This is a genomic window from Salmonella sp. SAL00670, from assembly GCF_046552235.1.
GTDB lineage: Bacteria > Pseudomonadota > Gammaproteobacteria > Enterobacterales > Enterobacteriaceae > Salmonella > Salmonella enterica.
Map to the genome: position 1 here is coordinate 1 of NZ_JBGDUO010000005.1, position 55,928 is coordinate 55,928.

A 55,928-nucleotide genomic window follows, 5' to 3' on the forward strand; every position below is an offset into this window, starting at 1 on the left:
TGCTGAAACTGCTGCCGGCAGACGATACCCGGCGGGCGGTGATAGAGCGCAGTATCCGGCTGGCGCAGGAGAAATAAGACCCTGACGGCCCGGTGGCGTGGCGCCATCGGGCCTGGCTATCCCAACGATACGCTAAAGCCTGAAAGTGAAGCCCGTGTGAAGTATGATGACGAGCATCGTCTCTTATCAGGACATCCTATGAAACAAATCACCTTTACGCCGCGCCATCACCAGCTTACCAACACCAATACCTGGACACCTGACAGCCAGTGGCTGGTCTTTGATGTGCGGCCTTCAGGCGCGTCATTTACGGGCAAGACTATTGAGCGTGTCAATGTGCATACCGGCGACGTGGAGGTGATTTATCGCGCCGTGCAGGGCGCGCATGTCGGTGTGGTGACGGTGCATCCTGCCGATAATCACTATGTGTTTATTCATGGCCCTGAAAACCCTGATGAGGCGTGGCATTACGATTTCCACCACCGTCGGGGCGTTATTGCAACGCCGGGGGGCGTGACTAACCTCGATGCGATGGATATTACTGCGCCGTATACTCCCGGCGCGCTGCGCGGCGGCAGTCACGTCCATGTGTTTAGCCCGAACGGCGAGCTGGTGAGTTTTACCTATAATGACCACGTTCTGCATGAGCGAGATCCGGCGCTGGATCTACGTAATGTCGGCGTGGCCGTGCCGTATGGGCCGGTAACGGTACCGGTTCAGCATCCGCGCGAATACAGCGGTAGCTACTGGTGCGTACTGGTTAGCCGCACGACGCCTGCGCCGAGACCTGGCAGCGATGACATTAACCGCGCCTATGAAGAGGGCTGGGTGGGCAACCGCCAGATCGCCTTTATTGGCGATACGCTGTCGCTGACGGGCAAAAAAGTCCCGGAGCTGTTTATTGTCGATTTACCGTGTCATGAAAACGGCTGGAAACAAGCAGGCGACACGCCGCTGACGGGAACCGAATCAACGATGCCATCGCCGCCGTTGGGCGTAGTTCAGCGGCGTCTTACCTTTACTCACCAGCGTGTTTACCCTGGGCTCACTAACGAACCACGCCACTGGGTCCGCAGTAATCCGCAGGTGACGGCGATCGCCTTTTTGATGCGGGACGATAACGGCGTAGCGCAACTGTGGCTGATATCGCCGCAGGGAGGCGAGCCCCGGCAGTTAACGCATCATGCGACCGGCGTACAGTCAGCGTTTAACTGGCATCCGTCGGGTAAATGGCTGGGACTGGTGCTGGAAAATCGGATTGCCTGCTGCGACGCACAAAGTGGGAGGATCGACTTCTTAACCGCCAGGCACGACAACCCGCCGTCTGCGGACGCCGTCGTTTTTTCACCGGATGGGCGACACGTCGCATGGATGGAAGAGGTGAAAGGGTTCCGTCAGCTATGGGTGACGGAAACCGGGCGATAAATCAGGGAGGAGGCATCTTCGCCGGGGGGATGACGGCATTGGTCATTTTCGTCTCCTCCTCGCTTTTCTCTACGCGCGATCTTACCGAACTGTCTTTGCGGAAGATGTCCCACGGCAGAAGGATCGTATCCATCACGGCGGTAAACGGCATATCCAGGATAGCCAACGATTTGGTGCCCCAGTTTGTCTCATCGTTACCGATCATCGTAGCGCTGGCGCGCGTGCCAGGATAAGTACCCTCTTTACCGCCTGTGTGCGACATGACGCTTGAACAACCGCTTAATAAAAGCATCCCATTCCATATTATCAGCGTTAACCACACGTTTTTTATCATCACTCATTCATCTATTGGTTGTCGTTATTTGCATGATGAGTTATAGCGATCCGTTGCTAAAAATAACATCACCAGTACGTGGCACTGTGGCGGTAATCGCACTTTAACAATCAGTGCTGTCCCAACCAGTCTATGCAATAGCCAATAAACTGCAAAAAAAAGTCGGATTAAAATACTTGAAAAGTACGTATTCAGACCCATTTATAAGACGTAGTGAATAGAAGGGCACGCCTGATGGGTGTTCTGGCAATCCTGGCCTGTCCATGATGGAAGGTCTGACATTCTCGCTGATTTCAGGAGTTTATGATTATGCGTAACTTTGATTTATCCCCGCTGTACCGTTCTGCCATTGGTTTTGACCGTCTGTTTAACCTGCTTGAAAATAACCAAAGCCAAAGTAATGGCGGCTACCCTCCGTACAACGTTGAGCTGGTAGACGAAAACCACTACCGCATCGCCATTGCCGTTGCCGGTTTCGCGGAAAGCGAACTGGAGATTACTGCCCAGGATAATTTACTGGTGGTAAAAGGCGCTCATGCGGACGAGCAGAAAGAACGTACTTACCTGTATCAGGGCATTGCCGAGCGTAACTTTGAACGTAAGTTCCAGTTAGCGGAGAACATTCACGTTCGCGGCGCAAACCTGGTCAACGGGCTGCTGTATATCGAACTGGAGCGCGTGATTCCGGAAGCGAACAAACCGCGCCGTATCGAAATTAACTGATTCCGTCGGGTCGCGTTGCGCGGCCTGTCATCCCATGCTCGCCGTCAGGGAGCATATTCGCACGTAAAGTGTGAAGGTAAAAACTCGCTTCTTAGAAGGAGAAATGATTATGCGTAACTACGATTTATCCCCACTGCTGCGTCAATGGATCGGTTTTGACAAGCTGGCCAATGCGCTGCAAAACAGCGGCGAAAGCCAGAGCTTCCCGCCCTATAACATCGAAAAAAGCGACGATAACCATTATCGCATTACCTTAGCGTTAGCCGGTTTCCGTCAGGAAGATCTGGATATTCAACTGGAAGGCACGCGCCTGACGGTGAAAGGTACGCCGGAACAGCCGGAAAACGAGCCCAAATGGTTACATCAGGGCCTGGTCATGCAGCCTTTTAGCCTGAGCTTTACGCTGGCTGAGAATATGGAAGTTTCCGGCGCGACGTTTACCAACGGCCTGCTGCATATTGATTTAACCCGTAACGAGCCGGAAACCATTGCGCCGCAGCGTATCGCCATTAACGAACGCTCCGCATTAAATAGCTAATAAGCTCCTTGCCTTGCCCCGCCAGAGATGGCGGGGCTTTTTTGTGCCACGAAAAAGGGTAAGACGCTGCCGAAGTCAGGACGTCTGGGCGGTTTTGTAACATGAGAATGTGCGCCATGCTGTATATATGCCTTAACGGTTCAGTCATAATCCCTATAAATTGAAATGTTACTCACAGGGAAGAAAAGATGAGTGATATCGCATTGACGGTCAGCGTTCTGGCGTTGGTGGCGGTTGTCGGTTTATGGATCGGCAACATTAAAGTGCGCGGTGTCGGCTTTGGTATTGGCGGTGTTCTGTTCGGCGGTATTATCGTCGGCCACTTCGTCGATCAGGCTGGGGTGACGCTGAGCGGCGATATGCTGCACTTTATCCAGGAATTCGGCCTGATCCTTTTTGTTTATACCATCGGCATACAGGTGGGGCCGGGGTTTTTCGCCTCGCTGCGCGTTTCCGGGCTGCGTCTCAATCTGTTTGCTGTTCTGATTGTGATTATGGGCGGGTTGGTCACCGCGATTCTGCATAAAATTTTCGCTATTCCGCTGCCGGTGGTGCTGGGGATTTTCTCCGGCGCAGTCACCAATACGCCTGCGTTAGGGGCGGGTCAGCAAATCCTGCGCGATCTGGGAACGCCAGTGGATCTGGTGGATCAGATGGGGATGAGCTATGCGATGGCGTATCCGTTTGGCATCTGCGGTATTTTGCTCACCATGTGGCTGATGCGGCTGATTTTTCGCGTTAACGTCGAGGCGGAGGCGCAGAAGCATGAATCCTCTCTCGCTAACGGTCATTCATTAATTCAAACAATGAATATCCGTGTCGAGAATCCGAACCTCAATAATATGGCTATCCAGGATGTGCCGATCCTGAACAGCGATAAAATCATTTGCTCACGCCTGAAACGCGACGACACGCTGATGGTGCCGTCGCCGGGGACGATTATCCAGGCAGGCGACCTGCTGCACCTCGTCGGCCAATCTACCGACCTGCATAACGCGCAACTGGTGATCGGTAAGGAAGTGGACACCTCGTTGTCGACGCGCGGCACGGATTTACGTGTCGAGCGTGTGGTCGTCACCAACGAAAAAGTGCTCGGCAAACGTATCCGCGATTTGCACTTTAAAGAGCGTTATGACGTGGTTATCTCCCGCCTTAACCGCGCGGGCGTTGAGCTGGTCGCCAGTAGCGACGCCAGCCTGCAGTTTGGCGACATTCTCAATCTGGTGGGGCGTCCTGCCTCGATTGATGCGGTAGCCAATGTGGTCGGCAACGCGCAGCAAAAACTCCAGCAGGTGCAGATGCTGCCGGTGTTTATCGGCATCGGATTAGGGGTTCTGCTTGGGTCAATCCCGTTGTTTGTGCCGGGATTCCCGGTCGCGTTAAAACTGGGGCTGGCTGGCGGGCCGCTGATCATGGCGCTAATTTTGGGGCGTATCGGCAGCATCGGTAAGCTGTACTGGTTTATGCCGCCGAGCGCCAACCTCGCGCTGCGTGAGTTAGGCATCGTTTTGTTTCTGGCGGTCGTTGGGCTGAAATCCGGCGGCGATTTTGTCGATACGCTGACGCAGGGCGAAGGATTAAGCTGGATTGGCTATGGTATTTTCATCACCGCTATTCCGCTGATTACCGTCGGTTTGCTGGCGCGGATTTTTGCCAAAATGAACTATCTGACGCTGTGCGGGATGCTGGCCGGTTCGATGACCGATCCGCCAGCGCTGGCATTTGCCAACAATCTTCATGCCACCAGCGGCGCGGCGGCGCTCTCTTACGCGACCGTCTATCCGTTAGTGATGTTCCTGCGTATTATCACGCCACAACTGCTGGCGGTGATTTTTTGGGGAATGGGTTAGCGCCTGATGGCGCGTTGCTTATCCGGCCTACGCACTGTGTTAAATCCAGGCTGGATAACGCGCGCCGCACCGGCCACACTTCTGCTCTTCTTCTTATCTCTTTCCTCAATGAACGCGCTAATCAGCGTAATGCCAACGAGCATAATTCCAATTTTTTTCAGTTAGTTATCAATCTTCTTCGCCTTTTTTTTCGTCGCGACGGGTGGTTTTTCAGCTTTTAATTCGGCAATAATGCCTTTCCTGGCGGTGGCGTTGAAAAAGGTCGCAACTGAAATGGAAAATAGCGGCAATGAGCGTGGTTGCGCCAAAACGCATCACCAGTGAACTACAGTTATTTTGCAATAAGATTCCCTTGCTGCGGGATAATGTGAAGCATATCAGCAACAACGTGAGTGGTATTCTGAAAACGAACGGGAATACATAAGAACGTAAAAGGAGTCGTCATGAAGATTTCCCGCCTCGGAGAAGCGCCGGATTATCGCTTCTCACTGGCAAATGAGCGTACCTTTCTGGCGTGGATCCGCACCTCGCTGGGATTTCTGGCGGCAGGCGTCGGTCTTGACCAGCTCGCTCCGGATTTTGCCACGCCGGTGATCCGTGAACTGCTGGCGCTACTGTTGTGTCTGTTTGCGGGCGGCCTGGCGATTTATGGCTATCTACGCTGGTTACGTAATGAAAAAGCGATGCGTCTGAAAGAGGATTTGCCCTATACCCATAGCCTGTTGATCATCAGCATTATTTTGATGATTGTCGCGGTGATAGTGATGGGGCTGGTACTGTATGCCGGATAGTCGTAAAGCCCGTCGGCAGAACGATCCGGGGCTGCAACCGGAACGTACGTCGCTGGCCTGGTTTCGCACGCTGCTGGGATACGGGGCGTTAATGGCGTTAGCCGTCAGGCACCACTGGCATCAGGCGGGATTCCTGTTCTGGGTGTCAATCAGCGTTCTGGCGATAGTGGCGGTGATTCTTTGGCGTTATACCCTGAGTCGTAATTTAATGGATGTCGCGCATAGCGATTTTTCCGAAACTCATGTCATGCGTGACAAATTTTTGATCTCCCTCGCGGTGTTGTCGCTCGCAATCCTGTTTGCTGTTACCCATATTCGCCAACTTATTGCATTTATCGGGAATTTTATATGACAGGACGTCAGGACATTGTCGTGAGTGATGACCAGATTCAGGTCGTCGTAAATCGCCAGAATAGCCAGCGCCCTCAGCAACTGTACCGTAACTTACAACGGCTCGGCATTCGCAATGTCCATTTTATCCCATTGTTGGAACATGACCGGAACGGAATGTTGACCGAGGAGTCATTGTGTTCAGCAGACTGGGGGCGGTTTTTAAATAGCGTATTTGATATTTGGGTACGTGAAGATATTCAGCGTATCTCGGTTCGCCTTTTTGATGAGACGCTACAGCAGTGGTGCGGCGGCAGGAATGGCGCTGAAGCGCCGGACAAGGCGCCGCTAAGCGCTGAATGTCAGAAGTGTTCTTTATTACGATTTTGCGGCGGCGGATGCCCTGAGCATCGGGATAGCCAGGGGAAAAATCAGCTTTGCGAGGGCTACCAGACCTTTTTTAACTACTCCTCGCCGCATATGCGGGTGATGCGGGATTTACTGAAGCAGCATCGCTCGCCGGAGGAGTTGATGGCGATGCTGCGTTAACGTCACAGGCCTGATAAGCGTAGCGCCATCAGGCGATGGCGTGCCGGATGGCGCTGCCGTCTTTCCGGCACTGAGCGAGTATTAGCGTCCTTTCGCCAGGTATTGTTCCATTTCATCCTCCGGCACCATGCCGCCCCCGGTTGCCCATACCAGATGCGTCGCGTTGCCGAGCTGCGTCTGACTGAATCCATGCCTTTGCTGATACGCGACGGCGGCGCAAATGCGCTGTGGCCCGGCCATCCCCGCCAGAGCTGATGGCTCCAGTCGAATTCCTTCCTCCTGCGCCAGCCAGCCCAGCATGTCGTACATTGTTTGATCGTCTAAGGTATAGAGGCCGTCAAGCAGGCGCTCCATTGCCCGACCAACAAAGCCCGAAGCGCGACCTACCGCCAGGCCGTCAGCCGCCGTCAGGTTATCAATACCGATATCTTGTACTGAGATGGCATCGTGCAGACCGGTATAAACGCCGAGTAACATGCAGGGTGAATGGGTCGGTTCGGCAAAGAAACAGTGGACGTTGTCGCCAAACGCCAGTTTCAGGCCAAAGGCGACGCCGCCAGGGCCGCCGCCAACGCCGCACGGTAGATAAACAAACAGTGGGTGACTGGCGTCAACGACGCGTCCCTGCTGCGCGAATTGCGCTTTCAGACGCTGCCCCGCTACCGCATAGCCCAGAAATAGCGTGCGGGAGTTTTCATCGTCGATAAAGAAACAGTTTGGATCGGATTGCGCTGCTTTACGGCCCTGCTCAACCGCCACGCCGTAATCATCTTCGTATTCCACGACCGTCACGCCGTGGCTACGCAGCTTCGCTTTTTTCCAGGCGCGGGCGTCGGCAGACATATGTACCGTCACTTTAAAACCGATGCAGGCGCTCATGATACCGATCGATAGCCCCAGATTGCCGGTTGAACCGACGGCGATACTGTACTGGCTGAAGAATTGTTTAAATTCCGGCGAAAGCAACACGCTATAGTCATCGTCGGTGGTTAACAGACCCGCCTCCAGCGCCAGTTTTTCCGCGTGCGTTAGCACCTCGTAGATGCCACCGCGCGCTTTAATGGAACCAGAGATTGCCAGGTGACTGTCTTTTTTTAACAGCATTTCACCGTCGATCGTTTGCCCATACTCTTTTTCCAGCCGTTTTTGCATGGCCGGAATAGCGACCACGTCAGATTCGATCATGCCGCCAGCGGCAGCGGTTTGCGGAAACGCTTTCGCCAGATACGGCGCAAAGCGCGCCAGACGGTCATGGGCGGCGTTTACGTCCTGCTCCGTCAGGCCGACATACGGTAGACCTTGTGCAAGAGAGGTGGCGCCCGGGTTAAACCAGGTGGTTTCTTTGAGGGCGACCAGATCCTCGACCAAAGGATACCGGGCGATGAGCTTTTGTATGTTTTCCATAGTACGTCTCTTTACGATCAGATGATAAAGGAAAGCAGGAATGTGCCAGCCAGTGCAACGACAGATGCGATAAACGTGGCCGTCGTATAGTATTTAAACGTTTCATTCAGCGTAGCGCCGCAATACTGCTTGACCAGCCAGAACAGGGAATCGGTCACGATCGTGCAGCCAATGGCGCCGGAACCAATGGCAATCGCAATGATCTCCGGGCTGACGTCAGGATAGAGCGGCAGCATGGGCGCAACAATCGCCGTGGCGCCCATCATCGCCACCGTCGCAGAGCCGACCGCCGCGTGCAGAATCAGCGCTACCAGCCATGCCAGCAGAATCGGGTGCATATGCATATTTGAGAGGATCACCGCCAGCGTGTCCGCCAGTCCGCTACTTTTGAGAATGGCGTTGAACGCGCCGCCCGCGCCGATAATCAGCAGGATGTTCGCAATGGCGCCAAAGCCGTTTTCGGTGTGGGTAAGTAGCGCGCTCATACCCATATGCTGGCGCAGACCGAGTATGTAATACGCCACAAAGACAGCGATAAACATCGCGGTGATCGGATTACCGATAAACTCCAGCAGCGTATACAACGTGCCGTCTTTCGCCATATTCAGTTCAGCGACGGTTTTCACCAGCATCAGGCCAATCGGCAGCAGAACGGTAAACAGCGTTGCGCCCAGCGACGGCAGGGTGTTTTCGGCGCGCACTTCAAGATCCGCAAACTCTGTCGGTACGGGCTTGAACGGCAGACGATTACCCAGAAACTTTAAGAACAGCGGGCCGCCGACCAATGAGGCCATCAGCCCGACCAGTAGACCGTAGACAATCACCGAGCCGATATCCGCCCCCAGTTTATTTGCGACAAACAGCGCAGCCGGATGCGGCGGTACCACGCAATGGACGGCCATCAGCGCGGTACACAGCGGAATGGCCAGCTTCAGCAGCGAGGTATGGGTCTTTTTAGCGATAGAAAACGCCAGTGGGATGAGCAACACGACGCCCACTTCCACGAACAACGTGATACCGCAAATCAGCCCCACCAGTACCATGATCACGTCAGCAGAGAGCCAGCGGCAGCGCTGGAGCGTAAGCCCGATGCGTTCCGCCGCGCCGGAAACCTCCATCATTTTGCCGAGGATGGTGCCAAGACCGATAACGGCGGCCAGAAAACCGAGCGTACCGCCTATTCCGTTTTCTATCGCCGTGACCATCTCCAGCGGCCCCATGCCCATCATCGCGCCGACAAAGAAACTGGCGAGCAGTAACGCCAGGAAGGGGTGGAATTTAAACTTCACGATGGTCAATACGATTAACACGATGCTGATCAGCAGCGTGCTCACTACCCAGATTTGAGCGTGCATATCTCACCTACCCTGTGATTAATCTGTTCTTATTGGACAGAAAAACAGCACCTCCTGACAAACGATATAATTTGCCATTCACATGATGTAAATTGAATCAACTATGTGATTTCCATCTAATATTGCCTTTATTTTGCGATATGGTTCATTTTGCTTCATCTATGTGCGGATTTTTTCAGCGTGTTTTTTTACACTTCGGGAAATTAAAAGATGACTGAGGTTGCAATGGAACCCCTTCGCGATACCCGAAACCGCTTACTCAACGGCTGGCAGTTATCCAAACTCTATACTTTTGAAGTCGCGGCCAGACACCAGTCCTTTGCTCTGGCGGCAGATGAGCTGTCGTTAAGCCCCAGTGCGGTAAGCCATCGTATCAATCAACTGGAAGCCGAGTTGGGAATCCAGCTATTTGTCCGCTCTCACCGTAAAGTGGAGCTTACCCATGAAGGCAAACGGGTATTCTGGGCGCTGAAATCGTCGCTGGATACGTTGAATCAGGAAATCCTCGATATCAAAAATCAGGAACTGTCCGGCACGCTGACCGTGTATTCACGTCCCTCTATCGCCCAGTGCTGGCTGGTGCCTGCGCTGGGGGACTTTACCCGTCGCTATCCGTCAATTTCTCTCACTATGCTGACCGGCAACGATAACGTTAACCTACAGCGTGCCGGCATTGACCTGGCTATCTATTTTGACGATGCGCCGTCGGCGCAGCTCACGCACCATTTTTTAATGGATGAGGCGATTTTGCCCGTTTGCAGCCCGGATTATGCCCGTCGTTTCGCCTTGCAGGATAACCTGAATAACCTACGGCACTGTACGCTCTTACACGACAGACAGGCGTGGAGTAACGATTCGGGCACCGATGAGTGGCACAGTTGGGCGCAGCATTTTGCAGTAAATTTGCCGGATTCATCCGGCATTGGCTTCGATCGTTCTGATTTAGCGGTGATTGCCGCGATGAACCACATTGGCGTGGCGATGGGGCGTAAACGGCTGGTGCAAAAGCGTCTCGACAGCGGTGAACTGATTGCGCCTTTTGGTGACATGAGGCTGAAATGTCATCAGCATTATTATGTCACCACTCTGCCTGGCAGGCAGTGGCCGAAAATCGAGGCATTTATTCGCTGGTTGCAGGAACAGGTGTGAAGATTTATTACGCTTTGTCGCTACACCTGCCGGGAGTGAATATGCTAAATACGTGCTATCACCGTGGTAAAAATTTTAGGGGGCGTCGTGTTTAAACCGCTTATTGCCTCTCTCATGCTGACCAGCGCGGTCGTCTATGCGAAACCGATGCCTTTGACGGCGGCGCGCTATGCGCAGCAGCTTGGCGTTGGGATGGATGTTGACTGGGCGCGAACGGAACGGGGTATCCGCGAGTTTGATCCGCTGGTCGTGCGGGATTTTAAGGCAAAAGGGTTAACGCATGTCCGTATTCGTGTGGCAGGCGCGCCGACGGAAGCGCGCCTCATCCATTTGCGTAAGCTGGTAGAGGCCTGCGAATACTATGGCGTCATACCCATTATTGCCTATCAGGCGGATGCGTATAAAACCGATCCCAGCGCCAGCCATGAAAAGGAGCTGATCAACTGGTGGAGCGTGGTCGCGCGCTATTTTGGTCAGACATCCCCGCTTCTGGGGTTCGATCTCATTTATGAGCCTGCCGACAAACTTAATCATAATATGGCGTCGCTGAATCGCGTATATGACAAAACCATCCGCCTGATTCACGCCATTGACCCACAGCGGATGATTTTCGTTGCCCCCCGCATGCGCGCCGCGCCGGAGGATTTGTCGGCGCTTAAACTGCCGGCGCAAAGCCAGAACTATGTACTGGCGGAGTGGCACATCTTCCCGTGGGGACCCCTGAAAAGCGGCGGTAAATATCCGTGGACGTCAGGCACGGCGGCGGAAAAAGCGGCGATTCGGGCACGGATCAACGCTGCGGTTCGCTGGCAGCATAAGACCGGCCATGCAAGCTGGGTGGGCGGATGGGCGCCGGGAGAGTCGATAAAAATGACGCCGGTCGCTTCACAGTTCGCGTTTGCCCGTTTTATGGCCTGCGAGCTGAAAAAAGCGCATATTCCGTATGCGATAAACGCGGACACTCAGTTTTATGACGGCGAAGAAGGAGCGTGGCGTCCGGCGCAGGAGTCCCTGCTCAATGCGATGATCGCGCCGGAATGTGAAACGCCCGGCAAAACGCCGGGCGAGGGAAACGTTAAACCGTCTGCCCCTGATGCGATATCCGTGACGCCAGCGGCAGCCAGCACGCCAGGATCAGCAATCCCATAAGGGTCATCAGCAATCCCAGACTGCCCTGACCGGTTTGCGGCAGCATTGCCGAAAGCCACGCCAGTACGCCGGAACCAATATTTTGCAGCCCGCCGACCAGCGCGCCAGCGGTGCCTGCGAGGAACGGAAACGGCTCCATCGCGCCGCTGGTGGCCAGTGGAAATAACATCCCGGCGCCGAAGAAAAACAGCGCAGCGGGGATGAGTAGCGTCCAGACGTTCATCACGCCAAACCAGCCGGGAATCCACATCATAAGGCCTGCCAGCAGACAGCAAATAACTGACTGCCACATCAGGGTTGAGAAGCGTTTATTCGGGCGTCCGGCAAACCAGGCGCCGAAGAACGCCGCCGGAATCGGCAGAATAAACAGAATGCTTACCACCATACTGCTGAGACCTAATACTGCCCCCATCAGCACGCCGGAACAGGCTTCAAAGACCGCAATGCCAGCCAGCCCGCCGATTAGCATCAGCAGGTAACAGTTAAATGCGCCGTTACCAAACAGCGTTTTATAGCTGGCGATCAGCCGTGTGCGCGGCGCGCCGGCGGGGCGGGTTTCCGGCATCCAGCGCGCCATGCTGAAGGTGACGCCAGCGCAAAGCACCAGCAGGAAAGCGTAACACGCGCGCCAGTTCCACAGGGTATCCAGCAGGCCGCCAATCAGCGGCGCTAACAGCGGGCTGACCAGAATCCCCATATTTAACAGGCTATTGGCGTGACGAAGTTGCGTTCCTTCATACAGATCGCGCGGGAGCGTTCTCGCCATTACTCCGCCAACGCCGGTTCCCATCCCTTGCATGGCGCTGGCGGCAATCAACACCGTCAAACTATGCGTGGTCATGGCGAACAGGGTCGCTACCATAAAAATAGACATGCCGACGAGGATTACGGGGCGGCGCCCAACCCGGTCGGAAAGCGGGCCGTAAAACAGTTGCGAGACGCCGTAGGTCAGGAGGTAAGCAGCCATTACGCTCTGGACGGCGCCTTCCCGGACGTTTAGCGCTTGTGCCATATCGGCGATGGCGGGAATATAAATGGTTTGCGCCATCTGCCCTACGGCCACCAGTAACACCAACATCAACAACAAATTGACGTTTCTCTGCCTTTTCATTTCGCTGATTACTTTTCAAAAAAAGAAAAAATAAGAATAACTTGCTGCGCATTCCCATAAATGCGAGAGGAATCTATCACACCAGAAAAAGAAGGCCAGACAGCAACCAGCAATGGCAGACGAAGGAACGGCAGGATATGTAAACAAAAGCGGCAACAAATGTTGCCGAGAATGTGTTACGTCTGCGGCTGTCATTGGGCGATCATGACAGACGGAGTAAAATCGCCCCGAGGGCAATCCCGCCAGCCGCCACCAGACGTAGCCCGGCCACTTTCTCTTTAAGCAACAGCCAGGCTATCAGCGCGCCGAATAAAATCGACGTCTCACGCAGCGCGGCGACCACCGCCAGCGGCGCCTGGGTCATGGCCCATAGCGCCAGCCCATAAGATCCCATAGTGCCAATCCCGCCAAAAATGCCTTTTTTCCACTGTTGCGCCAGATAACGCGACGCTTCCCGCCGCCGCGCAATCATCGCCCAGGTTAACAGGCAGGCGCCGTTGAGAAAAAATGACCATAGCGTATAGCCCAGCGCCGTTTCGGAGAGTCTTACGCCGGTCCCGTCCACCAGCGTATATCCGGCAATAAAACAGGCGTTAGTTAATGCCAGCACGACACCACGTTGAGAGCTGGCGCGGCCATTACAGGCCATCCCAAGTATCGCCATGCAGATCACTGCGATGCCGACCCAGGCCAGCGACGACAGGCTGTCGCCAAGAAACAGAACGCTAATGAGCGCCACCAGCAGCGGCGCGGTGCCGCGCATAAGAGGATAGGTCTGGCTCATGTCCGAGACCTGATAGGTTTTCGCCACCAGGACGGTATACACCACCTGGAGCGCGGTAGAGGCCGCTAAAAAAGGGATACTGGCGTGGGCTGGCTGCGGCGAGAAGGGCAAAAGGATCAATGCCATGACCGCCGCGGAACCGCTGACGCCGATCGCGGCGTAGAGCTTATCGTTTCCCGCTTTGACAATGGCGTTCCAGCTGGCATGTAACAGCGCGGCGAACAGCAAAATGCAGAAAACGGAAAGGGTCATAGCGTCAGGCGTCGTTGAGGGTGTCATAAAAACGTAACATACCCGGGAAGCGAAAGACCAGCGGATAAGGTGAAAGGGGAGCGGTTGCCCGCTCCCCTTCGGTGCGGCTTGAATCTGAATTACTTAAGGTATTTCAGAACAGCATCAAGCAGTTGCAGTGCTGCAACAATGAGTTTCAGGATAAGAATGGTGATATCCACTACGCTCATACGCGTCTCCTGTGGTTAAGGAGCACTGCCAGCCGACGTACCTTTCCGCTGCCTGTTGCCAGCTGTTGCGCACGCGATCCCTTTTGCGAGGAATAGTGTGCGTGTTGACATAACACAGTGTGCTCACGAGGGGGTTAAGGCGCTGACGGCACCACCCGTTTCAGCCAGGACTTCGTTGCGCCGGTTTACGATGCGGCCCCCGCATAACACATTGTGTCAAAGACATTATAGTTAAGTACTGTATAAATGAACAGTAATTTATAGACAGAACGGAGCTTCTGATCCATACTCAAATTCATCAAAATTCGCGCCGAAATTGCGCGTTCTGCACAGAACGCGTATACTTCTGCTGTTGACATAACACAGTGTGCTTCGCGGCTACCACCCGCATTACGCTGTAAGAACCTCGCTTCGGCGAGGTTTTTTGTTTTCCGGCATTGTGAAATGCGTGATCATCAATCCCGGCGATTACCGGAGGGCGCTACGCTTATCACGCCTATACTCAAAGCGTGTAAATTCGTAGAAAAATGTGATCGCTGACGCATTTTTGTGCAGATGAAAATTTTTCCGTTGTCATGCTGAAAGCGCTGTGCTTGTATAAAACGTGTTAATAACAAACAGACAAGGCCCCTAATGAACCCTTCCATGCTGAACGCGACCCTACTAACAACTGCGCCATCTCGCGCAGTGGTCGTCGTGCGTGTGGTGGTGGTCGTCGGCAATGCGCCGTAGGGTCCGGAACACACACGATTCCAAAACCCCGCCGGCGCAAACCGGGCGGGGTTTTTTGTTTAAGACACCTTCCCGGAACGTCGGCTCAGAATAAAAGGAATGGAGCATGGCAAGTTCGGGCACAACATCTACACCTCAGCGCTTTACGGGCGCGGAATTTATTGTTCATTTTCTGGAGCGCCAGGGGATTCGTATCGTCACCGGCATTCCCGGCGGCTCGATCCTCCCCGTTTACGACGCGTTAAGCCAAAGTACGCAAATCCGTCATATTCTGGCGCGCCACGAACAAGGCGCGGGGTTTATTGCGCAGGGGATGGCGCGGACGGAGGGTAAACCTGCTGTTTGTATGGCCTGTAGCGGGCCGGGCGCGACCAATCTGGTCACGGCCATTGCCGATGCGCGCCTGGATTCTATTCCGTTAATCTGTATTACCGGGCAGGTTCCGGCGTCCATGATCGGTACTGACGCGTTTCAGGAAGTGGATACCTACGGTATCTCTATCCCCATCACCAAGCACAACTATCTGGTCAGAAATATCAATGAGTTGCCTCAGGTGATGAGCGATGCTTTTCGTCTGGCGCAGTCGGGGCGTCCCGGCCCGGTGTGGATAGACGTTCCTAAAGATGTGCAGACGGCGACAATTGAGCTGGATGCGTTGCCGTCGCCGGCGGAAAAATCACCCCCGCCGGAGTTTAGCGCGGAGAGTATCCGCGAGGCCGCCGCAATGATTAACGCGGCGAAGCGTCCGGTGCTGTATCTGGGCGGCGGCGTGATCAATGCGCCGACACGCGTGCGCGAACTGGCGGAAAAAGCGCAACTGCCGACGACAATGACCTTAATGGCGCTGGGAATGCTGCCTAAGGCGCATCCGCTGTCGTTAGGAATGCTGGGGATGCACGGCGCGCGCAGTACCAATTTTATTCTGCAAGAGGCCGATTTACTGATTGTTCTGGGCGCGCGTTTTGATGACCGGGCGATTGGCAAAACGGAGCAGTTTTGTCCGAACGCCAAAATCATCCATGTGGATATCGATCGCGCCGAGTTAGGCAAAATTAAGCAGCCGCATGTGGCTATTCAGGCGGATGTCGATGATGTACTGGCACAGTTAATTCCCCATATCGAGGCACAGCCGCGGGAAGCATGGCATCAGTTGGTGGCGGACTTGCAGCAAGAATTCCCTTGCAGTATTCCCCAGGAAAATAACCCGCTTAGTCACTATGGGCTGATTAACGCGGTCGCCGCCTGTGTGGACGACAACGCGATTATTACCACTGACGTAGGTCAGCATCAGATGTGGACCGCGCAGGCTTATCCGCTCAACCGTCCGCGTCAGTGGCTGACTTCCGGCGGGCTGGGCACCATGGGGTTTGGTCTGCCCGCGGCGATTGGCGCGGCGCTGGCGAATCCGGGCAACAAGGTGCTGTGTTTTTCCGGCGACGGTAGTTTGATGATGAATATTCAGGAGATGGCTACCGCCAGTGAAAACCAGTTGGATGTGAAAATCATCCTGATGAATAACGACGCGCTGGGACTGGTACATCAGCAACAGAGTCTGTTCTATAAACAGGGCGTTTTTGCGGCGACCTATCCGGGAAGCATCAACTTTATGCAGATTGCCGCCGGGTTTGGTCTGGACACCTGTGATTTGAATAACGAAGCCGATCCGCAGGCGGCGTTGCAGGCTATCATTCGTCGTCCTGGACCGGCGTTGATCCATGTGCGCATTGATGCAGAAGAAAAAGTGTATCCGATGGTGCCGCCGGGCGCGGCAAATACAGAGATGGTGGGGGAATAAGCCATGCAGAAACAATCACATGATAACGTTATTCTGGAGCTGACCGTTCGCAACCATCCTGGCGTGATGACCCACGTCTGCGGGCTGTTCGCCCGACGCGCTTTCAACGTTGAGGGTATTCTCTGTTTACCGATTCAGGGTAGCGATCAGAGCCGCATCTGGCTTCTGGTCAATGACGATCAGCGACTTGAACAGATGATCAGTCAGATCGATAAACTGGAAGACGTGGCGAAGGTGGTACGAAACCAGTCCGATCCCACCATGTTCAATAAAATTGCCGTCTTTTTTGAGTAAGTTATTCACTTTCCGAATCAGGCGTGATGACTTTGACGGAACCATTCCGACAGTGAACGGCATAATCTGTCGGTAATGGGCGATCGCTAATCAGGACATCAAAGGCAGAAAGCGGACCAATGCTGGCAGGCGCGACCTCATCAAACAGGGCGTGACGCGCCAGCAAAATTTTGCGCAGACCGCGTTCCATCGCTTTACGTTTGGCGGCAAGATCATCCGGGTTAAACCAGCTCACGCCAAAATGTTCATGTACGCCGCTGGCGGAAATAAACACTTTGCGCGGATTGAGCGAATCCAGCGCCGAAGGATTATTGGCATCATAAAAGGCATCGCTCTTGGCCCGATAGGTGCCGCCGCACAGAATCGCCGTGGCATTAGGCTTTTCATTCAGCGCGATAAATACCCGATGCGAGTAGCAAATCCCGGTAAAGGTAATATCATCCGGTATCATGCTGATAACTAATGGCATTTCCGGACCGTTATCAAAAAAAACCAGATCGTTTTCACGCACCAGGCCGGCGGCCAGGATCGCAACGGGAAGGTCGTCCCGATGATGCGTCTTTTTCGCCGGCAGCGGCATATTGGTTGAAGACGCAGGCTTATTTACCATGACGATATAGCCGCCGAGCAGCGTCAGCGGTAAAGGGTCATCATCCTGGCTGAGATCGCGGCGAATGGTCATCACCGAAACTTCCAGCATCCGCGCGGCGTCTTTCAGATGGATTCGATCGGTCTTTTTCAGTAACTCCATCAAGCGTCGGATACGTTCTTTTTGCTTGGTCTCCATTCACCCTCTCCGCAAATCATGTTGTTATGTTCCATCAGTAACATTTATGTGTTTCTGAGAACATTACAGTGTGGCACTACTATACGTCCGGCTGTCAGGAAATAAAAGTGGGTTTATTCGCGTTTTATAACAATAAATAGTTAATTTTCAGTAAATTGTAACAATAAAAATGATTTGGTGCGCGTATGTTCCGCCAGGGCTTGTTCACGAAGTAAATGGCAAAATGATCCTCTAATCGCGATCATAGTCACAAATGATACGGAAGTAACATGATAATGTTATTTTAATATCATTGTCGTGTGACGATTTCTGAGAGGGAGTAAAATGGATATCGCGGTTATTGGCTCTAACATGGTGGACCTTATCACCTACACCAACCAGATGCCCAAAGAAGGGGAAACTCTGGAAGCGCCGGCGTTTAAAATCGGCTGCGGCGGAAAAGGGGCGAACCAGGCCGTGGCGGCCGCTAAGCTCAATTCAAAAGTATTGATGTTGACCAAAGTGGGCGACGATATTTTTGCCGACAACACCATTCGTAATCTCGAATCCTGGGGGATCAATACGACGTATGTAGAAAAAGTACCGTGTACCAGCAGCGGCGTAGCGCCGATTTTCGTCAACGCCAACTCCAGCAACAGCATTCTGATCATCAAAGGCGCTAACAAGTTTCTCTCGCCGGAAGATATCGATCGCGCGGCGGAAGATTTAAAAAAATGCCAGCTTATTGTTCTGCAACTGGAAGTTCAGCTTGAAACGGTTTATCACGCAATAGAATTTGGCAAGAAACACGGGATTGAAGTGTTATTAAACCCTGCGCCAGCATTACGGGAATTAGATATGTCTTATGCCTGTAAATGCGATTTCTTTGTACCCAATGAAACCGAGCTGGAAATATTAACCGGTATGCCAGTGGATACCTATGACCATATTCGCGCAGCGGCACGTTCGCTGGTAGATAAAGGGCTGAACAATATTATTGTCACCATGGGTGAGAAAGGCGCGCTGTGGATGACGCGTGACCAGGAAGTCCATGTTCCGGCGTTTCGAGTGAACGCTGTCGATACCAGCGGCGCGGGCGATGCCTTTATCGGCTGTTTCGCGCATTACTACGTCCAGAGCGGGGATGTGGAAGCCGCCATGAAAAAAGCCGTCCTCTTTGCCGCTTTCAGCGTCACCGGGAAAGGCACCCAATCCTCTTATCCAAGTATTGAGCAATTTAATGAGTATCTTTCGTTGAACGAATAACAATCACCCTGCACTGTTAAAGGTAGCACTATGAACGATAAAAACATCGTTCAGATGCCCGACGGGTATCTGAATAAGACACCTCTGTTCCAGTTTATTTTGTTATCCTGTTTATTCCCATTATGGGGATGCGCAGCCGCGTTAAATGATATTCTGATTACGCAATTTAAAAGTGTATTCTCGCTGAGCAACTTTGCTTCGGCATTAGTACAAAGCGCCTTTTATGGCGGTTATTTTTTAATTGCTATTCCGGCCTCGCTGGTCATTAAAAAAACCAGTTATAAAGTGGCGATACTTATCGGTCTGACGCTATACATTGTCGGCTGCACGCTCTTTTTCCCGGCGTCGCACATGGCGACCTACACCATGTTCCTCGCGGCGATTTTCGCCATTGCGATTGGCCTGAGTTTCCTGGAAACGGCGGCGAATACCTACAGTTCGATGATCGGGCCGAAAGCCTACGCCACGCTGCGGCTGAATATCAGCCAGACCTTTTATCCGATCGGCGCGGCGGCAGGAATTTTATTGGGTAAATATCTGGTCTTTTCCGAAGGGGAAAGCCTGGAAAAACAGATGGCGGGCATGAATGCCGAGCAAGTCCACAACTTCAAGGTGCTGATGCTGGAAAACACTCTGGAACCCTATAAGTACATGATTATGGTTCTGGTAGTGGTGATGGTACTGTTCCTGCTGACGCGTTTCCCGACCTGTAAAGTCGCGCAAACCGCGAGTCATAAACGCCCCTCGGCGCTGGATACGTTACGCTATCTCGCCAGCAACGCCCGTTTCCGTCGCGGTATTGTGGCGCAGTTCCTGTATGTGGGAATGCAGGTGGCGGTCTGGTCGTTCACTATCCGTCTGGCGCTGGAGTTAGGCGATATCAATGAGCGCGATGCCTCAACCTTTATGGTCTACAGCTTCGCCTGCTTTTTTATCGGCAAGTTTATCGCCAACATTCTGATGACACGCTTTAACCCGGAAAAAGTCCTGATCCTTTACTCTGTGATCGGCGCGCTGTTCCTGGCCTATGTGGCGCTGGCGCCCAGCTTTAGCGCGGTATACGTGGCGGTGCTGGTCAGTGTTCTGTTTGGCCCCTGCTGGGCGACCATTTATGCCGGAACGCTCGATACCGTCGATAACGAACATACCGAAATGGCGGGGGCGGTGATCGTGATGGCGATTGTCGGCGCGGCGGTGGTTCCCGCGATTCAGGGCTACGTGGCGGACATGTTCCACTCGCTACAGCTCTCATTCCTGGTTTCCATGCTGTGCTTTGTTTACGTTGGCGTTTACTTCTGGCGCGAAAGCAAAGTGCGCGGCAACCTGGCTGAAGTCGCCGCGTCCTGAGGAGATCAACTATGACAACACGTATTACATTATGGCGGGAGCTTTTTAGCGAGCAGCCGCGTATCTTGCTGGAAAATGATGATTTTACGGTTACGGCGTTTCGTTACGCCAGCGGCGTGGAAGGACTGAAAATACAAAACAGCCGCGGTCATCTGGTGATTCTGCCCTGGATGGGGCAGATGATTTGGGACGCGCAGTTTGACGGTCATGATCTGACTATGCTCAACATGTTCCGCCAGCCGAAGCCGGCTGCGGAAGTGGTGGCAACGTATGGTTGCTTTGCTTTCCATTCCGGACTATTGGCGAATGGCTGCCCGTCGCCGGAAGATACACATCCTCTGCACGGCGAGATGCCCTGCGCTGCTATGGACGACGCCTGGCTGGAGTTAGAGGGCGACAGTCTGCGCGTGACCGGGCGCTACGAGTATGTGATGGGGTTCGGTCATCATTATCAGGCGCAACCTGCGGTGGTAATGCGTAAATCAAGCGCGCTGTTTGATATTCAGATGACCGTGACTAACCTGGCTTCAGTCGCCATGCCGCTACAGTACATGTGCCACATGAACTATGCCTATGTGCCGAACGCCACGTTCCGCCAGAATATCCCGGATACCGCGCTGAAGCTACGCGAGTCGGTGCCGGCGCATGTCAAACCCACGGCGCAGTGGCTGGCGTTTAATCAACGGCTTTTGCAGGGTGAAGCCTCGCTGGCAACGCTTAACGAGCCTGGCTTTTATGACCCGGAAATCGTCTTCTTCGCCGATGAACTGGACAGATACACGGATACCCCGGAATTCAGTATGATCGCCCCGGATGGCACCACGTTCGTGACACGTTTCGCCAGCGCGGAGCTAAATTACATGACCCGCTGGATTCTTTATAACGGCGATCAGCAGGTTGCCGCCTTTGCCCTGCCCGCGACCTGTCGGCCTGAAGGTTTTCTCGCGGCGCAGCGAAATGGAACCTTGCTTCAACTGGAACCGCAGCAAACCCGGACGTTCACCGTCACGACAGGCATTGTCTGACCGCTCAAGGCTTGAACAGCCGCGCGCTTATCGTTAAGGTAAGCGCGTTTTTTTTATCCATCAGGACAGAACCCATGATCACCGTTGCCCTTATCGACGACCACCTTATCGTCCGCTCCGGCTTTGCACAGCTACTGGGGCTGGAACCTGATTTGCAGGTGGTCGCCGAATTTGGTTCCGGGCGCGAAGCGTTGGCAGGCTTACCGGGGCGCGGCGTACAGGTATGTATCTGCGATATCTCAATGCCGGATATTTCCGGACTGGAGCTGCTAAGCCAACTGCCAAAAGGGATGGCGACGATCATGCTCTCGGTTCACGATAGCCCGGCGCTGGTGGAACAGGCGTTGAACGCCGGCGCGCGCGGTTTTCTCTCTAAACGCTGTAGTCCGGATGAACTGATCGCCGCGGTGCATACGGTGGCGACGGGCGGCTGCTATTTGACCCCCGATATTGCCGTGAAACTGGCGGCGGGTCGGCAAGATCCGCTGACCAAACGCGAGCGTCAGGTGGCGGAAAAACTCGCCCAGGGTATGGCGGTAAAAGAGATTGCCGCCGAGCTGGGGCTGTCGCCAAAAACGGTGCATGTCCATCGCGCGAATCTGCTGGAAAAATTAGGCGTCAGCAATGACGTTGAACTGGCGCATCGCATGTTTGATGGTTGGTAATGAACACCTTTTTTTCCCGTTTAATCACCGTTGTTGCCTGCTTTTTTATTTTCTCCGCCGCGTGGTTCTGCCTGTGGAGTATCAGCCTGCATCTGGTAGAGCGCCCGGAGCTGGCGGCGCTACTCTTTCCCTTCGGCCTGCGCCTGGGACTTATGCTGCAATGCCCGCGTGGATACTGGCCAGTATTGCTGGGCGCGGAGTGGCTGCTGGTGTACTGGTTGGCGCAGGAAGTTGCGCTGGCCCATCTGCCGCTTTTGATGATCGGTGGTGTGTTGACGCTACTGCCCGTGGCGCTGACTTCGCGTTACCGCCATCAGCGCGACTGGCGCACGTTATTGCTTCAGGGCGCGGCCCTCACCGCCGCGGCGCTACTGCAATCTCTGCCCTGGCTGGGGCAGGGGGAAGCGGCATGGAACGCGCTACTGCTGACCCTCACGGGTGGTCTGACGCTGGCCCCCATCTGCCTGGTTTTCTGGCACTATCTCACCAGCACTACCTGGCTGCCGCTGGGACCATCGCTGGTATCGCAGCCGGTAAACTGGCGCGGGCGGCATCTGATCTGGTATCTGCTGCTATTTATCGTCAGTCTGTGGCTGCAACTGGGGTTACCTGCTGAACTTTCGCGCTTTACGCCGTTCTGCCTGGCGTTGCCGATTATCGCGCTCGCCTGGCATTATGGCTGGCAGGGCGCGCTCATTGCCACACTGATGAACGCTATCGCGCTGATCGCCAGCCAGACCTGGCACGATCATCCCGTCGATTTATTACTTTCGCTGTTGGCGCAAAGCCTGACCGGGCTACTGCTTGGCGCGGGCATTCAGCGTCTGCGCGAGCTGAACCAGTCGTTGCAAAAGGAGCTGGCGCGCAACCATCGGCTGGCGGAGCGTCTTCTGGAGACCGAAGAGAGCGTGCGGCGCGATGTTGCGCGTGAGCTGCACGATGACATCGGGCAGACCATCACCGCGATTCGAACCCAGGCGGGCATTGTGCAACGACTGGCGGCGGATAACGGCGGCGTGAAGCAGAGCGGGCAACTTATCGAGCAGCTTTCGCTGGGCGTGTATGACGCCGTGCGTCGCCTGCTGGGGCGCTTGCGCCCGCGCCAGCTAGACGACTTAACGCTGGCGCAGGCCATCCGTTCGCTGCTGCGCGAAATGGAGCTGGAAAGCCGCGGTATTGTCAGTCACCTCGACTGGCGAATTGACGAAACGGCGCTGAGTGAAAGTCAGCGCGTGACGCTGTTTCGCGTCTGTCAGGAAGGGCTGAATAACATCGTAAAACATGCCAATGCCAGCGCGGTGACGCTCCAGGGCTGGCAGCAGGATGAGCGGCTGATGCTGGTGATTGAGGATGACGGCAGCGGCCTGCCGCCGGGCTCTCACCAGCAGGGCTTCGGCCTGACCGGAATGCGCGAACGCGTGTCGGCGCTCGGCGGGACGCTAACCATCTCTTGTACCCACGGTACGCGGGTGAGCGTCTCGTTGCCCCAGCGTTACGTTTAAGGAAGGATAATGCTTTCGTTTTTAAAAGCCCCGGCCAACGCGCCGCTCATCACCGATAAGCACGAGGTTGACGCCCGCTATCGCTACTGGCGGCGGCACATCCTGATCACCATTTGGTTGGGTTATGCGCTGTTCTATTTCACCCGTAAAAGCTTTAACGCCGCCGCGCCGGAAATCCTTGCCAGCGGCATTCTGACCCGCAGCGATATCGGCCTGCTGGCGACGCTGTTTTACATCACCTACGGGGTGTCGAAATTTGTCTCCGGCATCGTTAGCGATCGCTCTAACGCTCGCTATTTTATGGGCATCGGGCTGATTGCGACCGGCGTAGTGAATATTCTGTTCGGCTTCTCGACCTCGCTGTGGGCCTTTGCGCTGCTATGGGCATTGAACGCCTTTTTCCAGGGGTTTGGATCGCCGGTTTGCGCCCGTTTGCTGACCGCCTGGTACTCGCGTACCGAGCGCGGCGGCTGGTGGGCGTTATGGAACACCGCGCACAATGTCGGCGGGGCGCTGATCCCTCTCGTTATGGCCGCTGTCGCCCTGCATTATGGCTGGCGCGTCGGGATGATGGTGGCCGGATTGCTTGCCATCGGGGTGGGCATGGTCCTCTGCTGGCGGCTGCGCGACCGTCCGCAGGCGATTGGTTTACCGCCGGTAGGCGACTGGCGGCACGATGCGCTGGAGGTTGCCCAACAGCAAGAGGGCGCGGGGCTAAGCCGCAAAGAAATCCTCGCTAAATATGTGCTGTTGAATCCCTATATCTGGCTGCTTTCGCTGTGTTATGTCTTAGTGTACGTGGTGCGCGCGGCGATCAACGACTGGGGCAACCTGTATATGTCCGAGACGCTGGGCGTGGATTTGGTCACGGCCAATACGGCAGTATCGATGTTTGAGCTGGGGGGATTTATCGGCGCGCTGGTGGCGGGCTGGGGCTCGGACAAACTCTTCAACGGTAACCGCGGACCGATGAATTTAATCTTCGCCGCCGGGATTCTGCTCTCTGTGGGTTCGCTGTGGCTGATGCCGTTCGCCAGCTACGTGATGCAGGCGGCCTGTTTCTTCACCACCGGTTTCTTTGTCTTCGGCCCGCAGATGCTCATTGGCATGGCGGCGGCGGAGTGCTCGCATAAAGAGGCGGCGGGCGCGGCCACCGGCTTTGTCGGCCTGTTCGCCTATCTCGGCGCGTCGCTTTCCGGCTGGCCGTTAGCGAAAGTGCTGGAGATCTGGCACTGGACCGGTTTTTTTGCGGTCATCGCCATCGCGGCGGGGATCTCCGCGCTATTGCTGTTGCCATTTCTGAACGCTCAGGCCCCACGCGAGACCCACGAAGCGTGATACACCTCACCTTTTTGCGCTGAATGGGGCAAAACTAAGAAATTTTCCCGGTTTTGCCTGGACGCTGTCGCAGGCCACTTTTCCTGTGGATTTTTACAATGCCTGCCATTCGCAGGTATAAAAATTAGCTCAGGAGTAATCCATGCTGGCCTTCTTAAACCAGGTGCGCAAGCCGACCCTGGATCTGCCGCTCGATGTGCGGCGTAAAATGTGGTTCAAGCCGTTCATGCAGTCCTATCTGGTGGTTTTTATCGGCTACCTGACCATGTACCTGATCCGCAAAAACTTTAACATCGCGCAGAACGACATGATCTCTACCTACGGGTTAAGCATGACCGAGCTGGGGATGATTGGCCTGGGCTTCTCGATCACCTATGGCGTGGGGAAAACGCTGGTTTCCTACTACGCTGACGGTAAAAATACCAAGCAGTTTCTACCGTTTATGTTGATCCTCTCCGCTATCTGTATGCTCGGCTTCAGCGCCAGCATGGGCGCGGGGTCAACCAGTCTGTTTCTGATGATCGCTTTCTATGCCCTGAGCGGTTTCTTCCAGAGTACCGGCGGATCGTGCAGCTACTCGACCATCACCAAATGGACTCCGCGTCGTAAACGCGGCACCTTTCTCGGCTTCTGGAATATCTCCCACAACCTCGGCGGCGCGGGCGCGGCAGGTGTGGCGCTGTTCGGCGCCAACTACCTGTTCGACGGTCACGTCATCGGCATGTTTATCTTCCCGTCGATTATCGCGCTGATTGTTGGCTTTATCGGTCTGCGTTTCGGCAGCGACTCCCCGGAATCTTACGGTCTGGGTAAAGCTGAAGAACTGTTCGGCGAAGAGATCAGCGAAGAGGATAAAGAGACTGAAGAAAACGAAATGACCAAGTGGCAGATCTTTGTTGAATATGTGTTGAAAAACAAAGTGATCTGGCTGCTGTGTTTCTCCAATATCTTCCTGTATGTGGTACGTATTGGTATCGACCAGTGGTCAACCGTCTACGCCTTCCAGGAGCTGAAACTTTCTAAAGAGGTGGCGATTCAGGGCTTTACCTTGTTTGAAGTGGGCGCGCTGGTCGGCACGTTGCTGTGGGGCTGGCTCTCTGACCTGGCGAACGGTCGTCGTGCGCTGGTAGCCTGTGTGGCGCTGGCGTTAATCATCGCCACCCTCGGCGTCTACCAGCACGCCAGCAACCAGTATGTCTATCTGGCCTCGCTGTTCGCGCTCGGTTTCCTGGTGTTTGGGCCGCAGCTATTAATTGGCGTGGCGGCTGTCGGTTTCGTACCGAAAAAAGCCATCGGCGCTGCGGACGGTATCAAGGGCACCTTCGCTTATCTTATCGGCGATAGCTTTGCCAAGCTGGGTCTGGGCATGATTGCCGACGGCACCCCCGTTTTTGGTCTGACCGGCTGGGCGGGCACGTTCGCCGCGCTGGACGCCGCCGCGATCGGCTGTATCTGCCTGATGGCGATGGTCGCCGTGATGGAAGAGCGCAAAATCCGCCGTGAGAAAAAAATTCAGCAAGTCAATATCGCTTAAATGTGTGCATTTGGTAACGTTTTGCCCGGCTTAACGCCGGGCTTTTTTATGCCTTGCGTTCGTCAGACAGGACATCCGGCGTCTGGCGTAAATGAAGACAAGCGTTAATAAATCACATCCTGACAGGCCAGAACGTCGACAGTTATAAATTTACCGTTATGATGGGCATCCTGTTTGGTGACGGATGTGCGCATGATTTGGTTGATTCTGGCCACGTTTGTGGTGGTGTTTATTGTGGGGTTTCGGGTGCTGACATCGGATACCCGCCGGGCGATTCGCCGCCTGAGCGAACGTCTGAATATTGATGTAGTGCCGATAGAATCGATGATTGATCAGATGGGTAAAACGGCGGGCGGTGAATTTTTACAGTATCTGCATCGCCCTGATGAGTCGCATTTGCAAAATGCCGCTCAGGTGTTACTGATCTGGCAAATGGTGATTGTCGATGGCGGCGATCAGAATTTGCAGCGGTGGCATCGGTTGCTGCAAAAAGCGCGTTTAGCCGCGCCGATCACCGATACACAGGTACGGCTGGCGCTGGGCTTTTTGCGCGAAATGGAACCCGATATGCAGGAGATCAACGCGTTTCAACTGCGCTATAACGCCTTTTTTCAGCCGGAAGAGGGTGTCCACTGGCTGCATTGATACTCTTCACTATCTCGTTAACAAAAGACGAGATGAATGAGGCTGGCAAGGGCGGCGAGCCACGATTAACGGCCGGGTGGCGCGATTCATCGTTAACTAAATAAAGCGTAGCCGCCATCGTATTTGCTAAGGGTGAACCACAGAAGTAACGCACCGAATAACCGCTAACGACGCCAAAACGTCAGAGACTTATAGCTCATCATTTCCGTGACATATATCACGGAAATGTGATCTTGTTTTGAACACTAAAACTGTGACTCCTTGCCATACCTCCTGTCTCAAAATTTCTTATCATAAACTCGAAGTTGTACATGATTGTCTATAGACAACTCTAAATGTTTAGGCGCGCACCATGAAAACATTGAGTAAAAGTTCACACATCCCACTGTATCAACAGGTTGTGGAGTGGATAAGGGAAAGTATTTATAGCGGAGAATTAGTTGAGGATGACCGGATACCTTCAGAGTTTCAAATCATGGATATGCTGGAGGTGAGTCGCGGTACCGTTAAAAAAGCGGTTGACCAACTTGTCCGGGAAGGTGTTCTTGTGCAAGTGCAGGGTAAAGGAACTTTCGTAAAGAAGGAAAATGTTGCTTACCCACTGGGTGAAGGTTTGCTCTCCTTTGCTGAAGCCTTAGCCAGCCAGAAGATAAACTTCACAACCAGTGTCATAACCTCCCGACTGGAACCCGCTAACCGCTTTGTAGCAGAGAAACTGAGTATCAAACCGGGACAAGATGTTTTATTTCTTAAACGCCTTCGTTGTATTGGCGATGAAAAAGTCATGTTGATTGAAAATCGTATCAACATTGATCTCTGCCCCGGTATTATTGATGTAGATTTTACCAGGGAGAATTTATTTTCAGCAATAGAAAGATTATCTGATAAGAAAATAAGTTTTTCTGAAAGCCGTTACGCAGCCAAATTAATTGGTAATGAGCGAGGCCATTATCTTGATATTGGTGAAGACGCACCTGTTTTGCATTTGGAACAGTTGGTATTTTTCTCTAGAGGATTGGCCATTGATTTTGGTAACGTCTGGTTAAAAGGTAATAAATATTATCTTGGCACTATTTTACAGCGCCTGGATGCCTGACTAGCAAAGAGGAATCTATGCAGGATATTCATTTTCGCCGTCATTATGTTCGACACCTCCCTAAAGAGGTGAGTCAGAATGACATAATCAAGGCTCTTGCCAGTCCGTTAATTAACGATGGTATGGTTGTATCTGATTTTGCCGATCACGTCATTACGCGAGAACAGAATTTTCCAACGGGTCTACCGGTTGAGCCTGTAGGCGTCGCTATTCCACATACTGATCACAAGTATGTTCGCCAAAACGCCATTAGTGTTGGAATACTGGCAGAACCCGTCAATTTCGAAGATATGGGCGGGGAACCAGATCCCGTACCTGTCAGGGTGGTGTTTATGCTTGCTTTAGGTGAAAGCAATAAGCAGCTCAACGTACTGGGTTGGATTATGGATGTGATCCAGGATGAGGATTTTATGCAGCAGTTACTGGTCATGAATGATGATGAAATTTATCAGTCAATTTACACACGCATATCTGAAAGAGGTGAAGTATGAGTAAAATGATACTATTTGTTTGCGCAACGGGTGTTGCTACTTCCACGGCTGTGGCAGAAAAAGTAATGGAATATTGTAAAGATAATGGGCTTGATGTTAATTATTCACAAACTAATGTAGCCTCATTGCCAAACAATACCGATGGTGCAGCTTTGGTTGTATCAACAACGAAAGTTCCTTATGAACTGGATATTCCGGTTGTTAGTGGCCTGCCAATCATTACCGGAGTAGGTGAAGATAAAGTTCTTGAAAAAATAGTTTCAATCCTTAAAGGCCAAGCCTGATTTCATAAATAAAAAACAGATAAATTATCCAGGCGCTAACGCGAGGTCTGGTCACATCTGAATAAGAGGTCGGATATGAATGATATAGCACATACTCTCTATACCGTTGTGCAATATGTCCTGGGGTTTGGCCCAACGGTTTTATTGCCGCTGGTCCTTTTTTTCCTGGCATTGTTCTTCAAAGTAAAACCCGCTAAAGCACTTCGCTCATCGTTAATTGTCGGAATAGGGTTTGTCGGAATTTATGCCATCTTTGACATACTTACCAGCAACGTAGGCCCGGCTGCACAGGCAATGGTTGAGCGAACTGGTATTAGCCTTCCTGTTGTCGATTTAGGCTGGCCACCATTGGCCGCAATTACCTGGGGCTCACCAATCGCACCCTTTGTCATTCCGCTGACGATGCTGATTAATGTCGCCATGCTGGCCCTGAATAAGACACGTACTGTTGATGTCGACATGTGGAACTACTGGCACTTTGCCCTGGCTGGAACGCTGGTTTACTACAGCACAGGGAGTTTTGTTTTGGGTTTGTCCGCAGCCGCTATTGCCGCGATCGTGGTTCTCAAACTGGCGGACTGGTCAGCGCCATTAGTGGCAAAGTACTTCGGTCTGGAAGGTATTTCACTTCCGACCCTGTCATCTGTCGTCTTCTTTCCGATTGGATTGCTGTTCGATAAAATTATCGACAAGATCCCAGGCGTTAACCGTATTCATATTGATCCGGAAAACGTTCAGAAAAAAATGGGAATCTTCGGCGAGCCTATGATGGTGGGTACTATTCTGGGGGTCTTGTTGGGCATCATTGCCGGATATGACTTTAAACATATCCTGTTGCTGGGGATCAGCATTGGCGGTGTCATGTTCATTCTTCCGCGTATGGTACGAATTTTGATGGAAGGTTTATTACCTCTGTCTGAAGCCATTAAGAAATATTTGAATGCCAAATATCCTGGCCGTGATGATCTCTTTATCGGACTGGATATCGCGGTAGCAGTAGGTAACCCAGCCATTATATCTACAGCACTGATTCTGACACCTATCTCTGTCTTTATTGCATTCCTTCTTCCTGGCAATAAAGTCCTGCCACTCGGAGACCTTGCGAACCTGGCAGTCATGGCTTCCATGATTGTACTGGCATGTCGTGGCAATATTTTCCGGGCTGTGATAACCGCAATTCCTGTTATTGTCGCCGACTTGTGGATTGCGACCAAAATTGCGCCATTTATTACCGGTATGGCTAAAGATGTCAATTTCAAAATGGCTGAGGGGTCAAGTGGTCAGGTATCAAGCTTCCTTGATGGCGGTAACCCCTTCCGTTTCTGGCTGCTTGAAATATTCAACGGAAATATTATTGCTATCGGGCTGATTCCTGTGCTTGCGCTGATTATTTATGGTGTTTTTCGCCTGACAAAAGGAACGGTCTATGCCTGATTACCACGCAGCGCTTGTCATTGACATTGGCACAACTAACTGCAAAGTCAGCTGTTATTCCTGTCATGACGTGTCAGTTCTGGAAGTCCGCAAGTTTCCGACGCCAACAATATCGTCGGACAAAGGCGAGGTAGATTTCGATATCGAAGCGCTGTGGCAGGCACTGCGACTGGTAATGGCTGAACTGGTGGCTTCAGTACCGTTTCCGGTAAAAAATATCAGTATTGCGAGTTTCGGTGAGTCTGGCGTCTTTGTGGATAAGGAGGGCGTCATTCTTACCCCGATGCTGGCCTGGTATGATCGACGTGGTGAATCTTATCTCTCGTCATTAAGCAAGGCAGAGGCTGAAGAACTGTATTCTATAACGGGATTGCCACCTCACAGTAATTACTCAGCATTTAAAATGAGATGGTTGCTTGATAACTATTCCTTGCATGAAAGAAAAGATATCTGCTGGTTACATGCACCAGAAGTGTTGTTGTGGAGAATGACAGGTGCGAAAAAGACGGAAATATCCCTGGCCAGTAGAACGTTGTGTCTGGACATTGCTCGCCGTACCTGGTCTCGTAATGCTGCCGGGATTCTCGGCATACCGTTCGGTGTACTGGCTCCGTTGATAAAGCCAGGTGAAGTGGCCGGATGGATGACGGCAACGCTTAGAGAGGAATTGGGCTTCTCTCATGAGGTAAAAGTCACCCTCGCTGGACACGATCATATGGTCGGTGCCCGCGCATTACAGATGCAACCGGGCGATGTGCTGAATTCTACCGGCACGACAGAGGGTATTTTACTGCTGAATACACAGCCAACGCTTGATGTGCAGGCTCGCAGGAATAAGCTGGCAAATGGTTGTTACTCCGATGGTGAATTTTTCACGCTTTTCGCTTCTCTGCCTGTCGGCGGTTATGCGCTTGAATGGGTGAAAAAAACCTTTCGTTTAACTGATAAGGAAATAAGCACAGGCCTGGAAAAAGTCATGGAGCAGTACCTCAAACCTTCCTGGTCTGTCGAGCATGTGCCGGTATTTATTCCTCATTTGCGGGGCTCGGGTTCGCCAAATAAAAATCGGCACACTCGTGGCCTGCTTTTTGGTCTGACGGATTCACTTCCTCCGGAGTCTCTGCTTGAGAGTGTCTTTATTGGCCTGGCGATGGAGTTTGCACACTGTCACGGGTGCTTTAATATCCCGGCGGGCAGGACAGTAAAAGTCATTGGCCCTGCGGTGAAAAACCCATACTGGCTCCAGTTGAAGGCTGACATCCTCCAGTGTCCAATTGAGGCCATTGCTTTTGATGAAACCGTCTCCCTTGGAGCATTGTTGATAGCCTGTCCGAATGTTGTCCCCCCGACTGTTCCTGTAGCTGAGCGATATTTTCCTGACGCGGTTCGTTCTGCAAAGTTGAAAATATATCAGCAGCAATGGCTGTCATTTTACCAATTTAAACTGCGGCAAGAAGGGGCGCTTATTGGTGAATAACTGTGATAACTCAATAGTTCGATAATTTACTTACACTGCTCACATAAATATCTGGAGTTAATATGCCTTTAGTCAATGGTAGGATCCTGCTCAATTGTATTCAGGAAAAACATGTCCTTGCGGGGGCATTTAATACAACGAACCTGGAGACAACAATTTCCATTCTTAATGCAATAGAACGTTCCGGATTGCCCAATTTTATTCAAATTGCTCCTACTAATGCACAGCTTTCAGGTTACGATTACATTTATGAAATAGTTAAGCGACATGCCGATAAAATGGATATTCCTGTCAGCCTGCATCTGGATCATGGGAAAACTCTGGAAGATGTTAAGCAGGCTGTCCGGGCCGGATTTACCTCAGTAATGATTGATGGCGCGGCGCTACCGTTCGAAGAAAATATTGCATTTACCCGAGAAGCTGTCGATTTCTGTAAATCATTTGGTGTTCCCGTCGAAGCGGAATTAGGCGCTATTCTGGGTAAGGAAGATGATCATGTCAGCGAGGCTGACTGCAAAACTGAACCTGAGAAGGTTCAGCGCTTTGTTGAGGAGACAGGGTGCGACATGCTGGCAGTGTCAATTGGTAATGTACATGGTCTTGAAGATATCCCACGCATTGATATCCCGCTATTACAACGCATCGCGTCTGTCAGTCCGGTACCTTTGGTTATTCATGGAGGTTCTGGTATTGACGCGGATATTCTTCGCAGCTTTGTTAATTACAAAGTAGCCAAAGTGAATATTGCGAGTGATTTGCGCAAAGCCTTTATTACTACTGTTGGTAAGGCTTGGGTAAATAATAACAACGAAGCTAATCTGGCGCGTGTCATGGCGAACGCAAAACAGGCAGTTGAGGATGATGTTTATTCTAAAATTAAGATGATGAATAAAAATCACTCAGCATTCCGCAAAGTCTCTTAAGGAAAATATATGATTAGACAAAAAGTACGCGTTATGAACAGTACGGGGCTTCATGCGCGGCCAGCCGCTACGCTTGCGAAAATTGTCAAAAAATACCAGTCTTCATTAACGCTAGTTAATAATGACAAAGAAATTCCCATTAAAGGAATGATGAGTATTTTGGGGGCTGGCGTAAAGGGAAACACAATGATTGATTTAATTTGTGATGGACAGGATGAACTGGCTTTTATGGATGAATTAAAATCTGCATTTGCTGATGGCTTTGGTGAGTCAGTATAGTGCAATTCCCGTCAAACAGCGCAGGAAGTTGTAGAGGCTTCCTGCACTCATGATCGTATGAATAGCCTTAACAGACCATCGGTAAAACCCTCATACCAGCACCTTTAGCCCGTGTTTTTGGACAACATTAAGTAGTTTCAGTGACATCCCGCTGGGACGCTTGGCGCCGCTTTCCCACTTTTGAACCGTTGATACGCTGGTATTCAGGTACCGAGCGAAAACCGGCTGGCTAACGTTGAGTTTTTCTCGTAACGCTTTTATTTCAAGTGGCTGCAGGTCTTTGATGCTGCTTAAGCAGGCCGTGTCAAAACTGCGCATTGTCTCCTGGGGAATGGCATCCACGCTAAATAATCCAGATGCCGCGCTATGAATCGGTTCAAAGGCAGGGCTTTTGAATTTAGTTTTTGCTGACATGGCGCACCTCTACCAGTTCTTTGTTATTAATGAGTGCCGTTATCTGATCTTCGGTCAGGCAAGCATAGTGTTTTGCTAACTCACGGAAACCCGCGAGTTCGCGATAGCTAATGTTGGCCATATCCTGTTTGGCATACAGGAAGGTGTAAAACCAATGTTCGCCTCCCTTTGCCAACACGATTGCGCGATCGCGATTTTGATTGAGACGTTTTTTATAAACCCCGCCGCCAAGATTATCTGCTTTTCCTTGCAGTACGGCGTTGATGGCCTCGCTTAACTCGTCATCTTTTATCGTGTGGGGCTTCGCTTCTCTGTTAAACCACCTGGTTTTGAAGGTTCGCATCAGGTTGACATCCTGTAATCTAAAGTATAGCACCAGGTGATACACTATGTCTTACCTTTTGGTTTTACACGCAGCGAGAGAAGATAATTCTCAACTCTCGACCAGCCTCGCAAAATGCAGCGCAACAATGTCAGTTGCTAAAACGTTAATCAGATCACATTTTGTAATGTTACACTGCGTGGATTTTCCGCACTAAAACGACGCAGGTAACCACAATGAATGAAAATATCGCAGAAAAATTCCGCGCTGATGGGGTTGCCAGGCCTAACTGGTCAGCCGTTTTTGCCGTGGCGTTTTGTGTCGCCTGCCTGATTACCGTTGAGTTTTTGCCCGTTAGTCTGTTGACGCCGATGGCGCAGGATCTGGGGATCTCCGAGGGCGTCGCCGGTCAGTCGGTCACCGTTACGGCGTTTGTCGCGATGTTTTCCAGCCTGTTCATTACCCAGATTATTCAGGCGACCGACAGGCGTTATATCGTTATTCTGTTCGCCGTTTTGCTGACGGCTTCTTGTCTGATGGTCTCCTTTGCCAACAGCTTTACGCTGCTATTGCTGGGCCGCGCCTGTCTTGGGTTGGCGCTGGGCGGATTCTGGGCGATGTCGGCGTCGCTGACCATGCGACTGGTTCCCGCGCGTACCGTGCCGAAAGCGCTGTCGGTGATTTTTGGCGCTGTCTCCATCGCGTTAGTGATCGCCGCGCCGCTGGGCAGCTTTTTGGGCGGTATTATTGGCTGGCGTAATGTCTTTAACGCCGCTGCGGTGATGGGCGTACTGTGCGTCATCTGGGTGGTGAAATCACTGCCGTCGCTGCCGGGCGAACCTTCTCACCAGAAACAGAATATGTTTAGCCTGTTGCAACGCCCTGGCGTGATGGCCGGGATGATCGCCATCTTTATGTCTTTTGCCGGGCAGTTCGCTTTCTTTACCTATATTCGCCCGGTCTATATGAATCTGGCGGGCTTTGACGTTGATGGTCTGACGCTGGTGTTGCTAAGTTTTGGTATTGCCAGCTTCGTTGGCACTTCTTTCTCATCCTATGTCCTGAAACGTTCGGTAAAACTGGCGCTGGCCGGTGCGCCGCTGCTACTGGCGCTGAGCGCGCTGACGCTCATTGTGTGGGGAAGCGACAAAACCGTGGCGGCGGCAATAGCGATTATCTGGGGGCTGGCGTTTGCGCTGGTGCCGGTGGGATGGTCAACGTGGATCACTCGTTCTCTTGCCGATCAGGCGGAAAAAGCCGGTTCCATCCAGGTCGCGGTGATTCAACTGGCAAATACCTGTGGCGCGGCGGTGGGCGGTTATGCGCTCGACAATTTCGGGCTGCTTTCGCCGCTGGCGCTTTCCGGCGGCCTGATGCTGTTGACGGCGTTAGTCGTGGCGGCGAAAGTCCGTATTACGCCAATGAGTTGATATTGCTGCCATTTGTAGGCCGGATACGACGTTAGTCGTCATCCGGCAATAATAAATGCTTAATCAAAACCGTTATGCTCTGCGGTGGCGGCAAACCATTCTCCGCTTTTTTTCACCGTGCGCGTTTGGGTGGCTAAATCCAGTTGTACAAAACCATAGCGATTTTTATAGCCGTTCAGCCATGACCAGTTATCGATAAAGGTCCACATGTGGTAGCCAAGACAGTGACAGCCCTCGCTAATGCCTTTATGCAGCCATTTAAGATGCTCAGAAATAAAGTCAATCCGGTAATCATCGTGAATCTGTCCCGCTTGCACAAAACGCTGCTCGTTCTCAACGCCCATCCCGTTTTCGGAGATAAAACAGCGCGGATTGCTGTAATTATCCCGCAGGTTGGTGATGATGTCGTAAATTCCTGGCGCGTAAATTTCCCAGCCGCGGTAAGGGTTCATCTTGCGCCCCGGCATGTCGTAATAGTCAAATAACCACTCCGGCATAAACGGCGCTTGCGGATTCACCGCCGTATCACGGCATTTCACGCGGCGCGGCTGATAATAGTTAATCCCCAGTAAATCGATTTTGCCGTCGGCAATAAGCTGACGGTCGCCTGGCTGACAGGCAGGCAACTGGTCATAGGTTTTCAGCAGCGCCACCAAGTCCGCCGGGTATTCTCCCTTTAATACCGGGTCAAGAAAACTGCGGTTGAATAACAGATCCGCATGGTGCGCGGCTTGCACATCGGCGGGATGCTGCGAGCGTGGGTAGGACGGCGTCAGATTCAGTACTATGCCGATTTCACCGTCGTAGCGCCCGGCGCGCCAGGCGCGCACGGCGGTCGAGTGCGCCAGCACGGTATGGTACGCCACGGTGGCCGCCCGTTTAAAATCCACCACATTGGGATAGTGGAAGTCGTACAAATAGCCGCCTTCCACCGGCACAATCGGCTCGTTAAAGGTAAACCAGTGCTTCACGCGGTCGCCAAACAAGGTAAAACACGTTTGCGCGTACCGACCAAACGCCTCTACGACGTCGCGATTTTCCCAGCCGCCTTTCTCCTGCATGACCATCGGCATATCAAAATGGAACAGCGTAATAAACGGCGTGATGCCCTGCGCCAGTAGCTCGTCGATGACGTGATTGTAGAAGCTCACCGCTTGTGGATTCACCTCGCCTACGCCGTCTGGAATGAGCCGCGCCCAGCTTAGCGAGGTGCGAAAACTGTTATGTTTTAACTGTTTCAGTAGCGCGATGTCTTGCTTCCAGTGGCGATAGAACGTTGAGGTTTCCGCTGGACCGACGCCCTGGTGAAAACGATCAGGCTGGCGCTCGAACCACACATCCCACGTGGTCTGGCTTTTACCGCCATTCAGACTATCCCCTTCGGTTTGCAACGCTGAGCAGGCGCTGCCCCACCAGAAGTTATCGGGAAAACGGTATCGCATTGTCGTGCTCCTTGATCGCGTAAATTCGCTCCAGAATACGCGCTTTTGGTGAACAGAAACCGGTTACAGTCCGCATTTTCGCGACCAAAAAGCGGAAAAGCTGTGCTACATCTCCGGGCATTCCACCTTGCCGAGAGCCTGCCAGTAGTTATGCTGATTGTTGCGCTCTATCGCGATCATCGCCTCCCGAATATGCTGCTGGTTCCCCTCGCTCGCCATGATTTTTTTCTCCAAGGCTTCATCGGTTAGCGCGCCTTTAGGCGTACACATTTTGCGCAAATCCTTTAAAATCGTATTTTTTTCATGCGCCGACTGGAGTGAGCTAAACGGAGAGTCGGCATACGTGACGCCCGGTAGCGCGACAAGCGCGGCAATAAGCAGAAGCGTTTTTCGTTTCATAAACGGTATCCTTATCGGTTTGCACTTTTTCAAGAGTAAGTGTAGACCGTGCGACGTTCACTCATCGGGGCGTGCTATCCGTTGGCGTTGAAGTCAGGCAAAAGTGGGAAGGCGGTTTCTCGCTGCGCCTTCACTTTCTTGCGTGGCAGAATAGTGTATGTTCTGACTACTCTTTTATTTCGTAAGCGGTAGTGTAATGAGACGTATTGAGATCGTACTGGGAGAGCTGGAACGGCTGACGCGCGGGCTATGTCTTGCCGATTTGGCGCACGAGACGGCGTTTACGGCGGAGGCGATAGGTTTCAATCTTGGGCTGGCGCGTAACTCCGTCAGCAAAGATCTCAATCAGTTATGGAATGACGGCCTGGCAATCAAAAGCCGTGGCCGCCCGGTCTATTTTCTGCATCGCCAGGCGCTGGAAACGTTGCTGGGACGACAGCTGGAAGAGTCTGAACGCGAGGTGCGGTCGGTGGCGGATGTGCTGCCGCATGAAGAGCATTACGCGCCCGACGATCCGTTTACCAGCCTGATTGGTTACGATCGCAGCCTGCGCGATGCGGTAGAAAAAGGCCGTGCGGCGGTGCTCTATCCGCACGGTTTACACGTTCTGCTTACCGGGCCGTCCGGCGTCGGTAAAACCTTTTTTGCGGAACTGATGCACCGTTTCGCCTGTGAACAGGCGAGCGGCGCTATCCCGCCGCTGGTCTACTTTAACTGCGCGGAATACGCCCATAACCCGGAACTGCTCTCCTCGCATCTGTTTGGTCATCGGCAGGGGGCGTTTACCGGCGCGAATGAACATAAAACAGGCCTCGTGGAGCAGGCGGACGGTGGTTATCTGCTGTTGGACGAGGTGCACCGTCTGTCTTATGAAGGGCAGGAAAAGCTGTTCTCTATTCTGGATAAAGGCGAGTACCGTCCGCTCGGCGTGAGCAGCCAGCCGCGATCAATTTCGGTACGCCTGATTTGCGCCACTACCGAACCGGTCGGGTCGGCGCTGTTACGTACTTTCCAGCGGCGTATTCAGGTATGCATTGATTTGCCGGGCATTCGCCAGCGCTCCGTTGAAGAACAGATCGAACTGATCGTGGGGTTCTTACAGCGGGAAAGCCGCAAAATAGAACGTACGGTCAGCATTGATAAACCGTTGTTGCTCTGGTTGCTGAATAAACCCCTGGAAGGCAATATCGGTCAGCTAAAAAGCGATATTCAGTTTCTCTGCGCTCAGGCGTGGGCATCGGGAATGACCGAGCATAACGACACGCTACAGCTGGATAAGCGGCTGGCGGAGATGTCGGTTAACCCGACGCCGGAACAGCGTCTATTGGTGGATACTCTGTTTGACGGTAAAGCGCGGCTAAATATAGACGCGCGCACGCTGCCCGCATTGAAGACGTCGCTGGCGACCGGGGCGGAAATTGAAGAGAGCGACCTCTTTTACAGTTTCCTGACGCGCGAATATGTTAATTTGCGCAACAGTAACGTCCCCCCGGCGGAGACGCTGGCGATCCTGAAAAATAAACTCAGCTCGATTTTTGAATACGGTCTCTACAGCCGCGACAGCGTGGCGCATCCGCCGCGCTATGGCGACCAGATTGAAGAGCGCGTGACGCTGCTGATTGGCTGCGTAGAGCAGGTGTTGGGTTTTTCGCTGCCGGAAAATCTGGTTAACCCACTGCGTAAACACTTCCTGGCGCTGATAGGCTACGTGCAGCGCGGCCTGATCCCGCAGCTTTACTCTTCCAGTTTGATCCTGGATCGCTGCAAAGACGAATATGACAACGCCACGCTGCTGTGTCGGAAAATCAACGAACTGCTGCATATTCAGTGTCCGGCGACGGAAGTGGTCTGGCTATGCCTGTTCCTGAAAGAGTGCCGCCATTATCGTCAGCGTATCGATGCCAGCCCCGACTGTGGGGTCATTTTGATCGCCCACGGCGCGACCACCGCCACCAGCCAGGCGCAATATGTCAACCGCGTGCTGGAGCGCGAGCTGTTCAGCGCCATCGACATGCCGTTTGAACAGTCGGTGCATGACACGCTGGAAACGCTGACCCAAATGATTCAAACCCGACAATATCGGCGGCTTATCCTGTTGGTGGACATCGGTTCATTAATCCATTTCGGCAGTACGATCAGTAAGTTATTCCAGATAGATGTTTTGCTCATGCCGAACATCACGCTGACCAGTCTGCTGGAAGTCGGGCTGGATTTAAGCTATGAAACCAGCGACTTACCACAGTTGACGGCGCTCCTGCAGAGTAAAAATATCCCCTGCCAGCTTTGTACGCCGCAGCAGGAGAACGGCGGCAAAGTGCTGGTCATCTCCTGTATTACCGGCATGGGAACGGCGGAAAAAATCAAAAAGGTGCTGGAGGAGAGCTTTGGCGAACTGATGTCGCAGGACACCAGGATGGTGATCCTTGATTATAACGAGGTACGCAGTCTGGAGCGCGTTCAGCAGGCATTGAATGCCAGCGAGCGGCTGGCGGGGATTGTCGGCACTTTCCAGCCGGGGCTGCCGGATATTCCGTTTATTTCGCTGGAAGAGCTTTTCTCCGAACAAGGGCCGGAACTGGTGTTGAGCCTGTTAACGCCCGATCTGTCCAACGCTGAACGCCGTCTGGAGATGGAGCGCAGCGCCATGCGCTTTATCAGCGCGCTAACGATGGAGAGCATCATCAATCATATTTCCGTGCTTAACCCGCAGCGTATTCTGAAAGAGATGGAGGGCGTTTTTAACCATCTGACGTCTTCGCTTTCCCTGAAACCAAGCCGCCAGGTGACACTGCGCTTCCTGATCCACTGCTGCTGTATGGTAGAGCGTATTGTGATTAACCGAAAACCGTTACAGATGGCGTTGGAAAGTCAGCCGAATCTGGACGCGCGCGCGTTTAGTGTCATCAAATCCGCTTTTCTGCCGATCGAAGATGCCTACGCCATCCGTTTATCGGATGCGGAATATTTTTATATCTACGAACTGCTCTATAGCTAATCCTTTTACTGGCGGGGCTTCGCGCCTCGCCAGACCTTTCTTCTTCCTCGCGTGACACAAATTCTGGCACAACCTTTGCTCTTCTGATGATGCGTTATGCCGGATAGCGGCGTAAACGCCTTATCCGGCCTACCGGGAGTGTCCTGTAGGCCCGGTAAGCGCAGTGCCACCGGGCAATATATGCCGGTGTTCTCATGTAATTGCGCCAGGAGGCCATTTTGACTACCACACAACCGTTGCCCCACATCCTGCTGCTGACGCATGGCGGCTGGGGACAACCGCTTTGCAACAGCCTGCGTATGGTCACGGGCGAAATTAAAGGCGTGACGGAAATCGCGCTAATGCCTGTCGATACGCTGGGCGAGTTTTATCAACGCGTCGAGGCCGTGGTGAAAACGCTGCCGGAAGGCTCGCTGATCCTGACGGATTTTGTCGGCGGCACGACGTCCAACGTCGCGGCGCGGCTAAGCGCCGATTATCCGGTGGCGGTGATTGCCGGATTGAATGCGTCGCTACTGCTGGAGGCGCTGGACAGGCGCGAACAAGGGATGCTAACCGCCTGCGTGGATGAGTTAGTTGAGGCCGGGCGCAGTAGCTGCCTGGATGTGGTCGCCCATGTACGTCAGCTACAACAATCACTCTAAGGAAAACATCATGGCCAATATCGTTTTATGTCGCATCGACAGCCGTCTCATTCATGGGCAGGTTGTCACGAAGTGGGTCGGACAATCTCAGGCGAACCGGATAGCCGTTGTGAGTGATGAACTGGACGCCGATCCGTTTATGAAAAATATCTACCTGATGGCCGCGCCGCCAAATATCAAAGTGGATTGCTTCGGCAACCAGAGTTTTGCCGCCGCATGGAAAGAAAATCAGCTTGGCGACGGTAACGTGCTGGTGCTTTTTCCCTCACTGGCGGCGGTGCAGGACGCCATACAGCTGGGCTTTGACGTCACCCGCATTCAGGTTGGCGGTCTCGGCGGCGGGCCAAACCGCAAGGCGGTTTTTCAGAATATTACGCTGGATGAAAAAGACGTCGGCATTCTTAACGACCTGAAAAACCGTGGCGTTCAGGTATTTTTCCAGACCATTCCGGAAGATAAGCCGCAGCCGCTCGACGATATCCTGAAAAAATTCTAACCCTTTAATAGACACAAAATCATTCTGGATGCATCGAGGCGGCAACTGAGTGAATCCCCTGGAGCTTACTAAAGTAAGTGACTGGGGTGAGCGAAGGCAGCCAACAAAGAGGCAGCCTGAAGGATGAAGTGTATAGGATAACACTATGGATACCTTACTCTTTGCAAGCCTGATGGGGTTGTATTACTGGTTTGCCCGTTTACGCCTCGGCTACACCTTCTCCGCGATGCTGTTACAACCGGTGGTGATCGCGGTATTTGTCGGGCTTTTGCTTGGCAACATGCAGACCGCGATGATCATCGGCGCAGGGATGCAGCTCGTTTATTTGGGCGTGACCTCAACGCCGGGCGGCAACGTGCCGTCGGACCCGGCGCTGGCGGCCTGTATCTCCATTCCTATCGCGGTGAAGGCCGGTATGGACCCAAACCTGGCGATCGCGCTGGCAATCCCGTTTGGCGTGATTGGCGTGTTTCTCGATCAGCTTAGGCGCACGCTGAATGCTGCCTGGGTGCATATGGCGGATAAACACGCGGAAACGGCAAACATGGCGGGCATCATGCGTTGCGCCTTTCTTTACCCGGCATTGCTGGGGCTGGTGCTGCGCTTCCCGGTGGTCTTTGCCGCTAACTACTTTGGCCAGGATGTGGTGGAAAGTTTCCTTAAACTGATGCCGCACTGGTTAACCCACTCCTTTGAAATCATGGGCGGCATTCTGCCGGCGCTGGGCTTTGCCATCACCATTATGGTGATCGGTAAAAAGAGCCTGTTGCCGTGGTTTATCGGCGGGTTCTTCGCGGTGTTGTACCTCAAGGTCGACATCATGGCGATGGCCATCTTCGGCACCTGTGTCGCCTTCCTGATTAAAGGCCTGGCGAAAAATGAAGGAGCAGCATGATGAACAGTGACGTAATGCAGCATGAACTGGTTGAGCGCGCGCGGGAAAGCGGGGCGCTGACCAAAGCAGATATCACCAAAGCCTGGTTTATCTACTGGCTGGGCGCCGAGGTTTCCAGCTCCTATGAGCGCTTACAAAGCCTGATTTTCTGCGCCTCGATGACGCCGATCATCAAAAAACTCTACCCACAAAAAGAGGAGCAGGTAGAAGCGCTAAAACGCCACCTTAACTTTTTTAACTCCGAGCAGACCTTCGGCGCGGTGATTCAGGGCATCTCTATTGCCATGGAAGAACAAAAAACGCGCGGCGAGCCGATTAACGACTCGTCTATCACCGGCATTAAAACTGGCCTGATGGGGCCGCTTGCCGGGATGGGCGACTCGATTATCTGGGCGGCGGTGATGCCGCTGTTGATAGCGATCTTTATTCCGTTCGCGGCAAATGGCAGCGCGATGGGCGGTATTATCCCGCTGATTCTCTACCCGGCGATCACCCTGGCGATCAGCTACGGTATGGTCCACAAGGGATATACGCTGGGGCGTGATTCGATTATCGGCCTGCTGCAAGGGGGGCGAATCAAAGAACTGATCTACGGGGCCAACGTGCTGGGTTTGATCATGATGGGCGCGCTTTCCGCCAGCTACGTCAAAATCACCACGCCGTTAAAAATTAGCGCTTTGAAAGGATCTGAAGTGGTGGTTCAGCAGATCCTCGACTCTATCGCGCCGGGCTTACTGCCACTGGCGGCGGTATTCGCCATCTACTTCTATCTGGTAAAAAAAGGGCCGCGCTACACCACCATTTTACTGTCGATTGTCGCACTGAGCATAGTCTGTGCGTTGTTGGGAGTGCTGTAAATCATGACGCCGAATATCTATCAACAACTGGGGTTGAAAAAGGTCATTAACGCCTGCGGCAAAATGACCATTCTGGGCGTCTCAAGCGTCGCGCCGGAGGTCATGCAGGCCACCGCGCGCGCGGCTTCCGCTTTCGTCGAGATTGATGCGCTGGTGGAAAAAACCGGCGAACTGGTATCGCGCTATACGGGTGCTGAAGATAGCTATATCACCTCGTGCGCCTCGGCGGGTATTGCCATTGCCGTCGCTGCCGCTATCACCCACGGCGATCGGGCGCGCGTCGCCCTGATGCCGGACAGTACCGGTATGGCCAATGAGGTAGTGATGCTGCGCGGGCATAATGTGGACTACGGCGCGCCAGTCACCAGCGCCATTCGTCTTGGCGGCGGGCGCATAGTGGAAGTGGGGTCGAGCAATCTGGCGGCCCGCTGGCAACTGGAAAGCGCCATTAACGAAAAGACCGCCGCGCTACTGTATGTGAAATCACACCATTGCGTACAGAAAGGCATGTTGAGCATTGACGATTTTGTACAGGTGGCGCAGGCCAACCACCTGCCGTTGATTGTCGATGCCGCGGCGGAAGAGGATTTGCGCGGCTGGGTGGCGAGCGGCGCGGATATGGTTATCTATAGCGGCGCGAAAGCCTTTAATGCGCCAACCTCCGGGTTTATCACTGGTAAGAAAACGTGGATTGCCGCCTGTAAAGCGCAGCACCAGGGGATTGCCAGGGCGATGAAAATCGGCAAGGAAAACATGGTTGGGCTGGTGTATGCGCTGGAGAATTACCACCAGGGCCAGACGACCGTGACCGCAGCACAGTTACAGCCGGTCGCGGAAGCGATTTCCGCCATCCATGGGCTTTATGCCGATATCGAACAGGATGAGGCCGGGCGTGCAATCTGGCGTATTCGTGTGCGGGTGAACGCATCTGAATTGGGGCTGAACGCGCAGGACGTCGAAGCGCAGTTGCGCGGCGGCGAGATAGCGATTTACGCCCGCAAATATCAGCTTCATCAGGGGGTTTTTAGCCTCGATCCACGCACGGTAGCCGAAGGGGAAATGGCATTGATTGTAGCGCGACTCAGGGAGATTGCAGAACATGCAGCAGATTAATTTTTATCGTCAGCGGGTAGCGATTAACGTGCTGGCAAAGGATATCGCCAACGCGAAGGCTATCTATGAAGCCGCCGAAGGCCATGCGGTCATTGGCGTACTTTCCGCGCAGTTCGCTACGGTAGAAGAGGGCGTGCCGGAGGTGAAACGCTGGATGGCGGAGGTGCCGTCTATCTCAGTGGGTCTGGGCGCAGGCGACCCGGCGCAGTACTACAAAGCGGCGATGATTGCCGCCCATACTCACCCGGCCCATGTCAACCAGACCTTTACCGGCAGCGGCTTCGCGGCGGGCGCGCTGGCGGCGACGGGCGGCGAGCAAACGCATATCAACGCCCTGGTCAGCCCGACGGGAACGCCTGGCGAGGTGGTGATTTCTACCGGCGTCAGCAGCAGCCAGGGAACGCCAGCCCGCGTTTCCTGTGAAGCGGCGGTACGCATGATGCAGGATATGGGCGCACATGCGGCGAAGTTTTTCCCGATGGGCGGCGAAAAGTCGTTACCGGAACTCTATGCGCTGGCGACAACCGCTGCCCGCCACGGCATGACGCTTATCGAGCCGACCGGCGGTATCTCACTGGATAATTTCGGTATTATCCTGCAAACCTGCCTGGAAGCAGGCGTGCCGCGCGTTATGCCGCATGTTTACAGCTCGATTATCGATCCGCAAACCGGCAATACGCGCCCCGAAGACGTCATTCGGTTGATGGAGATAGTCAAAGCGCTGGTGTGAGATTTATCGCCGAAGAGCGCTACGTTTACCGGGCCTACAGATGACGTGTATTTGTAGGCCCGGTTAGCGTTACGCTACCGGGCGATAATGCGTAGCAGGCTGGGCAAAAAATGTACGTATTGCAGCCGTCAGTGATTCCCTTTCGAGCCTCCTCGCAGGGTTAAATTTTCCTGAATGCTGTCTGTATTTTTGGCGAGTACAGTGGCGTCATCTTATGCCTCAGGTGACGGATCGCCATGAAAAAAAGCCCCACGTCCACGCCTCATGATGCGGTATTCAAAACGTTTTTACGCCATCCGGATACCGCGCGGGATTTTCTCAATATTCATCTTCCCCATTCGCTAAGAATACGTTGCGATCTGACGACGTTAAAACTGGCGCCGGACAGTTTTATCGAGAAAAATTTACGCGCGTTTTATTCCGACGTCCTTTGGTCGCTAAAAACGTGTGAAGGCGACGGTTATATCTATGTCGTTATAGAGCATCAGAGTACGCCGGACGCGCATATGGCGTTTCGGTTAATGCGTTACGCGACTGCCGCGATGCAGCGCCATCTGGATGCTGGCCATAAAACGTTACCGCTGGTGATTCCCATGCTGTTTTACCATGGCGCGAAAAGCCCGTATCCCTTTTCGCTGTGCTGGCTGGATGAGTTTGACGATCCTGCACTGGCGCGTCAGCTTTATGCGACGGCATTTCCACTGGTAGACATTACGGTGGTGCCGGATAACGAGATTATGCAGCATCGACGTATCGCGATGCTGGAGCTGGTACAAAAGCATATACGTCAGCGCGACCTGATGGGATTGGTCGAGCGCTTAGCGGTACTTCTGATTACGGGAAACGCTAATGACAGTCAGCTAAAAGCTCTGTTTAATTATTTGCTAATACAGCATGGCAGCACGCCTCGTTTTGGCAAGTTTATCCGCGAGGTGGCGCGTCGTGTTCCCCAACACAAGGAGAGATTAATGACGATCGTAGACAGAATACGTGAATCGGGGCGCAGAAAAGGTAAGCGTGAAGGCGTGCAACAAGGTATACATCAAGGTAAGCAGGAGGAAGCCTTGCGTATTGCGCATACGATGCTGGAACAGGGGATCGAGCGAGAGATGGTGCTGATGATTACCGGGCTTTCTGACGAAGAGATTAAGGCAAAGCGCCATTAAACTTTTCCCTCTTCCGCCCGGTCATCGTGATTATCAACGGCGTTAAGCGGCCCGCGCGCGTCGACGGGAATCGAGAGAGATCAGAATCACTGACGAGAGAATGAGCAGCGTGCCCAGCCAGTCCGGCAAGGTAAAACTAATCCCCAACAGCAGTAGCGACAGCAGGGCGCTGCTTAACGGTTCCGCGCAGCTTAAAATGCTGGCTTTGGGGCCACCAATCAGTTGCGCGCCTTTCAAATACAGGCTGAACGTCAGCGACGTACCGATCACCACCAGGTAGAAAAAGGCCAGAATCAGGCTGCCGCTCACCGCAAAGTGCGTTCCTTCTTTAGCGTAGAAGGGCAGCAGAATAAGGCCGCCAAAGGACATACTCCAGCCGACCACTGGCAGCGTGCCGTATTGGGCGATTAGCCTGGAAGGCCAGGTCGTATAAAAGGCGGCGGCAAATGCGGAGGCGATACCCCAGAACAGCGCGGCTGAAGAGATCGACAGCGATGTTGGATTGCCGTGAGTCACCAGTAAAAAGGTGCCGATAAGCGATGTAAGAATGGCGGTTAAGACCAGAATGCCTGGTCGTGTTCTTCGCGCTAATGCAAACCACGCTACAATAATGGTCGGCGATAAAAATTGCAGCACTGTCGCGGTGGCGGCATTGGATTTTTCAATCGTGAGCAGGAAGGTTAGCTGAACGGTGAGCGCGCCCACCACGGAGAAAATCAGCAGACTCAGGGCATCTTTGCGGTTTTTAAGAATTGAAAATATCTTATCGCCGTGCATAAAGGAGAAGGTCACCAGTATCAGCCCGGCGAATAACAAACGTATCATCGTCAGGAACTGTGACGACATACGGCTTTGCTCCATGATGTACTGCGCGCAAACGCCTGAACTCCCCCACAATACGGCGGCAATCAGGACGTTTAGCATCCCTTTTCTGGTGGAACCCATTTTTTCCTCGTCATGTTGTTTTATTTTTTTACGTGCAGGCATCATAACAGAGCTATCGCCGGTATTAAGCAGGAATTTATTGTTTAATGATTTCAGACGAGCTTGTTATCGACATAATATTGTCATTTTTTTGTCATAAGAAAAAATATCAAACAAACTTAAACAGAACGTCACTAAACCCGCCTTTGCACTTTACGGAACATATTGGCTGACTATAATAAGCGCAAATTCATGCAGGAGTAATATGTTGGACAGTCACTTTTACGTAAATCATCTGGCAAGTTAACGCACGCTATTCCTGCGCTGCTTGCCGAACCGGTGGGCAGCAATCTCCCCTTGTGACGATTGTCATCCCAATAATGTTACAACACGCGCATTGTCGCGAGGTAATCGTCATGTTCATGTTTAAACACGCTTTATTTCCTCCGCCGTTAACACGACGCTAATTGCCTCAGGGCAGAAATTTGTCGTGTGCTAAATATAGCACGTACTTATTCTTCCAGAAAAAATGGAGGAACGTATGTTAATGTTTCCTTATATTTTAAATTTACTGGCCGCTATGCTGTTGGGCGCGCTGATTGGCGCGGAAAGACAATGGCGTCAACGTATGGCGGGATTACGCACTAATGCGCTGGTGGCGACAGGCGCCGCCGTTTTTATTCTGAGCTCCATGACGACATCGCCAGACAGCCCCGGGCGAATTGCGGCGCAGATTGTCTCTGGGATTGGCTTTCTGGGGGCGGGCGTCATCATGCGCGAAGGGATGAATGTGCGCGGGCTGAACACTGCGGCAACGCTATGGTGTTCGGCGGGCATCGGCGTGTTATGCGGCTTAGGGCAGTTCAAAAATGCGCTGGCGGCGACGATCATTATTCTTTGCGCCAATATTTTACTGCGTGAAGCGGCGCAGCGTATAAATCAACTCCCGGTATCCGCCGAGGGAGAAAAACGTTATATCCTGAAAGTAACCTGTAATAAAGAAGATGAAAGCGAGGTTCGTCAGTGGTTACTGAATATCGTAAAAGAGGCCGCGATCTGTTTACAAGGGTTAGGTTCGGTCCCCGCTCAGGAACAGGGCTATAAAGAAATTCGTGCCGAGCTCGTGGGTCATGCTGATTATCGTAAAACGCGAGAACTGATTATATCCAGAATAGGTGATAACGATAATATCACCGCAATTCACTGGAGCATTGATAGTCAATAATAGTTTTTTATTCAATTGCAACATTACGCCAGGCGTATAAGGAGGGAATGATGGATATTCCCGAGTCGATAAAATAAAACCCACTCAAAATAGTGAGTAAGCAATAACCTTTTTTATGCATAGATAATTCTCCCGGGGCATTCACCTTCAAATCGTGAGTTTACTATTCCCTGGGCGTGATATGCAGGAAACACTACACCTTAATTTTGGGGATTCATCATGACTGACATGAACATTGAAAACCGGAAACTCAATCGCCCGGCGTCAGAAAATGATAAGCAGCATAAAAAAGTATTTCCGATCGAAGCGGAAGCTTTTCATAGCCCGGAGGAGACACTGGCGCGGCTGAACAGCCATCGTCAGGGCCTCACGATAGAAGAGGCCAGCGAACGGTTGAAAGTGTATGGGCGCAATGAAGTGGCGCATGAGCAAGTTCCTCCGGCGCTGATTCAGCTTCTGCAGGCATTCAATAACCCGTTTATTTACGTTCTGATGGCATTGGCAGGGGTTAGTTTCATCACGGATTACTGGCTCCCGTTACGCCGTGGCGAAGAGACCGATCTCACTGGCGTGCTGATTATTCTGACGATGGTCAGTTTGAGCGGGTTATTGCGTTTCTGGCAGGAGTTTCGCACTAACAGAGCAGCACAGGCGCTGAAAAAGATGGTTCGCACCACCGCCACGGTGTTGCGTCGTGGGCCGGGCAATATAGGCGCGGTGCAGGAAGAGATTCCCATTGAAGAACTGGTGCCGGGCGATGTGGTTTTTCTGGCCGCAGGCGATCTGGTGCCCGCCGACGTCCGACTGCTGGCGTCGCGCGATCTCTTTATCAGTCAGTCAATTCTTAGTGGTGAATCATTACCCGTAGAAAAATACGATGTTATGGCTGATGTGGCAGGTAAAGACAGCGAGCAATTGCCTGACAAAGATAAAAGCCTGTTAGATTTGGGCAATATCTGTCTGATGGGAACCAATGTAACCAGCGGCAGAGCGCAAGCGGTCGTGGTTGCGACGGGAAGCCGTACCTGGTTCGGCTCGCTGGCGAAATCCATTGTGGGTACGCGTACCCAGACGGCTTTCGATCGCGGAGTCAACAGCGTGAGCTGGCTGTTGATACGCTTTATGCTGATCATGGTGCCGGTTGTCCTGCTGATTAATGGTTTCAGTAAGGGAGACTGGGTAGAGGCTTCGCTGTTCGCGCTGGCGGTTGCGGTGGGGTTGACGCCGGAAATGTTGCCCATGATTGTCAGTTCCAACCTGGCAAAAGGCGCGATTGCGATGTCGCGGCGCAAAGTGATCGTCAAACGCCTGAACGCTATTCAAAACTTCGGCGCGATGGATGTGCTGTGTACAGATAAAACCGGCACCTTAACCCAGGACAATATTTTTCTGGAGCATCATCTGGATGTGAGCGGTGTAAAAAGCGGCCGGGTATTGATGCTGGCCTGGCTGAATAGTAGCAGCCAGAGCGGCGCCCGGAATGTGATGGATCGCGCCATACTGCGTTTTGGCGAGGGTCGAATCGCACCATCGACAAAAGCGCGCTTCATTAAACGCGATGAACTGCCATTCGACTTTGTACGTCGCCGGGTATCGGTCCTGGTGGAGGATGCGCAGCATGGAGACAGATGCCTGATCTGCAAAGGCGCTGTTGAAGAGATGATGATGGTAGCCACCCATCTTCGCGAAGGCGATCGTGTGGTGGCGCTGACGGAAACACGCCGCGAGCTACTGCTGGCGAAAACCGAAGATTACAATGCGCAGGGATTCCGTGTATTGCTGATAGCGACACGTAAGCTGGATGGTTCCGGGAACAATCCGACATTAAGTGTGGAGGATGAGACCGAACTTACCATCGAAGGGATGCTCACTTTTCTCGATCCGCCGAAAGAAAGCGCCGGAAAAGCTATTGCCGCGTTGCGGGATAACGGCGTGGCGGTCAAAGTCCTCACCGGCGATAATCCGGTTGTGACGGCGCGTATCTGTCTGGAAGTGGGTATTGATACGCACGATATCCTGACCGGAACCCAGGTTGAGGCGATGTCGGATGCCGAACTGGCGTCTGAAGTGGAGAAACGCGCAGTATTCGCCCGGCTGACGCCGTTACAAAAAACGCGTATTTTGCAAGCGCTACAGAAAAATGGTCATACCGTTGGTTTTCTTGGAGATGGGATCAACGACGCGCCCGCGCTTCGTGATGCGGATGTGGGAATTTCCGTCGATAGCGCCGCCGATATTGCTAAAGAGTCATCAGATATTATTCTGCTGGAAAAAGATCTCATGGTGCTTGAGGAAGGCGTTATCAAAGGGCGGGAAACCTTTGGCAATATCATTAAATATCTGAATATGACCGCCAGCTCTAATTTCGGCAATGTTTTTTCGGTACTGGTAGCCAGCGCGTTTATTCCGTTTCTGCCGATGCTGGCGATTCATCTGTTGATCCAGAATTTGATGTACGATATTTCGCAGTTGTCGTTGCCGTGGGACAAAATGGATAAAGAGTTCCTGCGTAAGCCGCGGAAATGGGACGCGAAAAATATTGGTCGTTTTATGCTATGGATTGGCCCAACGTCTTCTATTTTCGATATCACAACCTTTGCGCTGATGTGGTACGTCTTTGCGGCTAATAACGTAGAGGCGCAGGCGCTCTTTCAGTCCGGCTGGTTTATTGAGGGTCTGCTCTCGCAGACACTGGTCGTGCATATGCTAAGGACGCAGAAAATACCGTTTATCCAAAGTCGGGCGACGTTGCCGGTATTATTGACGACCGGCTTGATTATGGCGATAGGCATTTATATTCCATTCTCACCTCTGGGCGCGATGGTTGGACTGGAGCCGCTGCCACTGAGCTACTTCCCATGGTTGGTGGCGACATTATTGAGCTACTGTCTGGTGGCGCAAGGCATGAAGCGCTTTTATATCAAACGCTTTGGCCAGTGGTTTTAATGATGTTTGAGGATCGCCCAGATGAATCGCTCACCCGATAAAATCATCGCGCTGATATTTTTACTGATTAGCCTGTTGGTGTTGTGTTTAGCCCTCTGGCAAATCGTTTTCTAACGAGGTGACGCCATGCAAAAAAGAGGGTTGGACAAAATTTTTTATCAGGTTGTCCTGATAGCAATCATCCTGATTTTACTGACTATCTGGATACGATAAGCTGCTGTTGGCGAGCCCCGCTTAAAATAAGAATCGATGTAGTTGTTCTTTTTATGGCGGGGCGCTATTTTCATGGTATCCCACATCAGAAGGGCAATATCATGAACAATCGTCGTGGTTTAACCGCCGTCCTGGCGACGTTGATTACGTTTTCCCTGAGCGCTACGCCTGTGCTGGCGAATCCGGGAAATGGCAATGGCGGCGGACATAGTAATAACGCGGCTAATCAAGGTAATAACGGTAACGGGCATAAAGGAAATGCCGGGCAAAGAACGGAACACCGTAAAAATGGCGGTAAACCGGATCACGTCGAGTCGGACATTAGCTACGCTGTCGCCAGGCAACTGGCAGTAAATTTAGGGCTGACGGGTTATCAGTCTTTACCACCGGGGATTGCGAAAAATCTGGCGAGAGGAAAACCGCTGCCGCCGGGAATCGCTAAAAAAACGGTGCCGGCGTCTATGCTGGGACAATTACCTTATTATCCGGGCTATGAGTGGAAAATCGTTGGGGATAATCTGGTGCTGATCGCGCTCAGTACCGCGGTGGTCACGGCGATTATTAATGGCGTATTTGATTAAGAGCCTATCCCACCAGGCGTTATTGGCGCAGCCAGTTTGGACACGGACAGCGCGCAAAAACTGGAGCGTACACGTAGTACGTGAGGTTTGACTCGCTACGCTCGCCCTTCGGGCCGCCGCAAGCGGCGTTCAAAACGCTAATGCGTTTTGGCGAGCACTGCCCAGGACCAAAATGGCAAGTAAAATAGCCCCATTAAATGGGGCTATTTAGCCGCTTCAGGGCGTTATTTATGCGCGTTGAGAATCCAGCAGTTCATTATTTTTTACTACTTCCTGCGCTTTGGTATAACTTTCAATCAGTAGCTGATAGGCCGGGAATATTTTGGTATATACATCCGCCCATTCTGCGGCATCTTCCCTATTCCAGGTACGTTGCAGCTCAGAGGCTACCGCCGCGGTATCCATTGGTACTACGCCCGCCTGCACCACGCGGGCCATCGTAATTTCCTGCGCCATTTTACTGTACGTACCGGAGGCATCAATTACCGCAAATACCTTGTACCCTTCCGCAACGGCGCTGATGGCTGGAAAAGCCATACAGACACTGGTAATAGTGCCAGCGATGATCAGCGTTTTACGGCCTGTCGCTTTTACCGCTTGTACAAAATCGGCATTATCCCAGGCATTAATTTCCCCTTTACGCGCGACATATTGCGCGTGGGGTGCATTCGCATGGATTTCCGGAATCAGCGGACCATTCGGTCCCTGTGGTACGGATGCGGTAGTAATGACCGGCATATTGCATAAGGTAGCGATCTTAGCCAGCGCCGCGGCGCGCGCGCGTAATTCCGGCATCGGCATGTCGCCGACGGTCTGAAACAGGCCACTTTGGTGGTCAATCAGCAGCATTACTGCGTCGTTAGCATCAATGGCAGGGCGTTGACCGTTAAAATTCGCGGGTGTAGACATAATTCATTCCTTGTTGTTGCCTTTCACTGATAGTCACTATCAGTGTTAAAGTCATTAATCGCCGGGGCGATTTCCGTTTTTAAGCTGATGACAGTAATCCGTTGCCGATCCTGGATTACCCTGGTGAGTTCTTTCTGAAGGAATATTCATCGGCATCACCTTCAGTCGATTTACTTTCACGCGAATCTGTTATCACAACAATATTCATATTATGAATAAATGTTTCTATTTTACATGTCGGAGAGGATTATTGATTGAAAAAACAGGCTATATCCCTACAAATTGTTTCTGATAGATAGTTTTAAACTTATTTAGTATAAGTTTGAAATAGTTCAATTAAGAGTTAACTTATTTATGTTTAAATAATATAAAGCACAGCTTAAATATTAAGTGGGAAGCGCACTGATATTAAGTATGGCTACTGTAAATCTTAATAAATTGAAAACTATCCCTACATAACGAGTGCTGCTTTTTTGGATATTACAAGCCATTATAGAGAACACGTTCAATAAAACCCTGTCTTTCATATGATATAGATTGTCAGGATATATTTTCTCATGATTTATCTATGAGATATTAAAGCGTAGTGGCACAGTAAATTTGGCCACTTGATTAAAGGTGATATTCTCACCTCAATACAAAACAGGAGACTTAACGAACAAGAAAACCAAACGTACTTTCACCCCTGAGTCTGCTATAATGAGAAAAGCGGTGTCTACGCTTACCTGTTAATGTCTTATGCCTCTCGCTCTTCTATATGATCGGTATGTGCAGGGGACAATCCATGTCCTGCTACGCAGCCACAGCATCAGACTATACTCAGTGGTGTCTATTAACCCTCTCCAACTACGTTATGTTTTGGCATGGTAACAATGCGATGTTATGGATAATTAACGATAATATTGAATTTAATCCAGAAATGAATCGCCTGGCGTCATTATCGAGGCCAGATCTCAACATTATTCTGACAACGCCCGCCAGCCGCTGCTTGCGCCTTCTGCTGGAAAACGCCCCCTCCGTCGTCTCACAACAAACATTCTTTCAAAAAGTGTGGGAAGAAGACGGCATGGTGGTGTCGGCAAATACGCTTTATCAGAATATCTCCATTATTCGCCGCGGATTACGTACCGTTGGCGAAAATGAAGATACGCTGATAATCACGGTTCCGCGTAGAGGCTTTCAGATTGAGCCTGGTGTGAGCATCATGACCATCCGCAAAGACTTCGCTCAGGCAATAGAAAAAAAGGGTGAGACGCCACCGCGTATGTCAGGGCGTTGGTTTAAACATTATGTACCTGTACTTTGGATGACCGGGACATTTGCTGTCGGTATTTTGCTTGGCACTATCAGCTGGCAAACCGTTCCCGATAAGGATTTTTACGATCGCTACACGCTGGTTGAAACAACTCAGGGCTGTCATTTTTTCTCGCGGAATGAAGATATCGAAAGCGGCAGCCGCTTTGCAAGCTATAAGTCAATGATTCTAAAAACCGGTATGGATTGTCAGAAATACCCATGGGTCTATTTCCCTTCCAGCAGTCGCACCCCAGCGGTTACGGCATTGATTTGTCAGCAACCTTATAAAACGCACGGTGATACAGGTTGCGTGACGCTTTTTTTCCGCGGGGTGACACATGGGTAAAAAGGCACTGATGTTAGCCTGCCTGACTCTACTGTTTCTGGGAGTAGGGCTTGGGCATCTTTTTCATTTGTATACGGAAAAGAACCGGGATCCAGAGAAATGTACGGCGCCTGTGATTGTGTTTTATAACAATACTCAGGCTAACCTGACGCTGGACTTTATGTATTCGCTGAAAAAACGCACTGGTGTGGTTTCCATCAGCGGAACATATTACGTCGATAATAAAATGAGCGGCGTGATCCGCCGTGATGTTTCCTATGTATGGAGTGAAAATAAAGACAGCACCCATTTTATATCGACGGATATCAACAAAGTCACGCGTGACGAAACACTGTCCGATGCGGTTATCGAGACGGTTTTACCCGATTTTTATGTCTATCCAGGGAAAAGTATCAGTTACACCATCCTGACTCAGGGCCATCGTGGCTTTATGTTCACCATCGGGAAACGCCCGATATTTTTCTGTACGCATTAAGCTTTTTTGGGAGCCGTTCATGAAACCTATCAGCCAAATGAAAGCGTTTCCGGGTAAAAGCCGCTGAAGATCAGCGGCTCTGTTGTTACCTGAATCAGAAACTGTATTTCATCCCCAGCATTCCTTGGGTATCACTATAACCTGTGTCACCCACCTGTTGCGCCACGTTACCCCATACGTTCAGGCGCGGGGTAACTTGTCCTTCAATACCCACTTTCAGTTCTCCAATATTCTTCGTACCACGCATATCGCTGCTGACATCGTCCATCTTCACGCTGGCAGGCTGCGTATTATGGATCCAGTTCGCTTCCACGAATGGCTGGAACTCTCGAGATTTATCGTTATCAATAGCATTGTGGCCGTTAATATAGGCTTTTACGCCCATGCGGGTTAGCAGATTACCGGCGGTATCATCCTTGACGAGGGTACCATTGGCTTCGCGATTGTCGTCAGCCTGCACGCCCATCCATACCACCTGCGCTTTGGGCTGCAACCAGTAGCTTTGATGCGCGCTTTCACCTAACCTGAAGCTGTAACCGGCTTCAACCGAGGCGGTAATTCCTTTGGATTTATATTTCTCAGCGGCCTGATCCTGACCCATAACCTTGTTATCAAACCAGTTGTACAGCATCCAGGTATCCACATAAGCCCCAGACCGATCGATATTGTTAGCATACCAGGTGCCGTAAAGGCCGACGCTGTAACCGGTGACTTGACCACGGGAATGATAGTCACTCACGGACGACTGCGTGCGGTTCTGGCTGTTGGCATAACCTGCCATTGCACCAATATGCCAACGGTCAAGACCGTCAGTGCTCCACTGTGCCAGATCGCCTCCCAGTTGTAACACATAGCTGTTGATGCGGGTTTTTAGCTGCCCGCTGCCATCGTTGAAGCGAGTATGGGCGCCGACGTTACGCATCCACAGGCTGGTGACCTTCTTCTCACCCGTCAGCATGTCGGTGTACTGGGTTTCACCCAGACGGTCATGGAGACGCGTCATGAACAGCGTATTTGCCGCATAGTTGTTGGCAAGATAGCTGCCCACTTCCGGACGGAACTGATGTTCTGTTATCGGCGGTGTGTCAGATTGCCCTATGTCAGGAATTGTCGGATCAGGGATGACCGGGTCTACTGGCTCAGGGTCTACAGGATCAGGGTCCACCGGATCGGGAATAACAGGGTCAGGGATAACCGGGTCTACAGGATCAGGGTCTACCGGATCGGGAATGACAGGGTCAGGGATAACTGGGTCTACTGGATC

General features: G+C 52.4%; 58 protein-coding genes, 2 pseudogenes and 1 other annotated feature (1 of these 61 running past the window's edge). Of the genes and pseudogenes, 44 read left to right on the forward strand and 16 right to left on the reverse strand.

The genetic code is table 11. The features are described 5' to 3' along the window. Together ACLJRS_RS16315 and ACLJRS_RS16320 are read left to right on the forward strand one after the other, a co-directional pair. Positions 1-77 (forward strand): annotated as a pseudogene (locus tag ACLJRS_RS16315) (hypothetical protein); the annotation flags it as partial. A gap of 121 nt (positions 78-198) precedes the next feature. After that, positions 199-1,425, forward strand: a complete 1,227-nt coding sequence (locus ACLJRS_RS16320; RefSeq protein ID WP_000809935.1) for a DUF3748 domain-containing protein — start codon at positions 199-201, stop codon at positions 1,423-1,425. Position 1,426: 1 nt separating this feature from the next. Here ACLJRS_RS16320 and ACLJRS_RS16325 read toward each other — a convergent pair whose 3' ends face one another. Continuing rightward, the gene (locus ACLJRS_RS16325; RefSeq protein WP_001581211.1) at positions 1,427-1,759 is read right to left on the reverse strand and encodes a YceK/YidQ family lipoprotein; all 333 of its coding nucleotides are present in this window, start codon (positions 1,757-1,759) and stop codon (positions 1,427-1,429) included. A gap of 242 nt (positions 1,760-2,001) precedes the next feature. Continuing rightward, positions 2,002-2,075, forward strand: a sequence feature (ROSE (Repression Of Heat Shock gene Expression) occurs in the 5'-region of heat shock genes and acts as an RNA thermometer to modulate expression.). Here ACLJRS_RS16325 and ibpA point away from each other — a divergent pair. The 3 genes from ibpA to ACLJRS_RS16340 all read left to right on the forward strand — a co-directional run bounded on the left by ibpA (position 2,069) and on the right by ACLJRS_RS16340 (position 4,870). Next, positions 2,069-2,482, forward strand: coding sequence for a small heat shock chaperone IbpA (gene ibpA, locus ACLJRS_RS16330; protein WP_001532742.1), 414 nt, complete (start codon positions 2,069-2,071; stop codon positions 2,480-2,482). Its footprint overlaps the feature before it by 7 nt. Positions 2,483-2,591: 109 nt before the next feature. Beyond that, positions 2,592-3,020: a small heat shock chaperone IbpB gene (ibpB, locus tag ACLJRS_RS16335; protein ID WP_001246919.1), complete on the forward strand. Its 429-nt coding sequence runs from the start codon at positions 2,592-2,594 to the stop codon at positions 3,018-3,020. Between the two features lie 188 nt (positions 3,021-3,208). Continuing rightward, the gene (locus ACLJRS_RS16340) at positions 3,209-4,870 is read left to right on the forward strand and encodes a putative transporter (protein ID WP_001279793.1); all 1,662 of its coding nucleotides are present in this window, start codon (positions 3,209-3,211) and stop codon (positions 4,868-4,870) included. A gap of 161 nt (positions 4,871-5,031) precedes the next feature. Here the strand turns inward: ACLJRS_RS16340 and ACLJRS_RS16345 are convergent, their stop codons facing one another. Continuing rightward, a complete protein-coding gene (locus tag ACLJRS_RS16345; RefSeq protein ID WP_001668244.1) occupies positions 5,032-5,178 on the reverse strand; it encodes a hypothetical protein in 147 nt (48 codons plus the stop codon). Positions 5,179-5,313: 135 nt separating this feature from the next. Here ACLJRS_RS16345 and ACLJRS_RS16350 point away from each other — a divergent pair, with 135 nt between their 5' ends. Genes ACLJRS_RS16350 through ACLJRS_RS16360 form a run of 3 tightly spaced genes read left to right on the forward strand, consistent with a single transcriptional unit; the run spans position 5,314 to position 6,540 of the window. Continuing rightward, positions 5,314-5,661 carry a YidH family protein gene (locus tag ACLJRS_RS16350; RefSeq protein ID WP_000703963.1) on the forward strand — a complete coding sequence of 116 codons (348 nt, stop codon included), beginning with the start codon at positions 5,314-5,316 and terminating at the stop codon, positions 5,659-5,661. After that, positions 5,651-6,013, forward strand: a complete 363-nt coding sequence (locus ACLJRS_RS16355) for a DUF202 domain-containing protein (protein ID WP_001113452.1) — start codon at positions 5,651-5,653, stop codon at positions 6,011-6,013. Before ACLJRS_RS16350 ends, ACLJRS_RS16355 begins: the two co-directional genes overlap by 11 nt. Continuing rightward, positions 6,010-6,540, forward strand: a complete 531-nt coding sequence (locus ACLJRS_RS16360) for a radical SAM protein (protein ID WP_000147838.1) — start codon at positions 6,010-6,012, stop codon at positions 6,538-6,540. The genes ACLJRS_RS16355 and ACLJRS_RS16360 overlap by 4 nt, the downstream gene beginning before the upstream one ends. A gap of 81 nt (positions 6,541-6,621) precedes the next feature. On the opposite strand, the gene dsdA is transcribed toward ACLJRS_RS16360, so the two are convergent. Together dsdA and dsdX are read right to left on the reverse strand one after the other, a co-directional pair. Beyond that, the gene (gene dsdA / locus ACLJRS_RS16365) at positions 6,622-7,944 is read right to left on the reverse strand and encodes a D-serine ammonia-lyase (RefSeq protein WP_000427990.1); all 1,323 of its coding nucleotides are present in this window, start codon (positions 7,942-7,944) and stop codon (positions 6,622-6,624) included. Between the two features lie 17 nt (positions 7,945-7,961). Then, on the reverse strand, positions 7,962-9,299 hold the full coding sequence (gene dsdX, locus ACLJRS_RS16370; RefSeq protein ID WP_000543317.1) for a D-serine transporter DsdX: 1,338 nt from the start codon (positions 9,297-9,299) through the stop codon (positions 7,962-7,964). A 225-nt stretch (positions 9,300-9,524) separates the two neighbouring features. Between dsdX and dsdC the strand changes: the two genes are divergently transcribed. Together dsdC and ACLJRS_RS16380 are read left to right on the forward strand one after the other, a co-directional pair. Beyond that, entirely contained in the window at positions 9,525-10,448 is a 924-nt protein-coding gene (gene dsdC, locus ACLJRS_RS16375) for a DNA-binding transcriptional regulator DsdC (protein WP_001541637.1), read from the forward strand. Positions 10,449-10,511: 63 nt separating this feature from the next. After that, positions 10,512-11,597 (forward strand): cellulase family glycosylhydrolase, encoded by a 1,086-nt coding sequence (locus ACLJRS_RS16380; RefSeq protein ID WP_000238929.1) that lies wholly within the window; start codon positions 10,512-10,514, stop codon positions 11,595-11,597. Here the strand turns inward: ACLJRS_RS16380 and emrD are convergent. From emrD to ACLJRS_RS16400, 4 genes and pseudogenes are all read right to left on the reverse strand, one after another. Beyond that, positions 11,524-12,708, reverse strand: a complete 1,185-nt coding sequence (gene emrD, locus ACLJRS_RS16385; RefSeq protein ID WP_000828737.1) for a multidrug efflux MFS transporter EmrD — start codon at positions 12,706-12,708, stop codon at positions 11,524-11,526. The genes ACLJRS_RS16380 and emrD overlap by 74 nt on opposite strands. Positions 12,709-12,910: 202 nt before the next feature. Beyond that, complete coding sequence (locus tag ACLJRS_RS16390) at positions 12,911-13,771, reverse strand: DMT family transporter (protein WP_001526328.1); 861 nt, start codon at positions 13,769-13,771, stop codon at positions 12,911-12,913. Positions 13,772-13,863: 92 nt separating this feature from the next. Next, complete coding sequence (gene tisB, locus ACLJRS_RS16395) at positions 13,864-13,953, reverse strand: type I toxin-antitoxin system toxin TisB (protein ID WP_000117642.1); 90 nt, start codon at positions 13,951-13,953, stop codon at positions 13,864-13,866. Beyond that, positions 13,950-14,064, reverse strand: a pseudogene (locus tag ACLJRS_RS16400) (hypothetical protein). Before ACLJRS_RS16400 ends, tisB begins: the two are co-directional and overlap by 4 nt. 522 nt (positions 14,065-14,586) lie before the next feature. Here ACLJRS_RS16400 and ivbL point away from each other — a divergent pair. The 3 genes from ivbL to ilvN all read left to right on the forward strand — a co-directional run bounded on the left by ivbL (position 14,587) and on the right by ilvN (position 16,774). Then, positions 14,587-14,685 (forward strand): ilvB operon leader peptide IvbL, encoded by a 99-nt coding sequence (gene ivbL, locus ACLJRS_RS16405; RefSeq protein WP_001541152.1) that lies wholly within the window; start codon positions 14,587-14,589, stop codon positions 14,683-14,685. A 106-nt stretch (positions 14,686-14,791) separates the two neighbouring features. Then, positions 14,792-16,480 carry an acetolactate synthase large subunit gene (gene ilvB, locus ACLJRS_RS16410; protein ID WP_000168439.1) on the forward strand — a complete coding sequence of 563 codons (1,689 nt, stop codon included), beginning with the start codon at positions 14,792-14,794 and terminating at the stop codon, positions 16,478-16,480. Positions 16,481-16,483: 3 nt separating this feature from the next. Beyond that, positions 16,484-16,774, forward strand: coding sequence for an acetolactate synthase small subunit (ilvN, locus tag ACLJRS_RS16415; RefSeq protein WP_001171826.1), 291 nt, complete (start codon positions 16,484-16,486; stop codon positions 16,772-16,774). Between the two features lies 1 nt (position 16,775). Here the strand turns inward: ilvN and ACLJRS_RS16420 are convergent, their stop codons facing one another. Beyond that, a complete protein-coding gene (locus tag ACLJRS_RS16420; RefSeq protein WP_000448638.1) occupies positions 16,776-17,561 on the reverse strand; it encodes a DeoR family transcriptional regulator in 786 nt (261 codons plus the stop codon). Positions 17,562-17,885: 324 nt separating this feature from the next. Here ACLJRS_RS16420 and rbsK point away from each other — a divergent pair, with 324 nt between their 5' ends. The 15 genes from rbsK to ACLJRS_RS16495 all read left to right on the forward strand — a co-directional run bounded on the left by rbsK (position 17,886) and on the right by ACLJRS_RS16495 (position 32,846). Then, positions 17,886-18,806, forward strand: coding sequence for a ribokinase (gene rbsK, locus ACLJRS_RS16425; RefSeq protein ID WP_000350272.1), 921 nt, complete (start codon positions 17,886-17,888; stop codon positions 18,804-18,806). 30 nt (positions 18,807-18,836) lie between these two features. Further along, positions 18,837-20,153, forward strand: a complete 1,317-nt coding sequence (fucP, locus tag ACLJRS_RS16430) for an L-fucose:H+ symporter permease (RefSeq protein ID WP_000998359.1) — start codon at positions 18,837-18,839, stop codon at positions 20,151-20,153. 11 nt (positions 20,154-20,164) lie between these two features. Continuing rightward, positions 20,165-21,178, forward strand: a complete 1,014-nt coding sequence (locus ACLJRS_RS16435) for an aldose 1-epimerase family protein (protein WP_000213197.1) — start codon at positions 20,165-20,167, stop codon at positions 21,176-21,178. Between the two features lie 74 nt (positions 21,179-21,252). After that, a complete protein-coding gene (gene uhpA / locus ACLJRS_RS16440; RefSeq protein ID WP_000633672.1) occupies positions 21,253-21,843 on the forward strand; it encodes a transcriptional regulator UhpA in 591 nt (196 codons plus the stop codon). Then, positions 21,843-23,345, forward strand: coding sequence for a signal transduction histidine-protein kinase/phosphatase UhpB (gene uhpB, locus ACLJRS_RS16445; protein WP_001091257.1), 1,503 nt, complete (start codon positions 21,843-21,845; stop codon positions 23,343-23,345). Before uhpA ends, uhpB begins: the two co-directional genes overlap by 1 nt. Before the next feature lie 9 nt (positions 23,346-23,354). Further along, positions 23,355-24,683: an MFS transporter gene (locus ACLJRS_RS16450; RefSeq protein WP_000948173.1), complete on the forward strand. Its 1,329-nt coding sequence runs from the start codon at positions 23,355-23,357 to the stop codon at positions 24,681-24,683. Positions 24,684-24,825: 142 nt separating this feature from the next. Next, positions 24,826-26,217 carry a hexose-6-phosphate:phosphate antiporter gene (gene uhpT / locus ACLJRS_RS16455; RefSeq protein WP_000879181.1) on the forward strand — a complete coding sequence of 464 codons (1,392 nt, stop codon included), beginning with the start codon at positions 24,826-24,828 and terminating at the stop codon, positions 26,215-26,217. 192 nt (positions 26,218-26,409) lie between these two features. Next, on the forward strand, positions 26,410-26,862 hold the full coding sequence (locus ACLJRS_RS16460) for a DUF1198 domain-containing protein (RefSeq protein WP_001519640.1): 453 nt from the start codon (positions 26,410-26,412) through the stop codon (positions 26,860-26,862). Positions 26,863-27,214: 352 nt separating this feature from the next. Further along, positions 27,215-27,958 carry a GntR family transcriptional regulator gene (locus ACLJRS_RS16465; protein ID WP_000854956.1) on the forward strand — a complete coding sequence of 248 codons (744 nt, stop codon included), beginning with the start codon at positions 27,215-27,217 and terminating at the stop codon, positions 27,956-27,958. A gap of 17 nt (positions 27,959-27,975) precedes the next feature. Continuing rightward, a complete protein-coding gene (locus ACLJRS_RS16470) occupies positions 27,976-28,449 on the forward strand; it encodes a PTS sugar transporter subunit IIA (protein ID WP_001152234.1) in 474 nt (157 codons plus the stop codon). Beyond that, positions 28,446-28,733, forward strand: coding sequence for a PTS sugar transporter subunit IIB (locus tag ACLJRS_RS16475; RefSeq protein WP_000041396.1), 288 nt, complete (start codon positions 28,446-28,448; stop codon positions 28,731-28,733). Before ACLJRS_RS16470 ends, ACLJRS_RS16475 begins: the two co-directional genes overlap by 4 nt. Before the next feature lie 75 nt (positions 28,734-28,808). Next, entirely contained in the window at positions 28,809-30,167 is a 1,359-nt protein-coding gene (locus ACLJRS_RS16480) for a PTS galactitol transporter subunit IIC (protein WP_000997824.1), read from the forward strand. Continuing rightward, positions 30,160-31,644 (forward strand): FGGY-family carbohydrate kinase, encoded by a 1,485-nt coding sequence (locus ACLJRS_RS16485; protein WP_001113558.1) that lies wholly within the window; start codon positions 30,160-30,162, stop codon positions 31,642-31,644. The genes ACLJRS_RS16480 and ACLJRS_RS16485 overlap by 8 nt, the downstream gene beginning before the upstream one ends. A gap of 62 nt (positions 31,645-31,706) precedes the next feature. Next, complete coding sequence (locus ACLJRS_RS16490) at positions 31,707-32,567, forward strand: class II aldolase (protein ID WP_001131798.1); 861 nt, start codon at positions 31,707-31,709, stop codon at positions 32,565-32,567. Positions 32,568-32,576: 9 nt separating this feature from the next. Further along, positions 32,577-32,846 carry an HPr family phosphocarrier protein gene (locus ACLJRS_RS16495; RefSeq protein WP_000621026.1) on the forward strand — a complete coding sequence of 90 codons (270 nt, stop codon included), beginning with the start codon at positions 32,577-32,579 and terminating at the stop codon, positions 32,844-32,846. 90 nt (positions 32,847-32,936) lie between these two features. On the opposite strand, the gene ACLJRS_RS16500 is transcribed toward ACLJRS_RS16495, so the two are convergent. Together ACLJRS_RS16500 and ACLJRS_RS16505 are read right to left on the reverse strand one after the other, a co-directional pair. Continuing rightward, positions 32,937-33,260 carry a helix-turn-helix domain-containing protein gene (locus ACLJRS_RS16500; protein ID WP_001274847.1) on the reverse strand — a complete coding sequence of 108 codons (324 nt, stop codon included), beginning with the start codon at positions 33,258-33,260 and terminating at the stop codon, positions 32,937-32,939. Continuing rightward, complete coding sequence (locus ACLJRS_RS16505; protein WP_001258724.1) at positions 33,244-33,603, reverse strand: type II toxin-antitoxin system RelE/ParE family toxin; 360 nt, start codon at positions 33,601-33,603, stop codon at positions 33,244-33,246. Before ACLJRS_RS16505 ends, ACLJRS_RS16500 begins: the two co-directional genes overlap by 17 nt. A gap of 215 nt (positions 33,604-33,818) precedes the next feature. On the opposite strand from ACLJRS_RS16505, the gene nepI reads away from it, so the two are divergent. Next, a complete protein-coding gene (gene nepI / locus ACLJRS_RS16510; protein WP_001004798.1) occupies positions 33,819-35,012 on the forward strand; it encodes a purine ribonucleoside efflux pump NepI in 1,194 nt (397 codons plus the stop codon). Between the two features lie 59 nt (positions 35,013-35,071). On the opposite strand, the gene ACLJRS_RS16515 is transcribed toward nepI, so the two are convergent. Together ACLJRS_RS16515 and ACLJRS_RS16520 are read right to left on the reverse strand one after the other, a co-directional pair. Then, complete coding sequence (locus ACLJRS_RS16515) at positions 35,072-36,454, reverse strand: glycoside hydrolase family 1 protein (RefSeq protein ID WP_001270468.1); 1,383 nt, start codon at positions 36,452-36,454, stop codon at positions 35,072-35,074. Positions 36,455-36,559: 105 nt separating this feature from the next. After that, positions 36,560-36,853, reverse strand: coding sequence for a YicS family protein (locus ACLJRS_RS16520; RefSeq protein ID WP_000824209.1), 294 nt, complete (start codon positions 36,851-36,853; stop codon positions 36,560-36,562). A gap of 196 nt (positions 36,854-37,049) precedes the next feature. On the opposite strand from ACLJRS_RS16520, the gene dagR reads away from it, so the two are divergent. The 8 genes from dagR (at position 37,050) to ACLJRS_RS16560 (ending at position 45,749) form a co-directional block, all read left to right on the forward strand. Then, entirely contained in the window at positions 37,050-39,848 is a 2,799-nt protein-coding gene (gene dagR, locus ACLJRS_RS16525) for a transcriptional regulator DagR (RefSeq protein ID WP_001252656.1), read from the forward strand. Positions 39,849-40,066: 218 nt separating this feature from the next. After that, entirely contained in the window at positions 40,067-40,492 is a 426-nt protein-coding gene (locus ACLJRS_RS16530) for a PTS sugar transporter subunit IIA (protein ID WP_000214106.1), read from the forward strand. 10 nt (positions 40,493-40,502) lie between these two features. After that, positions 40,503-40,988, forward strand: coding sequence for a PTS system mannose/fructose/N-acetylgalactosamine-transporter subunit IIB (locus tag ACLJRS_RS16535; protein ID WP_001284295.1), 486 nt, complete (start codon positions 40,503-40,505; stop codon positions 40,986-40,988). 145 nt (positions 40,989-41,133) lie between these two features. Beyond that, on the forward strand, positions 41,134-41,883 hold the full coding sequence (locus tag ACLJRS_RS16540; protein WP_000380259.1) for a PTS mannose/fructose/sorbose/N-acetylgalactosamine transporter subunit IIC: 750 nt from the start codon (positions 41,134-41,136) through the stop codon (positions 41,881-41,883). Continuing rightward, positions 41,880-42,740: a PTS system mannose/fructose/sorbose family transporter subunit IID gene (locus ACLJRS_RS16545; protein WP_162140364.1), complete on the forward strand. Its 861-nt coding sequence runs from the start codon at positions 41,880-41,882 to the stop codon at positions 42,738-42,740. Before ACLJRS_RS16540 ends, ACLJRS_RS16545 begins: the two co-directional genes overlap by 4 nt. A gap of 3 nt (positions 42,741-42,743) precedes the next feature. After that, positions 42,744-43,853: a D-glucosaminate-6-phosphate ammonia lyase gene (gene dgaE, locus ACLJRS_RS16550; RefSeq protein ID WP_000188468.1), complete on the forward strand. Its 1,110-nt coding sequence runs from the start codon at positions 42,744-42,746 to the stop codon at positions 43,851-43,853. Next, entirely contained in the window at positions 43,840-44,583 is a 744-nt protein-coding gene (gene dagF, locus ACLJRS_RS16555; RefSeq protein ID WP_001186147.1) for a 2-dehydro-3-deoxy-phosphogluconate aldolase, read from the forward strand. The genes dgaE and dagF overlap by 14 nt, the downstream gene beginning before the upstream one ends. Positions 44,584-44,819: 236 nt before the next feature. Then, a complete protein-coding gene (locus ACLJRS_RS16560) occupies positions 44,820-45,749 on the forward strand; it encodes an Rpn family recombination-promoting nuclease/putative transposase (RefSeq protein WP_000749536.1) in 930 nt (309 codons plus the stop codon). A gap of 42 nt (positions 45,750-45,791) precedes the next feature. On the opposite strand, the gene ACLJRS_RS16565 is transcribed toward ACLJRS_RS16560, so the two are convergent. After that, positions 45,792-46,694: an EamA family transporter gene (locus tag ACLJRS_RS16565; protein ID WP_001682335.1), complete on the reverse strand. Its 903-nt coding sequence runs from the start codon at positions 46,692-46,694 to the stop codon at positions 45,792-45,794. Positions 46,695-47,202: 508 nt separating this feature from the next. Between ACLJRS_RS16565 and ACLJRS_RS16570 the strand changes: the two genes are divergently transcribed. The 5 genes from ACLJRS_RS16570 to cigR all read left to right on the forward strand — a co-directional run bounded on the left by ACLJRS_RS16570 (position 47,203) and on the right by cigR (position 51,638). Further along, positions 47,203-47,898: an MgtC family protein gene (locus tag ACLJRS_RS16570; protein ID WP_000392700.1), complete on the forward strand. Its 696-nt coding sequence runs from the start codon at positions 47,203-47,205 to the stop codon at positions 47,896-47,898. Positions 47,899-48,117: 219 nt separating this feature from the next. Then, positions 48,118-50,844 (forward strand): magnesium-translocating P-type ATPase, encoded by a 2,727-nt coding sequence (mgtA, locus tag ACLJRS_RS16575; protein WP_000131285.1) that lies wholly within the window; start codon positions 48,118-48,120, stop codon positions 50,842-50,844. Between the two features lie 21 nt (positions 50,845-50,865). Next, positions 50,866-50,958, forward strand: coding sequence for a protein MgtR (gene mgtR / locus ACLJRS_RS16580; protein ID WP_001082117.1), 93 nt, complete (start codon positions 50,866-50,868; stop codon positions 50,956-50,958). Positions 50,959-50,970: 12 nt separating this feature from the next. After that, the gene (gene mgtU / locus ACLJRS_RS16585) at positions 50,971-51,057 is read left to right on the forward strand and encodes a magnesium transporter protection protein MgtU (RefSeq protein ID WP_252515021.1); all 87 of its coding nucleotides are present in this window, start codon (positions 50,971-50,973) and stop codon (positions 51,055-51,057) included. A 101-nt stretch (positions 51,058-51,158) separates the two neighbouring features. After that, the gene (gene cigR, locus ACLJRS_RS16590) at positions 51,159-51,638 is read left to right on the forward strand and encodes an anti-virulence regulatory inner membrane protein CigR (protein WP_001065327.1); all 480 of its coding nucleotides are present in this window, start codon (positions 51,159-51,161) and stop codon (positions 51,636-51,638) included. A gap of 228 nt (positions 51,639-51,866) precedes the next feature. Here cigR and ACLJRS_RS16595 read toward each other — a convergent pair whose 3' ends face one another. Then, positions 51,867-52,547: an isochorismatase family protein gene (locus ACLJRS_RS16595; RefSeq protein WP_000106461.1), complete on the reverse strand. Its 681-nt coding sequence runs from the start codon at positions 52,545-52,547 to the stop codon at positions 51,867-51,869. Between the two features lie 784 nt (positions 52,548-53,331). Here ACLJRS_RS16595 and ACLJRS_RS16600 point away from each other — a divergent pair. Beyond that, a complete protein-coding gene (locus ACLJRS_RS16600; protein WP_410957863.1) occupies positions 53,332-54,189 on the forward strand; it encodes a winged helix-turn-helix domain-containing protein in 858 nt (285 codons plus the stop codon). A gap of 10 nt (positions 54,190-54,199) precedes the next feature. Further along, positions 54,200-54,664, forward strand: a complete 465-nt coding sequence (locus ACLJRS_RS16605) for a hypothetical protein (RefSeq protein WP_001521985.1) — start codon at positions 54,200-54,202, stop codon at positions 54,662-54,664. Between the two features lie 94 nt (positions 54,665-54,758). On the opposite strand, the gene misL is transcribed toward ACLJRS_RS16605, so the two are convergent. After that, positions 54,759-55,928, reverse strand: partial view of an intestinal colonization autotransporter adhesin MisL gene (gene misL / locus ACLJRS_RS16610; RefSeq protein WP_001143038.1) — the end only. The gene runs 1,698 nt beyond the window's last position; 1,170 of the gene's 2,868 nt are visible here — the last part of the coding sequence; its start codon lies off the right edge, out of view; the stop codon is at positions 54,759-54,761.

Excerpts from the sequence above, each read along its gene's own strand:
- dagF (WP_001186147.1), top strand. The coding sequence starts at position 43,840 with ATGCAGCAGATTAATTTTTATCGTCAGCGGGTAGCGATTAACGTGCTG.
- ilvN (WP_001171826.1), top strand. The coding sequence starts at position 16,484 with ATGCAGAAACAATCACATGATAACGTTATTCTGGAGCTGACCGTTCGC.
- ibpA (WP_001532742.1), top strand. The coding sequence starts at position 2,069 with ATGCGTAACTTTGATTTATCCCCGCTGTACCGTTCTGCCATTGGTTTT.
- nepI (WP_001004798.1), top strand. The coding sequence starts at position 33,819 with ATGAATGAAAATATCGCAGAAAAATTCCGCGCTGATGGGGTTGCCAGG.
- uhpA (WP_000633672.1), top strand. The coding sequence starts at position 21,253 with ATGATCACCGTTGCCCTTATCGACGACCACCTTATCGTCCGCTCCGGC.
- ACLJRS_RS16450 (WP_000948173.1), top strand. The coding sequence starts at position 23,355 with ATGCTTTCGTTTTTAAAAGCCCCGGCCAACGCGCCGCTCATCACCGAT.
- ACLJRS_RS16350 (WP_000703963.1), top strand. The coding sequence starts at position 5,314 with ATGAAGATTTCCCGCCTCGGAGAAGCGCCGGATTATCGCTTCTCACTG.
- ACLJRS_RS16520 (WP_000824209.1), bottom strand. The coding sequence starts at position 36,853 with ATGAAACGAAAAACGCTTCTGCTTATTGCCGCGCTTGTCGCGCTACCG.
- dagR (WP_001252656.1), top strand. The coding sequence starts at position 37,050 with ATGAGACGTATTGAGATCGTACTGGGAGAGCTGGAACGGCTGACGCGC.
- mgtA (WP_000131285.1), top strand. The coding sequence starts at position 48,118 with ATGACTGACATGAACATTGAAAACCGGAAACTCAATCGCCCGGCGTCA.
- fucP (WP_000998359.1), top strand. The coding sequence starts at position 18,837 with ATGAACGATAAAAACATCGTTCAGATGCCCGACGGGTATCTGAATAAG.
- dgaE (WP_000188468.1), top strand. The coding sequence starts at position 42,744 with ATGACGCCGAATATCTATCAACAACTGGGGTTGAAAAAGGTCATTAAC.
- dsdC (WP_001541637.1), top strand. The coding sequence starts at position 9,525 with ATGGAACCCCTTCGCGATACCCGAAACCGCTTACTCAACGGCTGGCAG.
- ACLJRS_RS16605 (WP_001521985.1), top strand. The coding sequence starts at position 54,200 with ATGTTAGCCTGCCTGACTCTACTGTTTCTGGGAGTAGGGCTTGGGCAT.
- ACLJRS_RS16390 (WP_001526328.1), bottom strand. The coding sequence starts at position 13,771 with ATGACACCCTCAACGACGCCTGACGCTATGACCCTTTCCGTTTTCTGC.
- ACLJRS_RS16560 (WP_000749536.1), top strand. The coding sequence starts at position 44,820 with ATGAAAAAAAGCCCCACGTCCACGCCTCATGATGCGGTATTCAAAACG.
- ACLJRS_RS16435 (WP_000213197.1), top strand. The coding sequence starts at position 20,165 with ATGACAACACGTATTACATTATGGCGGGAGCTTTTTAGCGAGCAGCCG.
- ACLJRS_RS16515 (WP_001270468.1), bottom strand. The coding sequence starts at position 36,454 with ATGCGATACCGTTTTCCCGATAACTTCTGGTGGGGCAGCGCCTGCTCA.
- ACLJRS_RS16505 (WP_001258724.1), bottom strand. The coding sequence starts at position 33,603 with ATGCGAACCTTCAAAACCAGGTGGTTTAACAGAGAAGCGAAGCCCCAC.
- ACLJRS_RS16320 (WP_000809935.1), top strand. The coding sequence starts at position 199 with ATGAAACAAATCACCTTTACGCCGCGCCATCACCAGCTTACCAACACC.
- ACLJRS_RS16420 (WP_000448638.1), bottom strand. The coding sequence starts at position 17,561 with ATGGAGACCAAGCAAAAAGAACGTATCCGACGCTTGATGGAGTTACTG.
- tisB (WP_000117642.1), bottom strand. The coding sequence starts at position 13,953 with ATGAGCGTAGTGGATATCACCATTCTTATCCTGAAACTCATTGTTGCA.
- ACLJRS_RS16470 (WP_001152234.1), top strand. The coding sequence starts at position 27,976 with ATGCAGGATATTCATTTTCGCCGTCATTATGTTCGACACCTCCCTAAA.
- ACLJRS_RS16500 (WP_001274847.1), bottom strand. The coding sequence starts at position 33,260 with ATGTCAGCAAAAACTAAATTCAAAAGCCCTGCCTTTGAACCGATTCAT.
- ACLJRS_RS16535 (WP_001284295.1), top strand. The coding sequence starts at position 40,503 with ATGGCCAATATCGTTTTATGTCGCATCGACAGCCGTCTCATTCATGGG.
- ACLJRS_RS16485 (WP_001113558.1), top strand. The coding sequence starts at position 30,160 with ATGCCTGATTACCACGCAGCGCTTGTCATTGACATTGGCACAACTAAC.
- ACLJRS_RS16565 (WP_001682335.1), bottom strand. The coding sequence starts at position 46,694 with ATGGGTTCCACCAGAAAAGGGATGCTAAACGTCCTGATTGCCGCCGTA.
- ACLJRS_RS16480 (WP_000997824.1), top strand. The coding sequence starts at position 28,809 with ATGAATGATATAGCACATACTCTCTATACCGTTGTGCAATATGTCCTG.
- ACLJRS_RS16600 (WP_410957863.1), top strand. The coding sequence starts at position 53,332 with ATGTCCTGCTACGCAGCCACAGCATCAGACTATACTCAGTGGTGTCTA.
- dsdX (WP_000543317.1), bottom strand. The coding sequence starts at position 9,299 with ATGCACGCTCAAATCTGGGTAGTGAGCACGCTGCTGATCAGCATCGTG.
- ACLJRS_RS16325 (WP_001581211.1), bottom strand. The coding sequence starts at position 1,759 with ATGATAAAAAACGTGTGGTTAACGCTGATAATATGGAATGGGATGCTT.
- ACLJRS_RS16465 (WP_000854956.1), top strand. The coding sequence starts at position 27,215 with ATGAAAACATTGAGTAAAAGTTCACACATCCCACTGTATCAACAGGTT.
- emrD (WP_000828737.1), bottom strand. The coding sequence starts at position 12,708 with ATGAAAAGGCAGAGAAACGTCAATTTGTTGTTGATGTTGGTGTTACTG.
- uhpT (WP_000879181.1), top strand. The coding sequence starts at position 24,826 with ATGCTGGCCTTCTTAAACCAGGTGCGCAAGCCGACCCTGGATCTGCCG.
- mgtU (WP_252515021.1), top strand. The coding sequence starts at position 50,971 with ATGCAAAAAAGAGGGTTGGACAAAATTTTTTATCAGGTTGTCCTGATA.
- ilvB (WP_000168439.1), top strand. The coding sequence starts at position 14,792 with ATGGCAAGTTCGGGCACAACATCTACACCTCAGCGCTTTACGGGCGCG.
- cigR (WP_001065327.1), top strand. The coding sequence starts at position 51,159 with ATGAACAATCGTCGTGGTTTAACCGCCGTCCTGGCGACGTTGATTACG.
- ACLJRS_RS16340 (WP_001279793.1), top strand. The coding sequence starts at position 3,209 with ATGAGTGATATCGCATTGACGGTCAGCGTTCTGGCGTTGGTGGCGGTT.
- mgtR (WP_001082117.1), top strand. The coding sequence starts at position 50,866 with ATGAATCGCTCACCCGATAAAATCATCGCGCTGATATTTTTACTGATT.
- ACLJRS_RS16570 (WP_000392700.1), top strand. The coding sequence starts at position 47,203 with ATGGAGGAACGTATGTTAATGTTTCCTTATATTTTAAATTTACTGGCC.
- uhpB (WP_001091257.1), top strand. The coding sequence starts at position 21,843 with ATGAACACCTTTTTTTCCCGTTTAATCACCGTTGTTGCCTGCTTTTTT.
- ACLJRS_RS16355 (WP_001113452.1), top strand. The coding sequence starts at position 5,651 with ATGCCGGATAGTCGTAAAGCCCGTCGGCAGAACGATCCGGGGCTGCAA.
- ACLJRS_RS16545 (WP_162140364.1), top strand. The coding sequence starts at position 41,880 with ATGATGAACAGTGACGTAATGCAGCATGAACTGGTTGAGCGCGCGCGG.
- ACLJRS_RS16490 (WP_001131798.1), top strand. The coding sequence starts at position 31,707 with ATGCCTTTAGTCAATGGTAGGATCCTGCTCAATTGTATTCAGGAAAAA.
- ACLJRS_RS16475 (WP_000041396.1), top strand. The coding sequence starts at position 28,446 with ATGAGTAAAATGATACTATTTGTTTGCGCAACGGGTGTTGCTACTTCC.
- ivbL (WP_001541152.1), top strand. The coding sequence starts at position 14,587 with ATGAACCCTTCCATGCTGAACGCGACCCTACTAACAACTGCGCCATCT.
- dsdA (WP_000427990.1), bottom strand. The coding sequence starts at position 7,944 with ATGGAAAACATACAAAAGCTCATCGCCCGGTATCCTTTGGTCGAGGAT.
- ACLJRS_RS16540 (WP_000380259.1), top strand. The coding sequence starts at position 41,134 with ATGGATACCTTACTCTTTGCAAGCCTGATGGGGTTGTATTACTGGTTT.
- ACLJRS_RS16460 (WP_001519640.1), top strand. The coding sequence starts at position 26,410 with ATGATTTGGTTGATTCTGGCCACGTTTGTGGTGGTGTTTATTGTGGGG.
- ACLJRS_RS16495 (WP_000621026.1), top strand. The coding sequence starts at position 32,577 with ATGATTAGACAAAAAGTACGCGTTATGAACAGTACGGGGCTTCATGCG.
- ACLJRS_RS16360 (WP_000147838.1), top strand. The coding sequence starts at position 6,010 with ATGACAGGACGTCAGGACATTGTCGTGAGTGATGACCAGATTCAGGTC.
- ibpB (WP_001246919.1), top strand. The coding sequence starts at position 2,592 with ATGCGTAACTACGATTTATCCCCACTGCTGCGTCAATGGATCGGTTTT.
- rbsK (WP_000350272.1), top strand. The coding sequence starts at position 17,886 with ATGGATATCGCGGTTATTGGCTCTAACATGGTGGACCTTATCACCTAC.
- ACLJRS_RS16595 (WP_000106461.1), bottom strand. The coding sequence starts at position 52,547 with ATGTCTACACCCGCGAATTTTAACGGTCAACGCCCTGCCATTGATGCT.